At 69.2% G+C, this 42,434-nt stretch carries 33 protein-coding genes; 18 read left to right on the top strand and 15 right to left on the bottom strand.

The genetic code is table 11. The features are described 5' to 3' along the window. Window positions 1-132: 132 nt before the first annotated feature. The 3 genes from HR086_RS11275 to HR086_RS11265 form a co-directional block, all read right to left on the bottom strand. Window positions 133-567, bottom strand: coding sequence for a biopolymer transporter ExbD (locus HR086_RS11275; RefSeq protein ID WP_141640528.1), 435 nt, complete (start codon window positions 565-567; stop codon window positions 133-135). Between the two features lie 3 nt (window positions 568-570). Beyond that, window positions 571-1,281, bottom strand: coding sequence for a MotA/TolQ/ExbB proton channel family protein (locus HR086_RS11270; RefSeq protein ID WP_141640529.1), 711 nt, complete (start codon window positions 1,279-1,281; stop codon window positions 571-573). A 201-nt stretch (window positions 1,282-1,482) separates the two neighbouring features. Next, window positions 1,483-2,712: a PQQ-dependent sugar dehydrogenase gene (locus HR086_RS11265; RefSeq protein WP_174465598.1), complete on the bottom strand. Its 1,230-nt coding sequence runs from the start codon at window positions 2,710-2,712 to the stop codon at window positions 1,483-1,485. Between the two features lie 203 nt (window positions 2,713-2,915). On the opposite strand from HR086_RS11265, the gene HR086_RS11260 reads away from it, so the two are divergent. Next, the gene (locus HR086_RS11260; protein ID WP_174454299.1) at window positions 2,916-3,491 is read left to right on the top strand and encodes an NIF family HAD-type phosphatase; all 576 of its coding nucleotides are present in this window, start codon (window positions 2,916-2,918) and stop codon (window positions 3,489-3,491) included. A gap of 6 nt (window positions 3,492-3,497) precedes the next feature. On the opposite strand, the gene HR086_RS11255 is transcribed toward HR086_RS11260, so the two are convergent. The 7 genes from HR086_RS11255 to HR086_RS11225 form a co-directional block, all read right to left on the bottom strand. Further along, entirely contained in the window at window positions 3,498-4,490 is a 993-nt protein-coding gene (locus tag HR086_RS11255) for a hypothetical protein (RefSeq protein WP_174454300.1), read from the bottom strand. A gap of 125 nt (window positions 4,491-4,615) precedes the next feature. Further along, window positions 4,616-4,906, bottom strand: a complete 291-nt coding sequence (locus tag HR086_RS11250; RefSeq protein ID WP_141640532.1) for a hypothetical protein — start codon at window positions 4,904-4,906, stop codon at window positions 4,616-4,618. 112 nt (window positions 4,907-5,018) lie between these two features. Beyond that, on the bottom strand, window positions 5,019-5,243 hold the full coding sequence (locus HR086_RS11245; protein WP_174460992.1) for a hypothetical protein: 225 nt from the start codon (window positions 5,241-5,243) through the stop codon (window positions 5,019-5,021). A gap of 159 nt (window positions 5,244-5,402) precedes the next feature. Then, window positions 5,403-6,398: an aldo/keto reductase family protein gene (locus tag HR086_RS11240; RefSeq protein WP_141640534.1), complete on the bottom strand. Its 996-nt coding sequence runs from the start codon at window positions 6,396-6,398 to the stop codon at window positions 5,403-5,405. Between the two features lie 11 nt (window positions 6,399-6,409). Further along, window positions 6,410-6,892: a DoxX family protein gene (locus tag HR086_RS11235; RefSeq protein ID WP_141640535.1), complete on the bottom strand. Its 483-nt coding sequence runs from the start codon at window positions 6,890-6,892 to the stop codon at window positions 6,410-6,412. 52 nt (window positions 6,893-6,944) lie between these two features. Next, window positions 6,945-7,721, bottom strand: a complete 777-nt coding sequence (locus tag HR086_RS11230; protein ID WP_254626282.1) for an AraC family transcriptional regulator — start codon at window positions 7,719-7,721, stop codon at window positions 6,945-6,947. A gap of 63 nt (window positions 7,722-7,784) precedes the next feature. Continuing rightward, window positions 7,785-9,752 carry an alpha-amylase family glycosyl hydrolase gene (locus HR086_RS11225; RefSeq protein ID WP_174465596.1) on the bottom strand — a complete coding sequence of 656 codons (1,968 nt, stop codon included), beginning with the start codon at window positions 9,750-9,752 and terminating at the stop codon, window positions 7,785-7,787. 261 nt (window positions 9,753-10,013) lie between these two features. Here HR086_RS11225 and HR086_RS11220 point away from each other — a divergent pair, with 261 nt between their 5' ends. The 10 genes from HR086_RS11220 (at window position 10,014) to HR086_RS11175 (ending at window position 24,825) form a co-directional block, all read left to right on the top strand. Beyond that, window positions 10,014-11,261, top strand: a complete 1,248-nt coding sequence (locus HR086_RS11220; RefSeq protein ID WP_174460996.1) for a hypothetical protein — start codon at window positions 10,014-10,016, stop codon at window positions 11,259-11,261. Between the two features lie 287 nt (window positions 11,262-11,548). Continuing rightward, window positions 11,549-12,385 (top strand): hypothetical protein, encoded by an 837-nt coding sequence (locus HR086_RS11215; protein ID WP_254626281.1) that lies wholly within the window; start codon window positions 11,549-11,551, stop codon window positions 12,383-12,385. A 106-nt stretch (window positions 12,386-12,491) separates the two neighbouring features. Further along, a complete protein-coding gene (locus tag HR086_RS11210; protein ID WP_174465595.1) occupies window positions 12,492-14,072 on the top strand; it encodes a hypothetical protein in 1,581 nt (526 codons plus the stop codon). Window positions 14,073-14,091: 19 nt separating this feature from the next. Then, entirely contained in the window at window positions 14,092-15,090 is a 999-nt protein-coding gene (locus HR086_RS11205; RefSeq protein WP_174454309.1) for a MoxR family ATPase, read from the top strand. Then, window positions 15,083-16,843 (top strand): hypothetical protein, encoded by a 1,761-nt coding sequence (locus tag HR086_RS11200; RefSeq protein WP_174465594.1) that lies wholly within the window; start codon window positions 15,083-15,085, stop codon window positions 16,841-16,843. The genes HR086_RS11205 and HR086_RS11200 overlap by 8 nt, the downstream gene beginning before the upstream one ends. Beyond that, window positions 16,840-17,823, top strand: a complete 984-nt coding sequence (locus tag HR086_RS11195; RefSeq protein ID WP_174454311.1) for an ABC transporter ATP-binding protein — start codon at window positions 16,840-16,842, stop codon at window positions 17,821-17,823. The genes HR086_RS11200 and HR086_RS11195 overlap by 4 nt, the downstream gene beginning before the upstream one ends. Further along, complete coding sequence (locus HR086_RS11190) at window positions 17,820-19,352, top strand: ABC transporter permease (protein WP_373564286.1); 1,533 nt, start codon at window positions 17,820-17,822, stop codon at window positions 19,350-19,352. Before HR086_RS11195 ends, HR086_RS11190 begins: the two co-directional genes overlap by 4 nt. Next, window positions 19,349-20,209 (top strand): DUF58 domain-containing protein, encoded by an 861-nt coding sequence (locus HR086_RS11185; RefSeq protein WP_174454312.1) that lies wholly within the window; start codon window positions 19,349-19,351, stop codon window positions 20,207-20,209. The genes HR086_RS11190 and HR086_RS11185 overlap by 4 nt, the downstream gene beginning before the upstream one ends. A gap of 132 nt (window positions 20,210-20,341) precedes the next feature. After that, complete coding sequence (locus HR086_RS11180) at window positions 20,342-22,075, top strand: BatA and WFA domain-containing protein (protein WP_174461001.1); 1,734 nt, start codon at window positions 20,342-20,344, stop codon at window positions 22,073-22,075. After that, window positions 22,072-24,825 (top strand): VWA domain-containing protein, encoded by a 2,754-nt coding sequence (locus tag HR086_RS11175; RefSeq protein ID WP_174465593.1) that lies wholly within the window; start codon window positions 22,072-22,074, stop codon window positions 24,823-24,825. The genes HR086_RS11180 and HR086_RS11175 overlap by 4 nt, the downstream gene beginning before the upstream one ends. Before the next feature lie 7 nt (window positions 24,826-24,832). Here HR086_RS11175 and HR086_RS11170 read toward each other — a convergent pair whose 3' ends face one another. Beyond that, window positions 24,833-26,137, bottom strand: coding sequence for a calcium-binding protein (locus HR086_RS11170; RefSeq protein ID WP_254623598.1), 1,305 nt, complete (start codon window positions 26,135-26,137; stop codon window positions 24,833-24,835). Between the two features lie 200 nt (window positions 26,138-26,337). Here HR086_RS11170 and HR086_RS11165 point away from each other — a divergent pair, with 200 nt between their 5' ends. Beyond that, complete coding sequence (locus HR086_RS11165) at window positions 26,338-28,029, top strand: hypothetical protein (RefSeq protein ID WP_174465592.1); 1,692 nt, start codon at window positions 26,338-26,340, stop codon at window positions 28,027-28,029. 60 nt (window positions 28,030-28,089) lie between these two features. Here HR086_RS11165 and HR086_RS11160 read toward each other — a convergent pair whose 3' ends face one another. Beyond that, a complete protein-coding gene (locus HR086_RS11160; RefSeq protein WP_174454316.1) occupies window positions 28,090-29,418 on the bottom strand; it encodes a hypothetical protein in 1,329 nt (442 codons plus the stop codon). A 246-nt stretch (window positions 29,419-29,664) separates the two neighbouring features. Here HR086_RS11160 and HR086_RS11155 point away from each other — a divergent pair, with 246 nt between their 5' ends. Continuing rightward, the gene (locus tag HR086_RS11155) at window positions 29,665-30,723 is read left to right on the top strand and encodes a hypothetical protein (RefSeq protein WP_174454317.1); all 1,059 of its coding nucleotides are present in this window, start codon (window positions 29,665-29,667) and stop codon (window positions 30,721-30,723) included. Window positions 30,724-30,733: 10 nt separating this feature from the next. On the opposite strand, the gene HR086_RS11150 is transcribed toward HR086_RS11155, so the two are convergent. Next, the gene (locus HR086_RS11150) at window positions 30,734-35,428 is read right to left on the bottom strand and encodes a translocation/assembly module TamB domain-containing protein (protein WP_174454318.1); all 4,695 of its coding nucleotides are present in this window, start codon (window positions 35,426-35,428) and stop codon (window positions 30,734-30,736) included. Further along, entirely contained in the window at window positions 35,425-37,554 is a 2,130-nt protein-coding gene (locus HR086_RS11145) for an outer membrane protein assembly factor (RefSeq protein WP_371817218.1), read from the bottom strand. The genes HR086_RS11150 and HR086_RS11145 overlap by 4 nt, the downstream gene beginning before the upstream one ends. 202 nt (window positions 37,555-37,756) lie before the next feature. Here HR086_RS11145 and HR086_RS11140 point away from each other — a divergent pair, with 202 nt between their 5' ends. Further along, window positions 37,757-38,026, top strand: coding sequence for a hypothetical protein (locus HR086_RS11140; protein ID WP_246136932.1), 270 nt, complete (start codon window positions 37,757-37,759; stop codon window positions 38,024-38,026). 62 nt (window positions 38,027-38,088) lie between these two features. On the opposite strand, the gene HR086_RS11135 is transcribed toward HR086_RS11140, so the two are convergent. Further along, window positions 38,089-39,639: a 4-alpha-glucanotransferase gene (locus HR086_RS11135; protein WP_141640551.1), complete on the bottom strand. Its 1,551-nt coding sequence runs from the start codon at window positions 39,637-39,639 to the stop codon at window positions 38,089-38,091. 139 nt (window positions 39,640-39,778) lie between these two features. On the opposite strand from HR086_RS11135, the gene HR086_RS11130 reads away from it, so the two are divergent. The 4 genes from HR086_RS11130 to HR086_RS11115 all read left to right on the top strand — a co-directional run bounded on the left by HR086_RS11130 (window position 39,779) and on the right by HR086_RS11115 (window position 42,398). Then, entirely contained in the window at window positions 39,779-40,366 is a 588-nt protein-coding gene (locus HR086_RS11130) for a DNA-3-methyladenine glycosylase (RefSeq protein WP_174454320.1), read from the top strand. A gap of 35 nt (window positions 40,367-40,401) precedes the next feature. Then, the gene (locus tag HR086_RS11125) at window positions 40,402-41,016 is read left to right on the top strand and encodes an RNA polymerase sigma factor (RefSeq protein WP_141640553.1); all 615 of its coding nucleotides are present in this window, start codon (window positions 40,402-40,404) and stop codon (window positions 41,014-41,016) included. 69 nt (window positions 41,017-41,085) lie between these two features. Further along, complete coding sequence (locus HR086_RS11120) at window positions 41,086-41,325, top strand: anti-sigma factor (protein ID WP_141640579.1); 240 nt, start codon at window positions 41,086-41,088, stop codon at window positions 41,323-41,325. Beyond that, entirely contained in the window at window positions 41,322-42,398 is a 1,077-nt protein-coding gene (locus HR086_RS11115) for a radical SAM protein (protein ID WP_174454321.1), read from the top strand. Before HR086_RS11120 ends, HR086_RS11115 begins: the two co-directional genes overlap by 4 nt. Window positions 42,399-42,434: the final 36 nt, after the last annotated feature.

Raw genomic sequence — 42,434 nt, 5'->3', positions numbered from 1 at the left:
CCAGAAGCCCACGCCGTGCAGCACCAGCGAGGTGAGCAGGAAGATGCCCACCACCCAGAGCGAGCGCTCACGGCGGGGGAACATCGGGGGAGGGGAGTCGACGACCGCCTGGCTCATGCGCTGGGCCTTGCGTCAGGGTGTGGCGGGCGCGGCCGCGGGGGCCACGTCCTTCTCGATGTTGAGCGCGAACTTGGCGATGCCCTGGCCCTTCACCGTGTCGATGAGCCGCATCACCTGTCCATACGCGATGCTCTGGTCGGCGCTGATGATGGCGCGGGTGTCCTTGTCCTTGGCGATGGCCTCGGCGACCTTCGCCCTCAAGTCCGCCTCGCTCACCGCGGCGCCGTCGAAGTAGAGCTTGCCCTCCTTGTCGAGCACCACGTTGACGAGCCCCTGCACCGTCTCGCCACCATTGGCCGCGCGGGGCAGGTCCACCTCCACCGTCTCGCGGACGATGAAGTTGGCCGTCACCATGAAGATGATGAGCAGCACCAGCACGATGTCCACCAGCGGGGTGACGTTGATGCCGGTGATTTCCTCGTCGTCTTGCTGCGCGCCTCCGGCCATGGGCTAGCGGCCCTCCGCCGTGCGAGTGGCCGCGTCGGGCGTGCGGCCCTCGGCGCGCATGCTGCCCACCAGCGCGTAGCCCAGGGCGTTGGCGCGGCTGGTGAGCGTCTTGAGCTGACGGTTGAAGATGTTGAAGGCGACGACGGCGGGAATCGCGACGGCCAGACCCACGGCGGTGGCGACGAGCGCCTCGGAGATGCCGGCCATGACGGTCTGCTGAATCGCCGCGCCCTTCACGTTGGCGGAGCCCAAATCGTGGAACGCCTTGATGATGCCGAGCACCGTGCCGAACAGGCCGATGAACGGGGCGTTGTTGCCCAGCGTGCCCAGGAAGGACAGGAAGCGCTCGTACTGGGGGCGCTCGCGGGACATGGTGGACGCAATCACCTGCTCCACGGTGTCCGCGCCCTGCGAGGCGGAGGCGAGCGCCTCGCGGATGATGGCGGCCTCCATGCCCGTCTTGCCCTCCACGGCCTTGCGCGCCGCCTCGAAGTCGCCGCGCGCCAGCCGGACCGCCAGGGCCTCCGAGTCCGGGAGGCGGTTGCGGGCGAAGTACACCGTGCGCTCCAGCATGATGGCGATGGAGAGCACGGAGAGGACGACCAGAATCCAGAGGACCCACTCGGCGGAGGTGAGCGTGACACCGAGCAGCTTGCTGCTGAGCCAGCCGAGCTCGGGTTGCCCTGTCTGGGCCAGGAGGAGGGAGAGCGTCATGAAGGGAAGCCTGGGGGGAAGTGGGTGACGGGTGTCAGTAACCCGGTTGCCAACTCGCGCGCCCATCTGTTGTTCCGTCCGCCCTGAAAGTCAAATGGATCGGCCGGTTTGTCCGCTTCCTGGGCCGTCTGGCAACGGCTGGAAACACATTTGTCGCCTGGCCGTCGCCTCCGGTTCCAGCGCCCCTCGCGGGAGGCCCGATTAGAGCGGCGGCGCCTGGCGGGGCGTCACCTTGAGCAGCCGGCCGTTTGGCGCGTCGGTGAGCAGGTAGAGCGCGCCTTCGGGGCCTTGGACGACGTCGCGGACCCGGTTGTTCCCCGCGGGCTTGAGGCGCTCCTCGCCCACGACGCGGTCATTGCGCAGGACGAGCCGCACCAGGGCGTGGCTGGACAGCCCGCCGATGAAGAAGTTGCCCCTCCATTCGGGGAAGAGGTTCCCGGAATAGATGGTCAACCCCGAGGGGGAAATCACCGGGTCCCAGTAGTAGACGGGCTGCTCCATGCCTGGGCCCTGGGAGCTCTCGTGGATGGGCGCGCCGGAGTACTCCTTGCCATAGCCGATGGTGGGCCAGCCGTAGTCCTTGCCCGGCTCGACGAGGTTGAGCTCGTCGCCGCCCAGTGGTCCCATCTCCACTTCCCAGAGGCGGCCCTGGCCGTCGAGAGCGGCGGCGAGGACGTTGCGGTGGCCCCGTGAGTAGATTTCCGGACGCGCCGCGGGGTTGTTCACGAAGGGATTGTTGGCGGGCACGGTGCCATCGGTGTGGATGCGGACAATCTTGCCGAAGTGGCTGTTGAGTTGTCGGGCCTGGACGCGGCCGGTGAGGATGGAGCGCTCGCCCAGGGTGACGAAGAGGGTGCCGTCGGGAGCGAAGACGAGGCGGCCTCCCGCGTGCCACAGCGAGTCCAGGGTGGGCTTCATGCGGAAGATGATTCGCAGCGCCTCGATGCGCGGCTGGGGGCCGTCCTTGAGCTTCCCGCGTCCCACCGCGAGCCCGTTGCCGTTCTCGCGTGGCTCGTAATAGGTCCAGTAGATGAGGCTGTTCGTGGCGAAGTCGGGGTCGACCTCCACATCGAGCAGGCCGCCCTGCTCGCGGCCGTCCACGGGAGGCAGGCCCGCGACGGGCGCGGACTTCACGCCCTGGGGTGTGACGATGAAGAGCTTCCCGGTGGGCTTCTCCGTCACGAGCATGCGCCGGTCCGGCAGGAAGGCGACGGCCCAGGGGTAGTTGAAGCCGGAGGCGATTTCAGTGACTTGATAGGGCGTCTGCGTCTGCACGGCGGGCGCGCGCGTCTGGCCGGGAAAGGCCGGGTCGAACGAGGACACGCCGGGCTCGGACGGAGGACTCTCCGTGGCGTCCTGGGCTCGGGCGGGTCCGGCGAGGGACAGGACGGCGGCGCAGGCCAGGGTCGTCAACAAGACGCGCAGGTGCATGGGGCTCCTCAGGGGGCGGATGAGAGGGATGAACCCGACAGCACTTAGCCCCGGGGCGCGGCGTGCCGCCTGTCCTCACAGCGGGGTGTGCGCGTTCCAACAGGGCATGCGTGGAAGAGTCAGCACTGGAGGCACGGAGGCGTCCCTGGCATGTGTCTCCTGGCGATGTGGCGCATCCCGCAGCGCGACGAGTGGTGACCCGCATGGACCCGGACAAGCTGCTCCTGGTGCTGGACCTGGACGAGACGCTGATTCACGCCCGCGAGGCCCCTCTGGAGCGCGCGGCGGACTTCCGTGTGTTCGGCTTCCACGTCTACGCGCGGCCCCACCTGGAGCGGTTCCTCACCGCGTGCGCGGCCCGGTTCCGCCTCGCCGTCTGGTCCTCCGCGGCGGACGACTACGTCGCGGCCATCGTCCATCACCTCTTCCCGCCGGAACTCCGCCCTGAGCTGGTCTGGGGCCGCAGCCGGTGCACCTTCAACGTGGACCGCGCGCGCGTGCTGGAGGAGGGCTTCATGGACCCGTCCTCTCATTACGAATATGCGAAGAAGCTCCACAAGCTGAAGCGCAGGGGCTTCCGACTGGAGCGGGTGCTCATCGTCGACGACACCCCCGCGAAGTGTCTGCACAACTACGGAAATGCCATCTACGTGCGGCCCTTCGAGGGGCAGGTGGACGACATCGAGCTGCTCGCGCTGTCGGACTACCTGGCCACGCTCGCGGACGTCCCCAACGTGCGCGTGCTGGAGAAGCGGGGCTGGAGGAATCCACGCGAGTGAGCGAACTCACTCCGGATAGGAGGTCTTCGCGCGCTCCTTGCGTTCCTTCTCCAGCCGCGAGCGTTCCTCCAGGTGGCGGTCCATCTCATCCGAGCTCGTGCGTCGTTTTCGGAGCTCCTCCGGATACTGCGCGGCGATGATGGGCGCGAAGTGCTCCAGCGCCTCCTTGAGGTCGGGGAAGGGCACGTCGTTCTTCTCGACCAGGATTTCCCAGGGCTCAGAGCTGGAACCGCGCTCCATCTCGAAGCCGACGCCTCGGCTCGCCCAGGTCCCAGGGACGGTGATCATGACGGAGAAGTACTCGTTGTGCGTACAGGTCCTGAGCCAGACCGTGGTCGGGTAGTTGCGTGAGCCTCGCCGGTCCCGCTTCATGTAGCTGAGCGAGCAGGCCTCGAGCGGCCTCAGCTGCTCCTGGATGCGCGCCAGCTCGGGGAGCCCGCCCACGTCCGAGGTCGTCAGGAAGCCACCCTTCTTGAGCCCCGTGCTCAGCGCGCCCACGCCCAGTCCGACGGCAATCGTGCCTCCGATGATGGCGAGCACCCGCATGCTGGGGTACTTGTTGACGTGCTGGCCGTTGCTGGGACCGGACGCGGTCGTCCCTGGCGCGTTGCCATGCGCCTGTGAGGGCTGCCGAGCGGAGTCTCCCCGGGGCATGGCCCCAACGGTGTAGCCAATCATGAAGGCCGCGAACAGGGAGACCCCTCGCAGCAGCTCGAGCGTGGGCACGAAGGGCAGCCCTCCCAGTGACTGGAGCCACGTGAGAGTCCTCGGGGCCATCATGCCGCTGCAGGCCAGCGTCACTCCCACCCAGAAGATGACGAACACGATGTTCGACAGCCGGGTGACGCTGGAGTTCGCCGTCCTGCTGAGCAGCTCCGAGTGCGCCATCACCTTGGGATGTACGTGCTTCCTGAGCCACGTCCCGATGAACACGCCCAGCAGCAAGGGGACCCACAGCACCGCCACCCCGACGAACATCGCGGACTCTTGCCGATTCATGGCGAGGACCATGCTTCAATCCCCGCTGAATCCCAAGAGGGACGAAGCTGTAGCCCTGAAACATCAGGAACTTGAGAACGTGAGAGACGGCGTGAGGCCCTCACGCCGCCTGGACAGCGCGACGGCTACTTGCAGATTTCCCGGGTCAGCTTGTCGCGCTGGAGCTGCTCCGCCGTCGCCCGCTTGACGGCGTCCTCCAGGGCGTCATCCGCCTTCTCCAGTGAGTCCAGGGCGCGGCTGTGCGCGCGCCCCTTCTTGGCGGTCACCAGCACGTCGCGCATGTCCTTGCGCGCCTTCTTCAAGGTGGTGAGCTGCTCCTCGCGCTCCGCGAACTCCTTCTTCGCCGACTTGCATTCAGGAGACTGGGCGGACGCACTCGACGCGAACAGCACTGCGGTGACCACGAACCAGCGCATACGCCACCTCCAGGTGAAGAGCCTGGGACGAGTATAGGGCGGCGGCGGAGGTCCTTGAATCGAAGAGCGCGGGCTTTCGTGCCCGCGCCCTCCGACATCATGACGACCTCACCTAGCAGGCGTGGGAGCAGACGTTGTAGCAAGGCCTCCACCTGCTGAAGCAGGAGAGATCGCAGTCTTCGCCCTGACAGTTGGCCATGCACCTGTCATAGCCGGCATCACAGTCAGAGCAGCACGGCACGAGCGAATCCTCCGAGGCCGCCGCGGTCCCTGACACCATGGAGGTGCCGATGCCGATGAGCGCGCCCAGGAGTCCCATCAACAGAGTCTTCTTCATGTATCCCCCGTCACGTGTGGCTGTGATTGCGTCCAGGGCGTCCCACACGGGCGCGCCTGGGGAGGGATTAGGCCATGTCTGGGGTTGTCGCCTTCAACTCAATCCCCTCTCAAGTGTCGGAGAGGGGACAGAGCCGGGGTGACGCCTGACAGCCCTGCTTCAGATTTTCCGGTCGGGCACTTCGGTGAGGGCCGGGTTGCGCTCGACGACGGGGCCGAGCACCTCGTCGATGCGGCGCATCAACTCCGCCTCCAGCTTCACGCCCGAGGCCTTCACGGTGTCGTGGACCTGCTCGGGCCGCGAGGCGCCGATGATGGCGGAGGAGACGCCCTTGTTCTGGAGCACCCACGCGACGGCGAGCTGCGCCATGGTGAGTCCCGCCTGCTGGGCCAGGGGACGCAGCTGCTGCACGCGGTTGAGCACGTCGTCCTTCATGAAGCGGGCGATGAAGCGCGAGCCGGTGGGGTCGGTGGCGCGGCTGCCGGCCGGAGGAGGCTGGCCGGGAAGGTACTTTCCGGTGAGCACGCCCATGGCCAGGGGAGACCAGACAATCTGTCCCAGGCCTTCCTCGAGGGACGCCGGGATGACCTTCTCCTCGATGACGCGCCAGAGCATGGAGTACTGGGGCTGGCTGGAGACGAAGGGGATGCGCAGCTCGCGGGCGAGCGCGGCGCCCTGGCGAATCTGGTCGGCGGTCCACTCGGAGACGCCGATGTAGTGGGCCTTGCCCTGACGGACGATGTCCGCGAAGGCGACCATCGTCTCCTCCAGCGGCGTCGCAGTGTCGAAGCGGTGGGCCTGGTACAGGTCCACGTAGTCCGTCTGGAGGCGGCTCAAGGAGCCATCGATGGACTCCATGATGTGCTTGCGCGACAGGCCCCAGTCGTTCTTTCCGGGCCCGGTGGGCCAGAACACCTTGGTGAACAGCTCATAGCCGGCGCGGCGCTGACCCTTCAGGGCTCGGCCGAGCACGGACTCCGCGCGGGTGCCGGCGTAGACGTCGGCCGTGTCGAAGGTGGTGATGCCGACGTCCTGCGCCGCCTTCACGCAGGCCAGCGCGGCGTCCTCTTCCACCTGGGAGCCGTGCGTGAGCCAGTTGCCGAAGGAAATCTCACTGACGGCCAGACCGCTGCGACCAAGATGACGGAAGTGCATGGGGCGCCAGCCTAACCAGTGACAGGTCGGCTCGCACGGCTTCCGAGCGGCCACAGTCCACCGGCCCATGCCACCCACGCAAGGTAGATGAGCTGGAAGGGGATGCGCAGCCAGAAGTACCAGTCCGGGAAGGGCAGCACGTGGGAGCCCTGGTTCGACGCCGCCTCGTGGATGTTGGCGGGGAGGACGGCGAGCAGCAGCGCGATGAGCCCCAGGGCCGCGAGCTTCCGCGTCCGGGGAATCAGCATGCCCACGCCGCCCGCGACCTCGAACACGCCGGACAGCAGCGTCCAGAAGCGCGGCGAGGGGAGCTGCGGCGGAATCATCGCGTCGTACTGGGCGGGCACGACGAAGTGCATGACGCCGGCGCCGATGAAGAAGAGTCCCGCGGCCACGGCGGCGCGACGGGTGGGCGTGGAGAGCGAGGGGAGGCGGCGCAGCGGAGGCAGGTGGAGCAACAGGAAGGTGGAGATGAGTATCAGGGCGAAGGACATGGCGAGGCACCTGGAGGGCAGCGAGCCGGAGACCGGTCCGGCGGGTCGATGCTCAAGATGCGTCGGTGGGGCGGGCCTTCGCTTGAACGAACTGGCTGCGACGTTGAAGGAACGAGGGCGTGGTGCCGAACATGCGGCGGAAGGTGCGCGTCAGGTGGGCCGCGTCGGAGAAGCCCGCGGCGTGCGCGGCCTCTCCCGCGGTGCGGCCTGACGCGAGGGCGCCCGCTGCTCGCTGCAGTCGCAGCCAGAGCAGATAGGGGCGCAGGGGAACGCCCGTGGACTCCGTGAAGGCGTGCATCAGGCGACCGGAGGACAGGCCGGCGACCTCGGAGAGGGCCTCCAGGGAGGTGTCTTCGGGAGCGGGCTCCGCGCGCAGGTGCCGCAGGAGCTTGCGCACGCGCGGGTGCATGCGCGGCGCGGGGGCCTCCGTGGGACCGGCCAGGGCCTCCAGCGTGGCCTCCATCCACGGGCCGATGGCCTCGTGCGCGATGGGGCCCTTGCGCGGCAGCCGGGCGAGCAGGGCGTCACGTGCCGCTTCGTCGAAGAGTCGCGCGGGGGAATCGAGCGAGGCGCGCAGCCGCTCGCCGTCCTGGCTCTCCGGTTCGATGAACAGGAGGATGACCTCGCCCCCCGTCGCGTCGATGGCGTGGGGCACGTCCGGGCCCACGAGCACCCCCGCCGCGCGGGAGTCCCCCTTCGCCGTGCCCGCGCGGAAGGTCAGGGTGCCTTCGCGACGGAGCAGCAGGTGCATCGCGTGGTGGGCGTGCCTGGACGACGCGTCGCCCGGGCCCCACATGGCGAGCGCGGCCGGCCACACCACCAGGGGCATGTCCGGCCACGGGGCACGGGGAGCGAGGTCGGGCGGTCGCGCGAGCAGCATTCGGCGGGGACGCTACCAGCGATTCTTCGAGAGGATGACCGCGCTGTAGGCCCCCAGGGAGAGCGCGCCGCGCGCGGGCAGTCCGTCCCGTCCGCCCCACTCGCCCCAGACGTCGTGCACGGAGGTGTCGCCGAAGTCCGGTGAGTAGCCCCGCCAGTCTCCGTTGAACCGCACCCGCCAGAGGCCATCCGTGGGCAGGCCGAGCTCGTACCCCGTGAAGGTCCGGTGTCCCAGGTTCACCACGACGATGACGTCGTCGCCCGCGCCGCCATGCTCCCAGCGGTGGAACGCCATCACCTTGTCCTCGTGGTTCAGGTGGAACACGTGGACGTGTTCGCCGCGCAGGCCCGCGCTGGTGTCATGCCAGTTGCGGCGCAGTTGGATGAGGTCCCGGTGCGCCTGGAGGATGCCGCCGAACCAGCCCGCCTTGTTCCAGTCGAGCGGGTCTCCGTCGTCGAAGTGCCCGTCCTCCAGGAACTCCTGCCCCATGAAGAGCATCGGAATGCCCGGTGCCGTCAAGGTCAGCACCGCGCCCAGCAGTGCCTTCTTCTTCGCGAGCATGTCCCCCGGGTTGTAGGGCGACACCTCCGTGGGCAGCCGGCTGCGGCCGTTGGCCACCTCATCGTGGCTCTCCGTGAAGATGACCCGCTGGGAGGCCTGACCGTTGTATCGGAAGTACAGCGCGTCGCGGACGGCGTTCAAGTCGCGCCCCTCATCGAAGGGCGCGATGAGCGCGGCGCGCACCGGATGCACGAAGGCCGCGTCCCACTGCGCGTCGAAGCCCGCGCCCTGGGAATGCGTGACGGCGGGGTCCGACGCCATGTCCTCCGCGATGAGCAGCTTCCAGGGGAACTCGCGCTTCACCGCCTCGGTGATGGAGCGCAACAGCTCCCAGCCCGCGGGATTGTCCACGCCGCTGGCGGTGCGAATCTCCTTCGTCGCATCCAGCCGCAGGCCATCCATGTGGTACTCGCGCAGCCACATCAGCGCGTTGTCGCGCAGGTAGTCGCGCACCTCGGAGCGGCCGTAGTCCGGACGCGTGTCGCCCCACGGCGTGCTCGCGCGCCAGTCCGAGTAGAAGTACACGCCGCCCCGTCCGAACGTCTCGCCATCGAAGTCCCAGTGCGGCAAATCACTGGGCCCCAGGTGGTTGTAGACGACGTCCATGATGACGCCGATACCTCGTCGGTGCGCCTCGTCCACGAAGCGCTTCAAGTCGTTGGGCGTGCCGTAGGAACTCTCCGGCGCGAAGGGGAAGGTGGGGTTGTAGCCCCAGGAGAAGTCCCCCGCGAACTCGGCCGAGGGCATCAGCTCCACCACGTTGACGCCCAGCTCGCGCAGGTAGTCGAGCTTGTCGATGGCGCCCAGCCAATGCCCCGGTCCCCACCCGGCCGAGTCGTTGAACGTGCCGATGTGCAGCTCGTAGAGGACGGCCTCGCGAAAGTCCGGCATCCGGAAGAGGCCGTCGTAGCGCCAGACGAAGTCGCGATGGTCCAGGATGACGCTGTTGCCCGTGGAGTTCGTGACGTCCGCGGCGCGCGGGTCATTGCGCCAGCGCCAGTCGCCGTAACGGCCCTGGATGATGAACTGGTATTGCTGGCCATTGCCCGCGCCAGGGATGTCACGGGAGAAGTTGCCGGAGGGCTCGCGCGCAAGCTCCACCGCGTGCCAGTGACTGAAGTCTCCCACCACCTGTACGCGCTGCGCATGAGGCGCCCACACGCGGAACGTCGCGCCGCCATCGAAGGGGATGGCGCCCATGCCGGGACGCCATGAGGGCTCGGGCTGGGGCTCCAGCGGGACGAAGGCCGTGAGGAAGCCGGGAGCCTGGAGCTGGTCCGCGGGGCCAAACAGCTCCGGCGCGGCGCGAGAACGCGCGGTGCGCTCCACCACCTGGTTTCCGCGAGCCCTGCACGCGGACTCGCTGAAGTCCTTGCGCGGCGAACGTGTTTCGTTCGGATTCGTTTCTCGGTTCGACATTCATTCCCCCGCACCGCGGACGTCGCGCGATGTGCCGCATTCCGACAGCGGGAGGACCCGAGGGTAAATCCTCCCTGGAGGGCCGGCCCTCGTTCAATTCCAGGCAGTGGCCCCCGCGTTTCACCCTGCTCCAATCCCTGGGGCCTCCGGTCTCCAAAGATTTGTCAGAAGTGGCAGATAGACTAAATCCTGAAATTGCCGCAAGTCGTAAAGAAGTCGTTGCGCGATGCGATGTGAATCCTCGCAGCACAAAGGACGTGTATGAACCCGCTTTGCAAACGCTTGTTGTCAGGCACCCTGGTGTTCCTGGGGTTGACCGGGTGTGGCGTCACCGATGTGCAGGGAGAAGAGACGGACAGCGCCGCCCAGGAGATGACCGCGGAGGCCGTGCCTCTTCCGCTCCCTGTCGGGTGCCTGCTCGCCTCCCTGGACACGGACAAGGATGGCATCTGCGACATCGTCGAGGCGTTGCTGGGCACCAACCCCAACAGCACCGACACGGACGGTGACCGCCTGAGCGACTACGCGGAGTCATTCGGATTCGGGGGATTGGACCTGGCCGCGCTCGGGGCGAACGCGCGCAAGAAGGACGTCTTCGTGGAGGTGGATTACTACCCCGGCCTCCAGCCCACCCAGGCCACGCTGAACCGCGTCATCAATGCGTTCGCCAACGCGCCCATCTCCAACCCGAACGGTTCCACGGGCATCACGCTGCACCTGGTGGTGGACCAGCAGATTCCCGCGGTGGACGCGGACCTGGACCTGAACCCCGTCTGGACGGACTTCGACAAGATCAAGTCCAAGTATTTCGCGGCGAGCCGGGGGCCGTTCTTCCACTACATGGTGATTGCCAACCGCTACGACGGGGGTAACTCCAGTGGCATCTCTCGCGGCATCCCCGGCCATGACCTCGTGATGACCCTGGGCTTCGCCGGAGGCGGCACGTCACTGGACCAGGCCGGAACCATCATGCACGAGCTGGGGCACAACATCGGCCTGCGCCACGGTGGCACCGACCACGCCAACTACAAGCCCAACTACCTGAGCATCATGAACTACGAGTACCAGTTCTATGGGTTCAGCATCGGCGGGGCGGCCAACGTGCTCGACTACTCGCGCGTGCAGGTCGCTTCCTTCAACGAATTGGCCGTCAACGAGGGCTCGGGCTTCGCGCCTGTCGCCCCCACCACCGAGGCGGACCTTGCCCGCATCAGCGGACTTCGCTTCAACAACGTCTCGGTCGTCGGCAACGCGAGCAACAACACCGACTTCAACGGCAATGGCGTCACCGATGCCCCGACCTACTCCAGGGACTTCAATCGCAATGGCGTCGCGGACGTGTATCCCGCGTCCCAGAACGACTGGACGGCCCTGCTCTATGACGGGGCCGGGCAGATTGGTGACCCCGGGCTGGGCATCCTCCGGAGCCTGAACCGCGAGGCGCGGTTCCTCGACGCCCCGGAAACGTTGGAGCCCTGCCAGACCGTGGACGAGAGCCGCATGCCGTAGTCCCTCGTTTCGCGGAAGCCTTCGCATCCCAAGGCCGGGTCCTCCTTCCGAGGGCCCGGCCTTTTGTCTGCCATTGAGCGCGCCGTTGGAGCGGCAGTGTCCTGGAGGGCTCGTGCCTGTCCAATCCCTGGCATTGCTGTGATGCAAGATTGCGAGAGTTCTTCATTGCCGGCGGATGCCATAAGTCGAAGCGCGGCCGTGAGCCGTAAGGGATGCGTTGCATGGCGTGATGCAAATGGGTGCAGCGCAAAGGATGGGTATGAGTCCGCGCGTTTGCCAACGCGCCGGTGAGCAACCCGGATGGCTCCACGGGCGTCTCGCTGCACCTGGTGGTGGACCAGCAAATCGCCGCGGTGGACGCGGACCCGGACCTGAACCCCGTCTGGACGGACTTCGACAAGCTCAAGGCCAAGTCCAAGTACTTCGCCGCGAGCCGAGGGCCCTTCTTCCACTACATGGTGATCGCCAACCACTATGACGGGGACTACTCCAGTGGCATCTCCCGAGGCATCCCCGCCCATGACCTGGTGATGACCCTGGGCGACGCCGGAGACAGCACTGCGCTGCAACTGGCCGGGACCATCATGCATGAGCTGGGGCACAACATCGGCTTGCGCCACGGTGGCACCGACAACGCCAACTACAAGCCCAACTACCTGAGCATCATGAACTACGAGTACCAGTTCTACGGCTTCACCATTGGCGGCGTGGCCAATGTGCTCGACTACTCGCGCGTGCGGGTTGCCTCCTTCAACGAAGCGACCATCAACGAGGTCGCGGCCTTCGCGCCGGTCGCTCCCTCCAAGGAGGCGGACCTCGCGCGCATCAGCGGGCTGCGCTTCAACGAGGCCCAGGTCATCGGCAACGCGAGCACCAACATCGACTTCAATGGCGACGGCGACGTCTCGACCGCGAGCTACTCCCGGGATTTCAATCGCAATGGTGTCGTGGATGTGTTTCCCGTGTCACAGAACGACTGGACGGCCCTGCTCTATGAGGGAGGCGGGCAGATTGGCGACCCCTCCCTGGGCTTCCTCCAGAACCTGAACCGCGAGGAGCTGTTCCTCGTCGTCCCGGACGAGATGGAGCCCTGCCTCACCGTGGACCCGAGCCGCGCCCAGTAGTCCCTGTCTTCCCGGCCGGGTCCTCCTTCGTGGGGAACCCGGCGCGTTGTTACCGCTCCGCGTGGCTTGTGGGGGCCGGCCGAGTGTCCGACACTGGCCCCTCCCCATGGCCGCCAGCGAAGAACGTCGCCTCCAGGCTCTCGTGCTCGCCCCGGTGCGGCGTGTGCAGCGGCGCCTCAACGCCTTCGCCTGGGCACAGGCCAGCCTCGTTCCCTTGTGGGCCACCGTCACGGCGTGTGTGCTTGCCCGGCTGCTCTTGCGGGGCGCGGTGGTCTGGGCCCTGCCTCCGCTGGTCCTCGCGGGACTGGCGTGGTGTTTCCTCCGCGCACGGACGCGGGGCGTGTCGCTGGAGCATGCGGCCGTGCTCGCGGACCGCTCGGCCAACGCGGGGGGACTGCTCCTCACCCGGCTGGAGCGGCCCATGGGGGAGTGGGAGCTCAGCGTCAATCAGCTCGTGCGCGACGTGAAGCTCCCCGTGGTGGCGTGGCGGCGTCCCGTGGGGGCCCTCCTGGGCGCGCTGCTGTTCCTGCTCGTCGGCTTCCTCCTCCCGCTGCCCGCGCCGAAGGGCCCGCGCGCCCCTCATGCCGCGGCCGCCGCGAAGGTGGATGCCGTGAAGGCCCAGGCGGAGGCCCTGGCCCGGGAGGAACCTCTGGGCGAGGCCGTGGAGGACGAGTTGCGCCGACTGGCCGAGGAGGTGGCCGCGGGTCGCTTCGACTCGGGTGACTGGGAGGCCGCCGATTCACTGGAGCAGCGACTCGCCGAGCGCGCCGCCGAGGCCGCCGTCGAGCTGGCCCAGGCCTCCGAGGCCGCGCGTGACTTGGAGGAAGCCCTGGGGGCGGCGGGCGGCGCCGAGTCCTCGTCTCGTGAGCGCGAGGCCCTGGAGCGCGCGCTCATGGGCCTGGAGGGTGAGGGCGAGGGTGAGGACTCCCAGGGACCGGGTGAGGCATCGGCCCAATCGGGCGAGGGACAACAGGGGCCTCAGGGAGAGGACCCGAACGGGACGCAGGGCACCTCGCAGTCGGGACAGCAGGGCACCGCGGATTCGGAGGGCTCGAAAGCGCAGTCCCAGGCGCGGCGGCAGGCCCAGGCCCGCGCCCAGGCCTCGGGTGCTCCGGACCAGATTTCGGAACTCCGCCGGTCGCTGGAGCGTCGACAGCAGTCACTCTCGCAACGCTTCGAGCCCCGCGAAGGGCAAGGCGCCCAGGCGAGCTCACAACGGTCGGGCTCACGTCGGAAGCAGGGCGCGCGCCAGCGGAGCGAAGGTGCGTCGCGACCCGGACAGGACGGCGAGCAACAGGGCGAGGGGCAGGGCGAGGGACAGGGGCAGGGCGAGGGACAGGGGCAGGGCGAGGGACAGGGGCAGACAGGCAATGAGGGCCATGCGAGCCGGGGCGTTCGTCGTGGTACGGGGACACAGGGCGGAGGGCCGAGTCCGCTCGTGTTCGGCGGTGAGGCGGAGATGGACCCGGACCGACTCTCGTTCGAGCCGCTTCCGGAGGGACAGGGTGGCGAGGCCGGAGAGCTCTGGGGGCTCGAGGCGGCGGACCCTCGGCGCGGCACGGGGTCGGCGGGTGCTGCGGGCTCGCGAGGAACGAGCGCGCGGGGTGAGGCGACGGCGGGGCCTGGTGCGCAGCCGCTGTTGCCGCGCAACCGCGACCTGGTGAAGCGGTACTTTGGTGGCGAGTAGTCTGGAAGGGGAGACACACGTGGCAGCGGAGCTTCTCAGTCCCGCCGAGGCACAGGGGGCGGCGGAGGTGGCGGCCCGGCTCAGGGACAGCCTGAACACGGTGCTGTTGGACCAGGAGTCCGTCGTCGAGCAGGTCGTCGTCGCCGTGCTCGCGCGCGGGCATGTGCTGCTGGAGGGCCTGCCCGGCCTGGGGAAGACGGAGCTGTGCAAGTCGCTGGCGAAGCTGCTCGCGCTGCCCTTCCGTCGCATCCAGTTCACCCCGGACCTCCTGCCCGGAGACATCACCGGCACCTACGTGCTGGAGGGCGAGGGGCGTCGCGAGTTCGTCTTCCGTGAGGGGCCGCTGTTCGCGAGCCTGGTGCTCGCGGACGAAATCAACCGCTCCAGTCCCAAGACGCAGTCCGCGCTGTTGGAGGCGATGCAGGAGCGCCGGGTGACGGTGCTCGGCCAGACGCGGACCCTGCCCGACCCGTTCTTCGTGCTGGCCACGCAGAACCCCATCGAGTTGGAGGGCACCTACCCGCTGCCGGAGGCGCAGCTGGACCGCTTCCTCTTCCGAATCCAGGTGCCGCCCGTGGGCGCGAAGACGCTGCGCGCGCTGCTCACCACGCGCGTGCGCGGCGCGCCGCCGGAGCTGTCTCCCGTCCTCGATGGAGAGGGACTCGCGCGCCTGTTCGCCGCCTCCGACCGCGTGCACCTGCCGGGGCCGGTGGCGGACTTCATCGGGCGACTGGTGGAGGCCAGCGACCCGCGCCAGGCGTCCGCGCCCGAGGCCGTTCGCCGCTTCGTGCGTTATGGCGCGAGCCCGCGCGCCGCGCTCGCCCTGGCCGCCGCGGGCCGCGCGCGTGCGCTGTTGAGTGGACGGCCCAACGTGGGCTTCGACGACGTGGTGGCCGCCGCTCCCGCCGCGCTCAATCACCGGCTGGTGCTCGCGTACGAGGCGTCGCTCGAGAAGGTGTCCGCTCCGGACGTGGTGCGCGCGCTGCTCCAGGCCGTGCCCGAGGTGCCGCGTGACTAGCGTCGCGATGCTCTCGCTGTGGCTCCTGCTGGGCACCTCGCCCCCGCCGGCGGCCGTCGCCGTCGAGCAGGCCGTGGCCGAGGCCGAGGACGCGACCGAGGCCAACGCTCCGAACGGCTATCGCGACGCGACGGGCACCGTGGACTCCGTCACGGAGGGCCCCCTGCGGGTCACCATGCACGGCGCCGTGCTGAAGCCCCAGCGTGGGTACTGGGCGGCGCAGGTGGTGCTGAACAACAGCGGGTCGCAGGCGCTCCCGGTGCGCATCGCCTTCTCTCCCGCCTACGGAGACACCTCGCGCTCCGCCATGCGGCATGTGGAGGTGGGGCCCCGGCAGCGCGTCGTCACCTGGGTGCCGTTGCCCGTGGCGTGGCACTCCGTCACCCTGCGGGTCGATTCACCTGGATTGAAGCCCATCGTGGAGTCCCTCTACGCCGACTCCGACCGCTTCGAGCCGGTGCTGTCGGTGGGGACGGTGTCGGAGTTCGAGACCTCCACGGGATTGACGAAGACGGGGGAGCGGGACGAGCCCTACTTCTCCATCCGCTTCCTCGACGCGAAGGATGCTCCTCGTGAGCTGGCTGCCTACGTGGGCTTCCAACTGGTGGTCGTCACGGCGGAGGCCGCGGCGGTTCCGGCGGATGTATGGGCCGTGCTCGAAGCCTACGCCGCGACGGGAGGAACGCTGGTCGTCACGCGCCCCTCCCGTGACCTGCGTGAGCGCCTGCCGCTCTTGCCGGAAGCGACGACCCCCCAGTCACAGTATGGCTTCGGGCAGGTGTGGACGTGCCTGGAAAGCAAGTTCGAGTGTGCGTCGCTGATTCGAGGGGGCTCCGTCGGCATCGAGGCCTACCAGCGGGGCGTGGTGATTCCCCTGGGCATGACGCAGCGCTGGGTGGCGCCCTTGATGCAGACGAAAGACCCGCGGCCGCTGCTGTCCAATGCCAGCACGCCCGTGGGGCGCTTCCTGCTGGTCATCACCGCCTTCGCGCTGGTGGTGGGCCCCGGGGCCTGGTGGCTGGCGAGACGCCGGGGGCCGGTGTCGGTTCTCATCATGGTGCCGGCCGTCTCCGTGGTGACGTGTCTGGCGCTCATCTTCTGGTCCGTGCTGGTGGATGGCTTCGCCGTGCACACCTCGCGTTACAGCCTGACGTGGCTGGACGGAGCGCGGGCGCGCGCGGTGACGGCGGGCTTGAGCGCCTGGTACGCCAACCTGTCGCCCGACGCGCTGCACCTGCCCGCATCCAGCGTGCTCCTGCCGCCGCCCGACCTGGACGACGCCCTGGCGGACCTGGATTGGACGGCGGGCCTCACGGTGGGGGACGGCTTCCTTCCGCCGAGGACCTATCGCGAGTGGGGTGAGGTCGCGGTGCTCCCGTCGCGGGCCCGGCTGGTGCTCAAGCGTGAGGGTGATGCGCCCCGTGTCCAGAACGCGCTGGGCGCGCGACTGGAGGAGGGGTACGTGCGGCTGGACGGGACGGTGCGCCGGCTGCCTGCCTTGTCCGACGGTGAGGAAGGCGCGCTGGGTGCTCCCGAGCCGGAGCCGGGGAACGTGGCGGACACCCTGGTCGGGCGGCACCTGGGAGATGGCGCGGGGCTCCGGCTGTCGAATGCGTTGACGCCCTTCAGCGCGGACCTCTCCGAGGGAGGCTTCATCGCGCGGCTGAGCGGGCAGGGGCCGCTGCCGAGCAGTGGCATGCCCTCCAAAGTGGAGACCGCCGTGCATCTGGTCCGCGGCGAGGTGAGGCCATGAGTCCGTTGCTGGAGGTGAAGGGGCTGCGGCGTGACTACGGCGCGCTGCGGGCGGTGGACGACGTGTCGTTCCATCTGGAGCCGGGCAGCATCCTGGGCTTCATCGGCCCCAATGGCGCGGGCAAGAGCACCACGCTGCGAATCCTCGCGACGCTGGATTCGCCCACGGCGGGAGAGGTGCTCTTGGGGGGCCACTCGCTGGTGGACACGCCGGACCGGGTGCGTCCGCTCATCGGCTACATGCCGGACCGGTACGGCACCTATGACGACGTCACAGTCTTCGAGTTCCTGGACTTCTTCGCGCGGGCGTATGGGCTGACGGGCGCGAAGCGGCGCCAGCGCGTGGAGTCGGTGATGGGCTTCACGGGGCTGGGCCCGCTGGCGGACAAGCTCACCACGGCGCTGTCGAAGGGCATGCGGCAGCGGGTGGCGCTGGGGCGCACGTTGCTGCACGACCCGCAGCTGCTCCTGCTGGACGAGCCCGCGGATGGCCTGGACCCGCGTGCGCGCATCGAGCTGCGCGAGCTGCTGCGCGCCCTGGCGGACCAGGGCAAGGCCGTCATCATCTCCAGTCACATCCTCACGGAGCTGGCTGAAATCTGTGACACCTGCGCCATCATCGAGCAGGGGCGCCTGCTGGCCACGGGCAGGGTGGAGGACATCCTCCGGCAGGGCGCCAGTGTCGCCGCCGTGGAGCTGATGGTCCGGCTGGCGGTGGGCGCGGATGCGGACGCGGCGTGGGCGCGAGCGGAGCGGCTCCTGCTGGAGCAGCCGCGCGTGGCGCGCGTCTCGCGAGAGGGAGAGTCCTTGAGGGTGGGGCTGGAGTTGGAGGCGGGAGCAGGCGCGGGGCAGGTGGACGCTGCGGCGGCGGGGCTGTTGTCGGCGCTGGTGACGGCGGGCCTGCCGGTGTGCTCGTTCGGCATGCGGGAGCGCAACCTCGAGGATGCGTTCATGACGGTGACGAAGGGGAGGCTGGCGTGAGCGCGCCGGTGGAGACGAGCACGGGGGCGGGGACGGAGGTGTCCGCATCCGTGGAGACGGCGGACGCGAGCACCGCGGGCCTGTCCTTCCAGGAGCGGTGGGGAGATCGCCTCAATCCGCTGGTGGTGAAGGAGGTCCGCCAGGGATTGCGCACGCGTGTCTTCTGGGCGTGCTTCGGTTTGATGTTGCTGGCCTGTCTGGTGTTGGCGCTCGTGGCCTTCGTGCATACGCGGGAGGAGGCATTCGCCCACCATGGCCAGGGCTACTTCTTCGCGTTCTTCATCTGCCTGGCCGTGGTGCACTTCTTCGTCATTCCCTACAGCGCGTATCGCTCCCTGGCGCGCGAGCGGGAGGACGACACGTGGGTGCTGCTGGTGCTCACGGGCCTGGGGCCTCGGAGGATTCTGCGAGGCAAGGTGTCCTCCTTCCTGGTGCAGGCGGCGCTGTATGCCTCGGCGGTGGGGCCCTTCCTGTTGTTCAGCTACTACCTCAATGGCATCTCCCTGCCGTCCATCCTCGCGGTGCTGGGGTTGGGTGGGGCGTGGCTGGTGTTCCTCACCGTGGTGGCGGTGTGCGCGGCGACGCTGGCGGACAGCCGCATGGGGCGCGCCTTCGTGCACTTCGTGGTGCTGGGGGTGTTGGGACTGGCCTTCAGCGCGGCGCTGGGCGTCTCGGGCGCGTTGAGCGATTCGGGCAACAGGCTCCTGAGCAACGATGGGGTGCATCTGGCCATGGGCATCGGGCTGGGGTTGATGCTCCTGGATGGCTGGCTGTTGTTCGAGGTGGCCGCGTCGCGACTGTCGCTCTCCACGGAGGACTACACGCGTGGCCCCCGGCGGGCGATGGTGGTGCAGATGCTGGTGGCCTTGGTGGTGGGCCTGGGGTTCTGGTGGCACGAGGACCAGGGGCACGTGGTGACGGAGATCTTCGCCGTCTGCGGCACGCTGCATCTCGCCGTCGTGGGGCTCTTCGTGGTGACGGACGTGGATGGGCAGGCGCGCGCGTTGCGAGCGGCCACCGGCCCGGTGTCCCTGTTCCGGCCCGGCGCGTTGCGTGGCTTCCGACTGACGATGCTCCTGCTGGTGGGGTGGGCTGGGGTGTGGGCGGCGCTGGCGCTGGTGTCGGGGAAGACGAACCACGGCAGCGAATCCATGCGGATGCTGATGGCGGTGATGCCGGCCTACGTCATCCTCTATCTGTCCCTGGCGTTGGTGCTCGGGAGGATGCCTCGCTCGGACCGGTTCTCGTCGCCGGCCTCGGTGCGGTTGCTCTTCGTGGCGGCGGTGGGCGTGGCGGCGGGCCTGCCTCCGCTGGTGGCCGCGCTGGTGGGAATCGAGATGGGAGACCCGCTGCTGAATCTCCTGAATCCGGTGGTGGGCATCGCGAACTTCGGGGCGCATGACTACGCCACGGCCGAGCCGGGGATGGCGTGGCCGCTGGTCGCCTTCGTGGTGGGTGTGGCGTTGCTGGTCGCCTTCATGGCGGACCGGGTGCTCGTCGAGCGTGAGAAGCGGGCCCATCTGCCGTGAGCGAGCGTCTGGATGAAGCGGCGGTGGGACGACTGGCGCCCGGGTTGGGGCTGGCGTTGCCGCGAGGGCCTCACCGGGGCCGCGTGGGTGAGGTCCGCGCGGCGTCCACCGGGAGCGCCTTGGAGCTGCATGACTTCCGGGCGTATCAGCCGGGCGATGACCTGAGGCAGCTCGACTGGAACGCGGTGGCGCGGACCGATGAGCTCATCTTGCGGGTGCGGCAGGACGAGGTGTCGCCGCGCGTGGAGGTGGTGCTGGATGGCTCGCGCTCCATGGCGTTGTCGCCGCGCAAGGCGGCGTGTGCGCGGGAGCTGGCGTTGCTCGCGTGTGAGGTGGGGGCTCGTCAGGGATTGAGTCCCACGTTGCTTGCGACGGGGGTGCGGTCGGAGCGGGTGCAGGGGGCGGCTTGTCGGGCGGCGCTGCGCGCGCTGGAGTTCGACGCGAAGGATGACCTCGTGACGGCGCTGGGGCGGATGCCTCCGCCGAGGTCCTGTGGCCTGCGCGTGGTGGTGAGCGACTTCCTGTTCGAGGCGGACCTGCCCGCGATGGTGGCGCGGTTGTCGCGGGGCGCGGCGGGGGTCTTCCTGGTGCAGGTGTTGGATGCGGAGGACCTGGCTCCGACGGGGGGCGAGGGCGCGCGATTGGTGGACTCGGAGACTGGCGCGGCGCTGGAGGAGTTGCTGACCGAGGACGTGTTGGCCGCGTATGCACGGCGCTTCGCGGAGCACCAGCGCGTGTTGAGGGCGGCGGCCCTGCGCTCGCGTGGAGCGCTCCTGACGGCGCCCGCCACGGAGACACTGAACGCCCTGGTGATGGGCCCGCTGCGGCCCTTGTTCGTCGCGGGAGGTCGAGCGTGAGCTTCGACCGCTCAGGGGCGCATGGCGCGCAGAGCTCCCGCGTCGTTGCGCGAGGTGCGGCATGAGCGCCGACCTCTCGTGGAGATTGCGGGCCTGTGTGTCGTGCTCCCGTGCCGTCGCGCGAGGTGTGGCATGAGCTTCGGCTTCCCGTGGGGATTGCTCGCCCTGGGCGCGCTGGTGCCCCTCGTGGCGGCGTACTTCCTGCGGCGTCGGCAGAAGCCGGTCGTGGTGAGCGCGTTGTTCCTGTGGCGCACGCCGCGTCCCCGCGCGGAGGCAGGACCTCGCTGGGAGCGCTTCACGCGGGAGGCCTCGCTGCTGTTGGAGGCGCTCGCGGTCATCGCGGCGGCGCTGTACCTCGCGGACGTGCGCCTGGGTGAGGCGGCGCGGACGAAGCACCTCGTGCTGGTGGTGGACGGAAGCCTGTCCATGTCCGCGCGAGGGCCCGATGGCGTGACGGTGCTGGAACTCGCCCGCCGAGAGGCCGCGAAGCGGGTGGAAGACGAAGCCGCCACGCGAGTGACGGTGCTGGCCACCGGGCTGAGTCCGCGTGTCGTCGCGGGTCCGGAAGCAGAGCCGTCCCGCGCCCTGGCGGCGCTCGAGTCCTTCCAGTCTCGAGGCGCGGACCACGACCCGATGCCCACGCTCCTGTGGGCCCAGGAACTCGCGGGAGCGGGCAAACACGTGGCCTTCTTCACCGACGCCGCCCCCGTGGAGGGACTGGTCATCCCAGCCCCCGTGCGGTGGACGGCGCTGGGCACCGCGCGCGAAAACGTGGCGTTCGTCTCCGCGCAGCGCAAGGACGATGGCGGCACGGCGACCGTGACGCTGCGAGTGGCCCGCTTCGGCGCGGCCCCTGAGTCAGTGTCCGTACGGCTGCGCGCGCTCCCGGGTCCCGACGCGAAGCAAGGCACGGAGCGCGTGGAGAAGGTCTCGCTCCAAGGCGAGGGCTCCGCCACGGTGCGCCTCACCTTCCAGAACGCGGGTGACGTCGAGGTCTCCCTGCCGGACGACGCGCTGCTCGAAGACGGTCAGGCCCGGCTCACGGCCTCTCCGACACGGCCCCTCGCGGTGAGTCTGGCCCAGGGCCTGGGTCCGCTCGAACGTGACGCCCTGGAGCGTTTCCTCGCGGCCTCCCCCGACGTGGCACGAGACGGAGCCGCGGGCGAAACATTGCTCATGGGCCCACGAGGCACGGATGCGAAGGTGACAGTGGGCGCGACGGGAAAGGTGCGCACCTTCGTGGGGCCCTTCTTCTCCGAGAAGGGACACCCGCTGCTGGACGACGTACAGCTCGCGGGCGTGAGGTGGTCGGCGGGAGAGAATCCCCCGGGGCATCCCCTCATCACGGCGGGTGACGCGGTGCTGGTCTCCGAGGAGGACGACGGACGGCTGCACCTCAACGTGGACCTGGCTCGCTCCAACGTGCAGCGCGTGTCCGCCTGGCCCGTGTTGCTGGGCAATGTGGTGCGAGAGTCGCGTCGCGCCCGCGAGGGCTTCGTCCGACGACAGCTCACCCTGGGCGAGCCGCTCCAACTGGTGACACTGCCAGGGAAGCGCTACACGCTGACGGGCCCGAGTGGAAGCAAGCCGGTGTTCGGCGCGGGAGCGGTGAGCCTTCCTCCTCCCGCCATGCCGGGGCGATATGTCCTGGAACGCGATGGCGCGGATGGGGTGGACGCGGCGGAAGTCCTCGCATTGGACGCACGCGAGTCGGACCTGCGGGGACGTGGGCGCGCGGACGTGCCGGCGCGTGAATCGGGAGACGACGAGGCGCGCGCGAATGCCTCGGACCGGGCGCGCTGGCCGCTGGTGTTGTTGCTCCTCGCGCTGGTGGGAGATTTCTACGTCACGAGGCGGGTGTCATGACCTTCTCCCTCCCCCAGGCGTGGGTGCTGTTGCTGCCGCTGGGCCTCTTCCTCTGGAAGTTCGGCCGGCGGGCCGGTCCGCCCATGTGGCTGCGGGCGGTGCTGCTGGTGCTGACGGTGGGCGCGCTCTCGGGGCCGGAGCTGCGACGGGCCGACGCGGGCAGCGACGTGGTGGTGGTGGTGGACCGCTCCGCCTCGATGCCTCGGGACATCGACCGCACCGCGCAGGAGCTCGTCTCGCATCTGGAATCACAGCGCCGCCCAGGTGACAGGGTGGGCGTCATCGCCTTCGGCCGCGAGCCCCGGGTGGAGCAACCCCTGTCCTCGGGCGGAGCCTTCGGCGGCTTCACCCGTCCAGTGGATGCGGAGTCGTCGGACCTGTCCGCCGCGCTCGATGCCGCCAACGCCCTCATCCCCCAGGAGCGCACCGGCCGGGTGCTCGTCCTCTCCGATGGACGCGCCACGGGCACGGATGCACGAGGCTCCGCGCGAAGACTCGCGGCCCGGGGAATCGCCGTGGACTGGCGTCAGCTCGCGCGGCCCGAGCCTCCGCTCGATGTCGCCGTCGTCTCGTTGGACGTGCCGACCGCCGTGTCCTCCCGCGAGCCCTTCCAGTTCTCCGCCAGCGTGCACGCCTCCGCGGCGGTGACGGGCACGGTGCGACTGGAGCGCAATGGCCGCGTGCTGGTGAAGGGCCCCTTCGATTTCCAGCCCGGCCCCAACGTCCTCCCGCTGAGGGACCTCATCGAGGAGCCCGGCCTCGCGCGCTACCAGCTCACCGTCGAAGTCCCGGGAGACGGCGTGGTGGAGAACGACAAGGGCCTCGCGGTCCTGCGAGTCGAAGGTCCCCGCCGCGTGTTGCTGGTGACGAACCAGCCCAAGGGCACCCTCGCGAAGGCGCTCGAAGCGACGGGGCTGGTGCTGGAGGTCCGCGCGCCCTTCCGCCTCACCCTGGATGACCTGGACGGCGTGGGCTCCGTCGTCCTGGAGAACGTGGACGCGAACACCCTGGGCGAGCCGGGCCTCAACGCGCTCGCGACCTACGTGGAGCAGGCGGGAGGGGGGCTCGTGATGACGGGCGGGCGCGAGAGCTTCGGCGAAGGGGGGTATCGCCGCTCACCCGTGGAGCCGCTGCTGCCCGTTTCGCTGGAGATGCGAGAGGAGCAGCGGCGCGCGTCCATCGCCATCAGCATCCTGATGGACTGCTCCTGCTCCATGGGCGCCACGGTGCCCGACGGCCGCACGAAGATGGAGGTCGCCGCCGAGGGCGTCGTGGCCGCGCTCACGCTGCTCAACCCCCAGGACGAAGCCTCCGTGCACATGGTGGACACGGAGACCCATGAAATCTTCCCCCTTCGCTCGGTGCAGGCGGGCCTGCCGTACGACAAGGTGGCGAAGGGCTTCAGCGGCGGCGGCGGCATCTACGTGGGCGAAGCGCTGCGCACGGGGCGCAAGCAGATTTTCAAGAGCGAGAAGCCCACCCGCCATGTCCTCCTCTTCTCCGACGCGGCCGACTCCGAGGAGCCGGACGACTACCGTCGCACCCTGTCGGAGCTGCAGGGCGAGGGCGTGACGGTGTCCGTCATCGGCCTGGGAACGCCGAAGGACGTGGACGCGGCGCTGCTGAAGGAAGTGGCCCAGCGGGGCGGCGGGCGCATCTACTTCGCGGAGGACGCGATGAGCCTCCCACGCATCTTCAGCCAGGAGACGCTCGCCGTCGCGCGCGCGACGTTCATCGACGAGCCCGTCTCGGTGGAGGCCGCGCCGGACCTGCCGCTCCTGGGGAAGCTGCCCTCCGAGGGACTGCCCCAGGTGGGCGGTTACAACCTCACCTATCTGAGACCTCGGGCCAGCGTGGCACTGCGCACGCTCGACACGCATGCCGCGCCCCTGCTCGCGATGTGGCCGCGCGGCGCGGGGCGCACGGTGGCCTTCACCGCGGAGGTGGATGGCCCGTTCACCGGCGAGCTGCGCCAGTGGGGTTCGCTGCGCGCGACGCTGGAGGCGATGGTGCGCTGGACGCTGGCGGGCAGCTCTCCCTTGGGAGAAGCGGTGGTGCGCTCGGAGCGGCGCGGTCACCTGCTGCGCGTGACGTTGGACCTGCCTCCGGACGAGCCGCTGCCCGCGACGTTGCCCACGCTGATGTTGCTGTCTGGCGACGGGACGTCCGCGCCCACCGAGCATCCGATGCGCTGGGAGGAAGACGACCGGCTGGTGGCGGAGCTCCCGCTGGAAGGAAGCGGCACGTGGCACCCGGTGGTGCGAGTGGGCACGCGCGCCCTGCGTGCGCCACCCGTCGCGCTGCCGTATGCCCCTGAGTTCGAGCCGGGAAGTCCCAAGGAAGGACTCGTGCTGCTGCGAGCCGTCGCCGCCGTGGGAGGGGGCGTGGAGCGCCTGTCCATGACGGGCCTCTTCGAGGAAGCCCCCGAGTCGGAGGGACACCTGGCCCTGGCTCCGTGGTTGGTGGCGCTGGCCGTGGCCGTGCTGCTGTCGGAGGTGGCCGTGCGCCGCTTCCTCTCCGCGCCTCGGCAGCGCGTGAAGGCGCGCACCGTGTCGGAGGCGTCCGTGGCGGGGAGCGTGCTGGCGCCGTCGTCACCCGCGCCCTCCACGGTGACTTCCGTGACGTCGGCCCCAGCGGCTCCCGAGGCGGGGCCCCGCGCTCCCGAAGGTGAAGCGAAGCCGAAAGAGGGCGGCGTGGACTCCGCGTTGGAGGCCGCGCGCGCCCGCTCTCGTCGTCGACTGGACCGGTGAGTGGCGGCTAGAGGTACGGCGTGCCGCTCACCGGGTTGCCCAGCTCGTTCTGGAGCGTGATGCGGATGGAGGAACTCACCGGCCACCGCCACGTGTACTGGAACACGTCGGACAGGTTGACGTTCGCGGCGCGGCTGGCCGCGAGCACGAAGTTGTCCGCGGACGAGTACGGGCTCGTCACGCTGCCCAGCTGCTCGACCTTGCGCCAGAGCTGGAAGATGAAGCTCCAGTTGTGGACGCTCTTGAGCTTCAGCACGAAGGACGCGAACAGGTCCGTGGTGTCGAACCCTCCGATGCCCTGCCTCACCAGCAGCGTGTTGGCCCAGTCATGCTTGAAGCAGCGGGTGCTCCCCGGGCTGATGGGCGTGCTGGTGGCGCCCGCCGTGCCGCAGGCCACGTCGGCCTGGTACGCGGTCATCAGGTTCTTGACGTTGGTGTAGAGGGTGGTGTGGCTGGAGGACACGGGCAGCCCGTAGTACTCCATGGCCAGAAAGCGATTCAGCACCGCGTAGCCGGTCACCATGGCGTGGCCGTAGTTGCCATTGTTGGACGCGAGCTGGGGCCCGTAGAACCAGAAGTTGCGACCCAGCTCGTAGAAGCCGACCTGGTTGTGCTTGCCCGCGGCGGCATCGGTGCAGATGTTCAGCTGGAACAGGTCGAACTTGAACTCGATGCCATGCGTGCCGAGGTCACCGCAGGCAGGGTCGGAAGCGCTCCCACAGCCCGTCGCGACGCCCGAGGGGAGGATGGCGAGGCTGTCCGTGCCCTGGTAGTTGCGGCCCGAGCCAGGCGTCCGGCCGGTCATGTCCTGGTAGAAGGTGTAGCCATTGTCCAGCCCGTCGACCACGAGCTTGATCTGCGACACCGTGCAGGTCGTCACATCGGGGGTGTGCAGCGTGACCTTCTGGCCCTTCCAGATGTAGAGCGTGTGCTGGGCGCCCGGCTGTGAGGTGTACGTCCCCCGGCGTTGGCAGTACCAGGAATAGGGGTCGCTGAAGGTCTGGTAGGCGGCCTGATAGATGTTGGAGTTCGGGTGCTGCGTCAGACAGGCCTGGGTGAGGTCCATGGACAGGTACTGCCCATTCTTGTAGCAAGACCAGCCAAAGGCATTCTGCTGCGTCAGCGTGGAGAACGCGCCTGCGCCGTACTGCCAGGCGCAATACGCATTGAGGTTCATGCCCGGCAGGTTCAGGGTGGCCAGGGCGCTCCCCGGCGCGGCCACTCCCAATACCAACAGCGCGGCGCCGCCAGCATTACGACATGAGCGAGCAATCGCGGAGCGCCAGGCGCCCCACGGATGGGTCTGAGTCATTTCGGTGATTCCCCCTCTACGGATGTGGCACGGGCCGCCCCCGACCTGGAGGTGTCATCACGATGAGGAGGGCGGCCCGCTCCCTATGAAGCTCACAGGGTAAAGAAGAGATACACGGAAAGAGTGGGTGCCACAACTGGGTCAAAAAAATTCCCCCCTACCAGAATCTGGGAATGGCTCTTTCGAGGTATGAGGCGCCAATGACGTCTGCACGTTGGGGGCGCCTGGGACTCACGCTGGCGCTCCTCGCACTTGCCCTCCAGGCCGCGCGCCTGGCGTTGCACAAGGGCTTCAGCATCGACGAGTTCCAGTACGCACACGCGGCCTGGCTCGTGTCGAAAGGGCAGGTGCCCTACCGGGACTTCTTCGAGGTCCACTTCCCGCTTGTCTATCAAGGGCTGGCGCCGCTGTTCTGGCTCGTGGGGGATGCGCCTCGGGGTGTGCTCGCGCTGCGTCTGGCGATGCTCGTTCCGCTGGCGGGTGCGTGTGTCTCGGTGGCCGTGCTCAATCGACGCGAGGGCCGCGTGTCGATGTGGCTGGCTCCGGTGTTGTTGTTGGCGCTGACGCCTTTCACGCGCTTCGCGGTGGAGATTCGTCCGGACGCATTGGCCTGTGCCTTGTTCCTGGGAGGGCTCGCCGCGTTGTCGGTGAGGCCGGGCACCCGGGGGCTCGGCTTCGCGGCGGGGGTGTTGTTCTCCGCCGCGCTCTGGTCCTCGCAGAAGGTGTTGTTTCACGGCGGCGTGGTGGGGGCGGCGCTCGCGGTGGATATCGTCTGGCGGCGGGGCAGGGGACCGGCGCTCGTGGCGTGGCCCGGCGCGTTTCTCGCGGGCGCGGGGGTGGGGCTCGCGGCGGTGGCGTCGTATCTGACGGTGACGGGCTCGTGGGGCGCCTGGTGGCAGTGGTGCTTCGCGTGGGCCGCGGAGCATCAGCGGCACTACCCCGGCTTCTCGTGGCGGGACTATCTGCTGCCCATGGTTCGCGAGCAGCCCTGGCTCTTCGCGTTGGCGGTGCTGGGGTTCCTCGTCACCGTGCGCGCGTGGTGGCGTGCGGGCGTGGAGCGCTGGGCGAGCGCGGACCTGCCGTTGCTGCTCGCGGTGCTGGCGACGTTTGGCTCGTATGCGCTCCAGCGCGCGCCGTTTCCGTACAGCCTGCTGCCCTTCCTGGGAGCGCTCGCGCCGTTCATGGCGCGAGGCACGGTGGCAATCTTCAGCGGGTGGAGTACGCCCCCGGCGCGAGTCGTCGCGGCCCTGGCGCTCGGGGTGTTGCTCTGTCTTCAACTCTGGAGGATGGAGGCCCTCGTGGATGGCGGGGGCAATGCCAGACAGCGAGACGTGCTCGCGCGCATCGCCACGCTCACCGGGCCCGAGGACGTCGTCTACGACAACTCGGGAGGCTACGTGAGCCGGCCACACGCCCACTTCTATTTCTACACGGATGCCTATCTGCGGGGCTCCATCCCGGACGTGCTGGCGCGCGAGGTGCCCCGGGCCTTGGTGGAGCGCGGCTGCGTGCTGCGCGTGGATGACCTGCGGACGTCGGGATTGCCGCCATCGCTGCGAGGTTTCCTCGATACGTATTACCAGCCCTACGACGGAGACCTGTTCCTATGGGGGCAGCGGTACGACGTGTCCCCTGGGAGCGCGCTGGAGGGTCGCTTCCTGGCGGTGCGTGACGGGCGCTACTTCGTCGAGCCCGCGTCCATGCTGGAGTCGGGCGCGCTGTTCGTCGATGGGGCCCGCGTGACGGAGGCGGAGTTCCCCCTGTCGCGAGGCGAGCACACCGTGCGGTATGAGGGCAGCGCGGGGCGCTTCCACGTGCTGTGGCTTCCGCGAGACGGTCAGCGGTGGGCGCCGCGTCCCGAAGCGAAACCCACCTACTCGCGCCTGTTCTGAGCCGCGCGTCGGTGCCTCCGAGAAGAACCCTCGGAGGACACCTGCGACACGGACGCTTCGCTACGGCGTGCAGGGCGCTTGGCCGCCGGCGCGCTTGTAGGCGCTCACGCGGCTGGACAGGTTGCCATTGTCGGTCTCCGGCGAGGTCTGCCGGCCTTCGCCCGCGCCGAAGGAGAAGCCGACCGAGTGCGCGGCGGCGAGCTCCGACGTGTGCGAGAAGAAGTAGTCCACGCGGTTGTCCTTCCACCGCTCGTTGGTGTTCGGCAGGTTCATGTTGCCCACCGGGAGCTGCCACCAGAAGTTCGGTTTGTTGAGTCGCTCGGAGATGGCGCTCGCCCAGGTGAACGCCTGACGGAAGTGGGGCAGGGTGGTGTTGTTCGCGTCCCACCACGTGTCCTCGCCGATGCTGTCGTAGAAGCCCGCGTCACGGTCCGACGCCTCCACGACGATGAAGTCCGTGTCCGCCGCGCCGAGCTTCAACAGGAAGTCGGCCACCTTGCGCGCTTCACCGGCGATGTCGAAGGACGCGTTGGTGTTGAGGTACACGTCCGTGCGCGTCGACCAGGGGCTGGCGTGCAGGCTCACCTTCGCGTTGGGCGCGTACTTGCGAGCCATTGCAATCATGCACCGGCTCACGCCCACGGCGTTGTTCGCCATCCCCGAGCAGTCCGTGGCGTTGGCGCTCGCCACCTGCGCGGGCACCGTGGCCGGGTCTCCATTGGAGAAGAACTGGAGATAGCCCCAGAGGTCCGGCTCGAGGTGCAGCAGCGCGGGCTCGCTGCCCACCTGCTGCAACGTGAAGCGATAGTCCGCGAAGTAGCGCCGCATGATGGCCACGTCGTTGAGCGCCTGGAGCTGCTGCTCTCCCTCGCCCGCGGGCCCGACTCCGCCCAGGAGCTGCTGGTAGTAGGTGATGAAGGGAAGCTGCTGGCGCCCCTTCGCCCCGGACACGTGGCCGCGCACGTAGGCACCTGGCGGATCCGACACGTCCTGCCAGCAGCCCCACCACGCGCATGCCGCGCCCGCGCAGGAGGTGCCGGACGTGGTGCAGCCCGTCGTGCAGGACGTGCACACGTTCGTCGAGTCGACCAGCCCGCTGGCGACGTACAGGTAGTGCACGTCGAAGGGCGCGCCCGCCGCCGTGCCAGGCTCCATCTGCGCGCCGACGAGCAGCCGGTTCTTCCCCAGGGACGCGAGGAACGTCTCGCCCATGCACCCGGTGCCGACCGGGCCACCGTCTGGCGTCCCGCCGCCACCGTCCGGTATGCCATTGCCGCCGTCTGGGGTGTTGGTGCCGTCCGTGCCCGAGTCGGAGCAGCCTCCCAGCATCAGCAGGCAGAGGGTGAGCGGAGCGAGTCGCTTCAGCCACGTCGAAGTGTGCATGCGCATGACGACAGTCACGCTACCTCGCCACGCCCTGCACGGCTCAAGGGCCTGGGACTCCGGGACAGGGGGCCGTCCTGACTGCTTCCTCGCCCGACATCCAGCCTCGCGATAACAATCTGTTAATCTTTCAATTCAAGAAATTCTTGAAACTCGGTATTCGCGCCGACTACACGTCAGGGTTCCCCCCTGCCGAGCCCGCCGGGTGGTCTGGGCTTCCTCGCGGGCGCGGCACATCCCCTCGAGGCCGTGATGAAGACGCGACTGTGGTGGCTGGTGGTGCCCGCGTTGCTGGCGGTTGGCTGTGGTCCCGTCATCGATGACGAAGAAGGCGAGGTCATCGACGAGCTGACCGGGCAGGTGCTCCAGCGGGCCACGGTGAAGTACGACATGCACCGGCTCCTGGAGGACACGCATCTGTTGGGGCATCAGTGGATTACCACCGAGCAGGTGCAGGCGTTCCTGACGCAGCAGGGCTCGTATCTGGCGACGTACAAGGACCCGGCCTTCAGCAACAAGACGGCGGCGGCGCTCATCGTCGAGCGCTCCAAGGCGTACAACATCAGCCCGCTGTACATGCTGGCGCGCATCCAGGTGGAGTCGAGCCTGGTGCAGAGCGGCACCTCCACCAACCTGGCCAAGGCCACCGGCTGTGGCTGTCCGGACAGCAGCGGGTGTGACGCGCAATACACGGGCTTCGGCAAGCAGATTGAGTGTTCGGCGAAGAAGCTGCGCGGCTACTTCACGGACCTGGATGCGGGGCGGACCACCGTGTCTGGCTGGAAGGTGGGGACGACGAAGGCGTCGTTGGACCCGTGCTCCATCAAGCCGACCAACAAGGCCACCGCGGCGCTGTACACGTACACGCCCTGGGTGGGCGCGTACGCGACGCAGTGTGGCCGCACCACGGTGGGCGGCTCGTCGCTGGTGGCGGTCATCTACCACCGGTACGCGGACGGCGGCTTCAACTGGGACGCGCCGACGACGTCGGGCTGCGTGTCGGAGACGGCGGGCACGACGGTGCCGAACCTGGGCTGCGTGCAGAGCTCGTCGGACGCGGTGTGGCGGCAGTGCGTGTCCGGCGTCTTCACCGCGGGCACCACGACGAAGCCCACCAACTGCACCCAGTCGTGGCCGTGGTGCTCCTCCGCCACGCTGGGCCGCAGCGTGCCCGCGCGCACGTGCGTGCAGTCCTCGTCTGACCAGCAGTGGAGCCAGTGCGGCGTGGGCGGCGCGTGGGTGAGCTCGCCCATGGCGCCCAACAGCGGCGCGGGCCCCGTGGGCGCGTGCTTCGAGATGTACTGGCTGTAAGTCCGCGGCGTCAGTACTCGTTGGTCCAGATGAGGTCCAGGCCACCCGAGCGCGCATCGCCGTACTGGCCCTCCAGACTCCAGCGCGGTCCGAACTGGTATTCGAACCGGACCGCGTTGGAGTTCTCTCCCTGCTGGATGTTGGCGCCCACGCGTCCGGTGTAGCCGACGTAGATTTTGTCGGTGACGTAGGTGCCCACCTCCAGCTTGGTGCCGGCGATGCCCGCGCCGCCGGCTTCAATCGAAATCACGTCCAGCGGCAGCTTCGCGGCCAGGGCCTTGCGCGCCTCGTTGGCGACGAGCGAGCCCACCACGGAAGCGGCCTGGGCGCTGGCCGTCATCGACGCGCCGGAGCCGCGCTCCAGCGTGCGGCGGCCGGTGGCGAGCAGCGTGTAGATTTCGGACTCGGGCAGCGGCGGCTCGCTGGTGGGCTTCAGGGTGATGTCCCGGCCCTGGCCTCGAATGGTGACGAACACCGTGATGTTGGCGCTGTCGTTGCGGTGCTCGGCGGTGACGTTGATGTACGGGACGGTGGGCGGCCCGGTGAAGCTCACGATGCTGTCGCGCTGCACGTCGAAGCGCCGGCCCAGCACGTCCACCCGTCCGCGCAGCACGCGCACCTGTCCGAAGAGGCGCGCCACGTCGGTGTATTCGACGCGGAAGTCCTCCGACAGCCCCAGCTCCACGTTGACGTCAGAGCCCTTCACCCAGATGTTGCGCGGCGCATTCACGTTCACCCAGTACGCGCGCCCGGGTGGCGTCTCGCCCGACTCCAGGTCCTCCGCGGAGTCGGCCACGGGAGGAGGCTCGGTGGAGGGCTGCTGGTTCGTCTCGGGCGCGCCCGGTGAGGGCTGCTGCTGTTGCCTGCGCTTGCGCCGCTCAATGGGCGTGCCGTTGCGCACCAGCACCACGTCACTGGGACGCTCCAGGTCCTGGAGGTCCTTGCGTTTGACTTCCGGCAGCTCGATGGTGGCCTCGGGGATGGAGACGTTGCGCAGGTTGACGAGCCGCTCGGACAGCGTGCCCTCCACCTTCGCGCGCATGCTCAGCACGGCGATGAGCTGGTCGTCGAAGACGATGGGGAAGTCGCGAGCCATCAGCGGGTAGGGCTTCCCCGCGGGGCTGTTCAGCTCGTACTCGCCATTCTGGGTGCGCGTGGCCGTCAGCGGCGCGTCGAGCCACAGCGTGCCGCCTCCGGCCTTGGCGGACAGCGTGTTGATGGCCAGCGCCTCGCGACTGGCTTCCAGCGCGAGCTGGATTTCGCGGTACTCGCCCAGGCCCATCAGCCCGAGCTTGCCGTCCTTCCATGAAAGCGAACCCTGGAACGTGGGCACGGCGGGAGTGCCCGCCAGCTTCGCGTCCGCCTGAATCAGCCCGCCCACGCTGCGCAGCATCTCCACCGCGCCGGAAAGGAAGGAGGGATCGAAGTCGCGCGCCTTGAGCGTCACGTCCAGCGGCGCGCGGGAGGTGTCGAGGCCGCGCTGAATCGCGGGCAGGGACACGTCCAGCTCCACGCCTCCTTCCACCATCAAGGTGCCGCCCGCCGGCGCGGTGAGGAGCACGTCGAAGGCGGAGCGCGCGTTCTGGTAGCCGTAGTGCAGGCGCGCCTGTCCCAAGGCCAGCTCGCCCATGCCCAGCTTCTGCACGCCGGCGGTGAGCTCCATTCGAGGCGTGTCCAGCGTGCCGCGCGCGGCCAGCTCCACTGACAGCTCGCCCTGGATGCCCTTGGACGCGGCGCTCGCCTTCTGCGCGGCGGCGCCTGTCGCGCGGGCCTTCGCCACGCCGGGCAGGTGCTGGAGGGCCACCGGCCCCAGGCGGCCCTTGAGCTGGAAGGGAATGTGTCCGTAGACCTCCTGGTCCTGGAGCGCGCCCAACGGAGCGTCCAGCGTCACGTCGAGCTGCGCCAGCGGCCCCTCGTCCCGCTGCGCCGCCAGCGTCACCTTCACGTCCTGGTCATCGCCCACCACGCCGAGCTGTCCGTTCACCGGAGGCAGGCCGTACGCGGTGAGGCCCACGGCCTTCACGCTCAGACGGGCCTGCGGCACCAGCGCGGAGCCGGAGAGGAAGAGCTGCGCGGACACAGTGCCCGCGGGCTTCTGCAGACCATTGACGCCCTCGAACTGCGCCAGGGACAGGTCCGCGACGCGGGCCTCCAGGTCCACCGAGGCCGAGAGGAGGTCGTCCGCCTTGGGGGGACGCGCCAGCATCCCGCCCAGGGTGAAGGGCGTGTGCAGCACCACGTACGTCTGGGTTCCCAGCCCCCGCACGTCCAGGCGTGCATCCAGGGTGGCGTCCTCGCGGTCCGATGCCGCGCGCAGCTCGAAGTCCAGCGGCTGCTTCAGCGCGAAGCCCGGAGGCGGCGCGGCGTAGTTCAGCTTCTGGCCGCGCAGCACGAAGTCCAGCCGGGGCTCGCGCGCGGTGCCGTCGATGCGCAGCTCTCCGGCCACCATGCCGCTCACCGGCTCCGTGCGTCCGAGGAGCTTCATCACCCCGGCGAGGTCCAGGTCGTCCAGGTCGACCTTGAGGGAGAGCGCGTCCTTGCGCCGCTTCAGCACGCCCTGCACTGGCACGTCGAAGTCCGCGACGACCTTCGCCACCGGCAACCCCGCCGACAGCGTGCCCGTGGCGCGGTCCTTCACGTAGCGCCCATCGAGCGCCACCTGGAGGTTCTCGTAGCCGCTCACCCGTCCGTCCTGCCAGCGCAGCTTCGTCTCCGCGTCCGGCCGGGGCAACCTGCCCTTCGCGGTGACGAAGCCCGACACCGTGCCGCCCAGGCCCAGCGACTCCGGGATGACGATACGGGGTAGCAGCGTGAGGTCCACCGCCTCCAGGTCCACGCGCGCCGTCACTTGCTCGTTGGCGAGCGAGCCGCGCACCGCCAGCGACTGCGCCCCCGACGCGAGCTTCAGCGCGGGCTCCACCTCCATGCGTCCGCCGCCGAAGCCCACGTGCGTGGGGGCCTGGAGCTTCCAGGTGGCCTCCGGCCACGAGAGCACCAGCGCCTGGACTTCCAGGCCCTGGTTGTCCTCGTCCACCAGCCCGTTCAGCGCCAGGCCGAGCGTCGCGCCCCCCAGGGCCTTCACGCTGACCTCCAGGTGACGCTCGTGCGTGGTGATGGTGGCGGACACGTCCTGGAAGGAGCGCTCGCCCGAGCGCAGCTCACCCATCACCAGCGTGGCGTCCGTGGTGAGGGGGCGGGTGATGTCCGGCACCTCGGCCTGGAGCGTGAGGTTCCTCACCGCGAAGTCCCCATAGGAGAGCGAGGTGAAGTTGCCGTGGGCGACGACGCCCGGAGCGCGCACGGGCCCTTCCACGCGGAACTCCAGCGTGCCGCTGCCAGACAGCGGAGGCACGGTGCCAGGCAGCAGCCGGGTCAGCGCGTCGGACAGCATTGCGAGGTTGCCCGCCGTCAGGCCGCCGTCCACGCGAATCGCCCCGGTGGTGCCTTCGCCCTTGGCCTGGAGCGACGCGCCCGGCACCAGCACCAGCAGGCGCGACAGCGTGTAACGGCCGTCCTTCGCGCGGGCATGCAGCTCCACGGGCCCCAGCGGCTGACCCCGGAAGCGCGAGGGCGACACGGTGAGGTCCACCTCGCCGTCGAGGGTCTCCAGGCTGGTGCCGCCGCCCTTCGCGGTCAGGTCCGCGGAGAGGCTCGTCTTCGGCCCTTCCTTCACCAGCGCGGACAGGTCCACGTCGCGCGCCTTCACGGAGACGCCGGTGGAGCGCATCCGCTCCAGGTCCAGGTCGCCCTTCACGTCCAGCTTCGCGTCCGCGGCCGTCCCCTGGAGGTCCACCTGCGTCAGGTCGCCGTCGATGCCCGCCTTGCCCGCCAGGTTCACCGGCACCAGCAGCGGCCAGGTGGGCAGCACGCCGCGCGTCAGCTCCGGCGGCACGGTGAGGCGCCGCACGTCCACGTCCGCCTTCAGGGTGCCCGGGGGTTGGCCGGGCGGAGTCTCGGGAGGAAGTCGCGCCGTGGCGCTCGCGTCCAACAGCAGCCCCGCGAGGTCCAGGTCCACGTCGGCGTTCAGCGCGCCCTCCTCGCCGCCGCCCTTCAAGGCCAGCCGCAGGGGCCCCTTGGTGGGCAACGCGAGCGCGCCGGTGGACTCCAGCGTCGCGCCGAAGCCCTGCGTCGCCGCCGCGTAGTGGCCGGACGCCTTCGCGTCGAAGTCTTCCAGGCGCACGTGTCGCTCGCCGCCTTCTTCCAGCTCCTGCCTGAAGTCGACGTAGCCGTCCTCGAGCTCCAACTCGTGCAGCTCCACCCGCAGCTTGCCGCGCGGAGAGGGCGGCTCCTCGGGCTTGGGCACGCGAGGCGCGATGGCCCGGGCGAGGTTCAACCCGCGCTCGTCCTGGGCCAGATAGAGGCGCGGCTTCTCCACGCGCACGTCCGTGAGGTCCACCTGCTGGTGGATGAGGCCGCCCAGGCGCACGCGCGCCTCGACGCGCGCGATTTCCGCCACCAGCTCACCCTCCGGGTCATACAGCTTCACGCCCGTGAGGACGGCGCCCGGTGGTGCCAGGTCCAGCCCGCCGACTTCCAGCCGCCCGGAGAACTGCTCATTGGCCAGATGGAGGCCCTTGCGGATGAGCCAGCCCTCACCCGGAGACGACGTCGCCCAGAGGAGCACGCCCAGCACGGCGACCACTCCCAGGCACACGACGCCGAGCAGGCCCCACAGCAGTCGTCGTGCCCAGCGTCGCCCTCTCAAAACGCCTCTCCAATCGACAGGTGCAGCGCGCACTGACCGTCAGGCGCTCCCGCGAAGGTGGCCCCGCGAGACGTGGGGCCGTCGGGCTTCCACTTGCTGCCAATGCCGAAGCAGCCTCCAGACGTCGGATAGATGTACCCCGGGGTGGCGACGGGCAATCCCTGGCCCAGATTCAGTCGGCGCGCGATGTCCAGGCGCACCGGCCCCACCACCGTGAGGTAGCGCAGGCCCACGCCCACCGCGTGGTAGTGGTCGGGACCGAACAGTCGCGGCGAGTCGCGCGAGTCGAAGCCCTCCACGCCCACCAGCCCCGTGTCCCAGAAGGCCGCGAGCACGATGCTGGTGGAAATCTGGTAGCGCAGCTCCACCGTCGTCTCGAAGAGGCTGTTGCCTCCCACCGGCACCGTCTCCCACTCCTCCGTCTGCGTCGTCTCCGGCACCCCGTCCCCGTTGGTGTCCTCCTCCTTGGCCAGCGCCGCCAGGGGCGACAGGCGCTGGCCGTTGAAGCCGCGCATGGAGGTGGCGCCACCGGAGAAGAAGCGCGTGACGATGGAGCTCTGTGAGCCACCCGCGGGGTTGAGCGTGCCCATCCGCAGCTTCGCCGCCAGCACCACGCGCTTGTCCTCGTCGAACGAGTGGTAGAAGCGCAGGTCCGGCAGCAGGCGGATGTAGTTGAAGTCGCCGAAGAAGATGCTGCCGCCCTTCTGCACGGACAGGCTCAGGTAGTAGCCATCCCGAGGCTCCACCGGGTCATCCCGCCGGTCCCACGCGAAGGCCACCTCCAGGAAGCTCAGCGCCACGTCACACTGGATGGTGTCCTCGCCGCAGCCCAGCACGACGGGCGGCACGCGCGAGTCCGCGCTCACCCGACCCGACAGCCGATAGATTTGGAGGTTGTAGGAGGGGAAGACGGAGAAGTTGCGGTGCGGCTGCCAGATGACGCCCGTCTGCAACCTGCCGCCATAGAAGTCGTAGGCCTGCTCCAGGCCCTTCTCCAGCGTCAGGGACGTCTGCTGGCGCAAATCCCGGAAGAGGAACCGCGGCTGCTCGTACTCTCCCGTTATCTCGAAGACGGGGCCCTGCTTCGACGGCGACAGGACGTGGGGGATGAACGCGTAGCCGGCGCGGCCTCGCACGGTGACGCGGCGCAGACCGCCCAGGAAGTTGCGGTTGGTCCATTCCCCCAGCACGCGCGCTTCCTGGCGGGCCGCGTCCACGCCGATGCCGCCGCCCAGTCGCACCGAGCGGAATGGCGCCTCGCGCACGTCCACCACGACGGGCACCGTGGCTGACTCCCGGTCTGGCGCCCCGCGGTTCACCTTCACCGCGCCGAACACGCCCATGCGGAACACGCGGGCCTGGGCCTCCGCCAGCGCCGTCTCGCTGTACCAGTCCCCCTTCTTCAGCGAGCCCTGCACCTGCTCGATGATGCGGCGCGGCGGCACCTGGGGATTGGCGTCTGTCGCGACGAACGTGTTGCCGAAGCGGTAGCGCAGCCCCGGCTTCACGTCCAACCGCACCCGGGCCTTCCGGGTGTCCACGTCCACCTGCACCTCGCCCGACACCTCGGCTTCCGCGTACCCCAGCTCGCGCAGCTGCTCCTGGACCCGGGCCTTGGCCTCCTCCCAGGGCGCCTCGCGGAAGATGTCGCCCTCCTTGAGGGGCAGCTCGGACTTCACCCGCTCGTGGTGTTCCTTGCGGTGCTCCTCCGGCAGTGTCTGGAGGCCCTCCACCTGGATTTCGCTGATGCGCGTGGGCTCGCCCTCGCTCACCTGCACCTGCAGCTCCACCTCGTTCTTGCCCTTGGGCTTCACCGCGCTGTCCACCACCTCCGCCTGGTAGAAGCCCTGGGCCTGGTAGTAGCGCTCGATGCGGCGCAGGTCCGCCTGCCACGCATTGGGGTCGAAGTAGTGAGGGCTGCCGAAGGGCCAGAACGCCCACCACGGGGTCTCCGAGGTGAGGATGCGGTCCTTGATGTCCCCCTGTTTCACCTGCTTCGTGCCCTCGATTTCCAGCCGGGAGACCTTGGGCCCCGGGGGCGGGGTGGACGTGGTGGCGCACGCCGCGACGCTCAGGAGCGCGGCGACAGTGGCGAGGCGAAGGAGTCGGAGCAGGTCAACGGCCACGGACTGTTCATACCCGGAAGGCAAGCGCCTGACGCGTCTCCTGTCGGACGCCCCCATCCCTTTGTCGCATTCCAACGTCTCGTCGGCGGTTCCTGTCGGCTGGTCCTTGCTGGATACACACGGAGACGTGCAAGCCGCGCCAAGGTGCGCCAGATTGGGGGCCATGCTCCTGTCCCGGCGAATCAGAGTCTTGGTGTTCTGCGTGGTGTCGGCGCTCGCCACCGCCTGCGGCGTGGATGACGACGAGGTCGTGCGCGTGAAGGAGGGCGAGAGCCTCGCCGACGCCGAGTACTGCGGCTCGTTCGGCTGCGACCAGCTCAACGAGTTCTGCGCAGAGGTCTTCCTGGAATTCGGTCGCTCGCCGCCCATCTGCATCACCGAGGACGTGTGCGAACGGCTGGAGTGCGCCAACACCAACCGCCGCTGCGCCATCTTCGATGGCTTCCCCGGTCAGGTGAAGTGCATCAAGTAAGCGGCGCGAGTTGAGTGGAGCCACGCCCGGGAGGACAGCCCCGGGCGAGCGGAGTCCGGCGTTCAGCGCCGGGCGGACGCGGTGAGCCAGGCCAGCTTCTCGGCCGCTTCCCGCGTGGTCGAATCCGACATCAGCGCGCCCACGTCCTGGGTGATGCGGTACGCCCAGTTCGAGTCGCTCATGGAGCCCGGCAGGTTGATGCGGTCCCGGGTGCCGAGCACGTCCTGCCAGGGCAGCACGCACAAGTCACTGCTCGCGTTGAGCGCCGAGGCCAGCAGGCCCCGGTGTACCTCCGGGGTGAACTCGCGCGTCACCGTCACGCCCTTGAGCTCCGGCCAGGCGCGTGCCGCGGCCTGTCGCTCGTCGTCGCGGGCGCCCTCCCACCACTCGGCCATCGTGTCGGTGTCATGGGTGCCTGTCGTGACGAGGGACACGGGGGGAAACTGGTGCGGGTCGCGGTAGACGCTGTCGTCTCGCTCCCAGCGCATCACCCGGTAGCCGGGCAGCTTCAGCTCCGCGAGGATGTGGCGGACGAAGGGAGGAATCACGCCCAGGTCCTCGGCGACGATGCCCGCGCCCTCCGAGAGCAGCTCGAAGTGCTTGCGGCCCAGCCGCTTGTGGCTCTCCTCGTCCGGCGGCGTGAAGCGTCCGGTGGGCGTCTTCTCGTCGCGAATCCACTGACGGAAGTAGCCCACCGCGTGGTCCACGCGGCGCAAGTCGTAGTAGCTGGCCGCCTTCTTCGCGCGCGCCTTCAGCCAGGCGTAGTCGTCCTTCTGCATGGCGACGAAGTCGAAGTAGGGCAGGCCCCAGTCCTGGCCGGTGGCGGAGAAGTCGTCCGGCGGTACGCCCAGCCGCGCGTCGCGACGGAGGATGGTGGGGTTGGCCCAGCAGTCCGCGCTGTCCTGGCCGATGATGAAGGGCTCGTCGCCGCACAGGAGCACGTCCTGGGCCTTGGCCCTGGCGCGCGCCGCGTCCCACTGCTGCTCGGCCACCCACTGGAGCCAGGCGTGGTAGCGCACCCGGCGCTCCAGCTCGGTGGCCTTCGCGCGCAGGGCCTCGGGCTGGCGCGTGCGCAGGCCCTCCGGCCACTCCCACCACGCGCGGCGCTGCTCCTGCTCGCTGATGGCGGTGAAGAGGGCGTAGGTCTCCAGCCAGTCCGCCTGGGCCTCGCGCCACTGGTGGAAGGCGCGGGCGCGCTCGGACTGGCGGGACTGGTGCTGCTCCTCGAAGGTGTCGAAGGCGCGCGCGAAGGCGGCGTCCTTGAGGGGGAAGACCAGGTCGTAGCGGACGCGGGGCGCGGAGCGGGCCTCGGCCAGCTGCCGGCGCTGCTCCTCGGAGAACGCGCCCTCGCCGCCGGAGGTGATGAACTCCGGAAGGGCGTGCAGGTCGATGAAGAGCGGGTTGAGTCCGAAGGCCGAGCGGGTGGCGTAGGGGCTGGAGTCTCCGGGCGCGGTGGGCAGCAGCGGCAGCAGCATCAGGAGACGCTGGCGCGCGACCTTCATCCAGGAGAACAGGCCATCCAGCGCGCCGAAGTCGCCGATGCCGAAATCCGTCGGGGCGCGGAGTGAGAACAGCGGAAGCAGGAGACCGGAGAGCCGGCCGGGGGTGGACATGGTGCGGCGCAATCTGCACCACCCCTGCCCCGGAGTGAACTGGTCCCGTGACAGGAAATGCGCGGCGGGTTTTCGCTGGAGGACGGATTCACCTTCCCCGGCGCACCCGTCTGTTGGCCGGTACAATCCTGGGGTGAGCGTGACTGTCTTGCCCCCTTCCTTCTATGCGCGGCCGGCCCTGGTGGTGGCGCGGGAGCTGCTCGGGACCCTCCTCGTGGTGCGAGACGCCACCGGACTTCGTCGGGTGGGGCGCATCGTGGAGACGGAGGCGTACATCGGTGAACACGACCTGGCCTGTCACGCGGCCAAGGGGCTCACCCCGCGCACGGAGGTGATGTTCGGGCCCCCGGGGCGGGCGTACATGTACCTCATCTACGGCATGCACCACTGCTTCAACGTCGTCACGGACGCGCCCGGGGTGGGGGCGGCGGTGCTGGTGCGCGCGGTGGAGCCGGTGGAGGGCCTGGAGGTCGGGGCGCGCACGGACGGGCCCGGCAAGCTGTGCAAGGCCCTGGGGTTGACCTTGACGCACAACCGGATGGACCTGGCCTCCCCCGGGCTGCACCTGCTGCCGGGGGTGGACGTGGCCGAGGCGCGGGTGGAGCGCGGGCCGCGCATCGGCGTGGACTACGCGGGGGCGTGGGCCCAGGAGCCCTTCCGGCTCTGGGTCCGGGACAGTCAACACGTCAGCAAGCGGCCGGCGACGAGGGCTCGTAACCGGCCTTGACGAAGGCGCTTCCGGCTGGTTGGGTGCGCCCCGCCATGCCTGACGAGGTCGCCACGGAAGATGATCGCCAGCTCCTCGCCCGCGCGCAGGATGGGGACATGTCCGCCTTCGAGGCCCTGGTGGAGTCCCACCAGGACAAGGTGTACGGTCTCGCCCTGCGGATGACCCGCTCGGAGGCGGACGCCGCCGAAATCACCCAGGACACCTTCCTGTCGGCCTACCAACATCTCAAGGATTTTCGCGGGGATGCGGCCTTCGGCTCGTGGGTGCACCGGATAGCGGCCAACCATGCGCTGATGCGCCTGCGCCACCGCCGGGTGACGCAGGCCGCCGAGGCGGAGCTCCAGGGGCCGGAATTCACCCCCCGGGGTACGCTCGCGGACTACCCGGTGTCCGACTGGAGCCGGGACGCCGAGGAGAAGGCGCTGGACGCCGAGCTGGGGCATGCCATCCGACAAGCGGCGGACAGGCTGCCTGAGGGGTATCGTGAGGTCTTCCTCTTGAAAGACGTGGACGGCCTCAGTTACGAACAGATTGCAGAGGTGACGGGGGATTCCATTCCCGCCATCAAGAGCCGCCTGCACCGGGCTCGTCTCGCGCTCCGGGAGGCCATTGACGCCTTCTACAACCGGGACAATCGCGGGCCGTGAAACGCAACTGGGGGGCTCCGCATCTTCCGAAGCGAGGACGAGGGCGTGCCGCAGCCAGCCGAGGTTCGGATGTACACCTGTAAAGACTCAATCAACCTCCTGCTGGAATACCTCGAGGGCGAGATGTCGCCCGAGGAGTCGCGCCACCTTCAGGAGCACCTGTCGGGGTGCTCGCCCTGTGAGGAGTTCTTGAACACGTACCGGGCGACGCCCAGTCTGTGCAAGCGCGCGCTGGCGGCGAGGATGCCGAAGGAGGTCAGCTCCAAGCTGACGGAGTTCCTTCGCACCAAAATCAAGTCCGCCTCGTGAACCTGAAGCAACTGTCGCTGCCGGAGCTGGCGGAGGCGCTCGCGCCCTTCTCCCCGTCCCCCACCGCGGTCCGCAAGGTGTTCGCCGCCGTCTTCGCCCACGGGCTCGGCTCGGTGGAGGAAGTGGCGCGCTCGCCGCAGGTGCCCCGGCGGGTGTCCGACCATCTGAAGGCCCACGCCGAGATGCCCAGCCTCCAGGTGGTGGAGCGGCGCCGGGCGGATGACGGCTTCGTGAAGTACCTCTTCGACTCGCCCCTGGGCGGGCGGATTGAGGCCGTCCGGATTCCCATCTTCGATGAGAAGTACGTCGTCTGCGTGTCCAGCCAGGTGGGCTGCGCGCTGGCGTGCGACTTCTGCATGACGGGGAAGTTGGGTTTCAAACGGAACCTCCAGACCTGGGAGATTCTGGACCAGGTGCTTCAGGTGAGGGCGGAGGCGGACCGGCCGGTGCGGGGTGTGGTGTTCATGGGGATGGGGGAGCCGCTGCTCAACTACAAGGAGACGTTGCGAGCGGCGGGCATCCTGTCGAATCCGGCGGGCTTCTCGATTTCGGGGCAGTCCATCACCTTCTCCACGGCGGGGCATGTGCCGGCGATTCGGCGCTACACGCGGGAGGGGCATCCGTACCGGCTGGCCTTCTCGGTGACGAGCGCGATTCCGGAGAAGCGGATGAAGGTGCTTCCGATTGAGAAGACGCATCCGTTGCCGGAGTTGATTGAGGCGATTCGCGAGTACAGCCAGGTGCGGCGCGAGCGGGCGATGATTGCCTATGTGGCGATTCGCGGGTTCAACCTGGAGCGGGAGGACGCGGAGGCGTTGAAGGTGGCCTTCGAGGGGATTCCCATCAAGGTGGACCTCATCGACGTGACGGACCCGACGGGGAAGTACGAGCCGCCCACGGCGGAGGAGCTGAGCGCGTTCCGTGATTACTTGCAGATCCTGAAGGCGCCGGTGGCGCGGCGGTATTCAGGGGGCAAGGAGATTGGGGCGGCGTGCGGCACGTTGGCGGCGACGCAGTACGGGGGCACGGTGATGCCGGCGCCCGTGTCCGAGTCGACTTCGACCACCACGTGACAATCGGCCCTGTCGGGCGAGCCGAGGGTGCGGGGT

This window comes from Myxococcus sp. CA039A, from assembly GCF_013336645.1.
GTDB lineage: Bacteria > Myxococcota > Myxococcia > Myxococcales > Myxococcaceae > Myxococcus > Myxococcus llanfairpwllgwyngyllgogerychwyrndrobwllllantysiliogogogochensis.
This window is presented reverse-complemented; position numbering and strand designations above follow the sequence as displayed.

Excerpts from the sequence above, each read along its gene's own strand:
- HR086_RS11135 (WP_141640551.1), bottom strand. The coding sequence starts at position 39,639 with ATGTCCACCCCCGGCCGGCTCTCCGGTCTCCTGCTTCCGCTGTTCTCA.
- HR086_RS11275 (WP_141640528.1), bottom strand. The coding sequence starts at position 567 with ATGGCCGGAGGCGCGCAGCAAGACGACGAGGAAATCACCGGCATCAAC.
- HR086_RS11160 (WP_174454316.1), bottom strand. The coding sequence starts at position 29,418 with ATGCGCATGCACACTTCGACGTGGCTGAAGCGACTCGCTCCGCTCACC.
- HR086_RS11250 (WP_141640532.1), bottom strand. The coding sequence starts at position 4,906 with ATGCGCTGGTTCGTGGTCACCGCAGTGCTGTTCGCGTCGAGTGCGTCC.
- HR086_RS11125 (WP_141640553.1), top strand. The coding sequence starts at position 40,402 with ATGCCTGACGAGGTCGCCACGGAAGATGATCGCCAGCTCCTCGCCCGC.
- HR086_RS11220 (WP_174460996.1), top strand. The coding sequence starts at position 10,014 with ATGAACCCGCTTTGCAAACGCTTGTTGTCAGGCACCCTGGTGTTCCTG.
- HR086_RS11225 (WP_174465596.1), bottom strand. The coding sequence starts at position 9,752 with ATGTCGAACCGAGAAACGAATCCGAACGAAACACGTTCGCCGCGCAAG.
- HR086_RS11175 (WP_174465593.1), top strand. The coding sequence starts at position 22,072 with ATGACCTTCTCCCTCCCCCAGGCGTGGGTGCTGTTGCTGCCGCTGGGC.
- HR086_RS11235 (WP_141640535.1), bottom strand. The coding sequence starts at position 6,892 with ATGTCCTTCGCCCTGATACTCATCTCCACCTTCCTGTTGCTCCACCTG.
- HR086_RS11265 (WP_174465598.1), bottom strand. The coding sequence starts at position 2,712 with ATGCACCTGCGCGTCTTGTTGACGACCCTGGCCTGCGCCGCCGTCCTG.
- HR086_RS11260 (WP_174454299.1), top strand. The coding sequence starts at position 2,916 with ATGGACCCGGACAAGCTGCTCCTGGTGCTGGACCTGGACGAGACGCTG.
- HR086_RS11230 (WP_254626282.1), bottom strand. The coding sequence starts at position 7,721 with ATGCCCCTGGTGGTGTGGCCGGCCGCGCTCGCCATGTGGGGCCCGGGC.
- HR086_RS11195 (WP_174454311.1), top strand. The coding sequence starts at position 16,840 with ATGAGTCCGTTGCTGGAGGTGAAGGGGCTGCGGCGTGACTACGGCGCG.
- HR086_RS11255 (WP_174454300.1), bottom strand. The coding sequence starts at position 4,490 with ATGAATCGGCAAGAGTCCGCGATGTTCGTCGGGGTGGCGGTGCTGTGG.
- HR086_RS11165 (WP_174465592.1), top strand. The coding sequence starts at position 26,338 with ATGACGTCTGCACGTTGGGGGCGCCTGGGACTCACGCTGGCGCTCCTC.
- HR086_RS11170 (WP_254623598.1), bottom strand. The coding sequence starts at position 26,137 with ATGACTCAGACCCATCCGTGGGGCGCCTGGCGCTCCGCGATTGCTCGC.
- HR086_RS11240 (WP_141640534.1), bottom strand. The coding sequence starts at position 6,398 with ATGCACTTCCGTCATCTTGGTCGCAGCGGTCTGGCCGTCAGTGAGATT.
- HR086_RS11120 (WP_141640579.1), top strand. The coding sequence starts at position 41,086 with ATGTACACCTGTAAAGACTCAATCAACCTCCTGCTGGAATACCTCGAG.
- HR086_RS11270 (WP_141640529.1), bottom strand. The coding sequence starts at position 1,281 with ATGACGCTCTCCCTCCTCCTGGCCCAGACAGGGCAACCCGAGCTCGGC.
- HR086_RS11210 (WP_174465595.1), top strand. The coding sequence starts at position 12,492 with ATGGCCGCCAGCGAAGAACGTCGCCTCCAGGCTCTCGTGCTCGCCCCG.
- HR086_RS11180 (WP_174461001.1), top strand. The coding sequence starts at position 20,342 with ATGAGCTTCGGCTTCCCGTGGGGATTGCTCGCCCTGGGCGCGCTGGTG.
- HR086_RS11155 (WP_174454317.1), top strand. The coding sequence starts at position 29,665 with ATGAAGACGCGACTGTGGTGGCTGGTGGTGCCCGCGTTGCTGGCGGTT.
- HR086_RS11245 (WP_174460992.1), bottom strand. The coding sequence starts at position 5,243 with ATGAAGAAGACTCTGTTGATGGGACTCCTGGGCGCGCTCATCGGCATC.